Source organism: Saccharothrix sp. ST-888 (assembly GCF_000955975.1).
In the GTDB taxonomy this organism is placed as follows: Bacteria; Actinomycetota; Actinomycetes; order Streptomycetales; family Streptomycetaceae; genus Kitasatospora.
In genome coordinates, this window is sequence record NZ_JYJF01000007.1 from 55,193 (window position 1) to 110,448 (window position 55,256).

47 protein-coding genes and 1 pseudogene (1 of these 48 cut by a window edge) are annotated in these 55,256 nt (G+C 74.5%); 39 read left to right on the forward strand and 9 right to left on the reverse strand.

The features are described 5' to 3' along the window. Positions 1-371: the 3' portion of a pyrimidine reductase family protein gene (locus UK12_RS05335; protein ID WP_231591051.1), read on the forward strand. Its footprint begins 409 nt before the window's first position; only the last 371 of its 780 coding nucleotides appear in the window; its start codon lies beyond the left edge, outside the window; its stop codon occupies positions 369-371. Here UK12_RS05335 and UK12_RS36330 read toward each other — a convergent pair. Further along, a complete protein-coding gene (locus UK12_RS36330) occupies positions 356-1,477 on the reverse strand; it encodes a hypothetical protein (protein ID WP_052681579.1) in 1,122 nt (373 codons plus the stop codon). The genes UK12_RS05335 and UK12_RS36330 overlap by 16 nt on opposite strands. Positions 1,478-1,680: 203 nt before the next feature. Here UK12_RS36330 and UK12_RS05345 point away from each other — a divergent pair, with 203 nt between their 5' ends. Then, complete coding sequence (locus UK12_RS05345) at positions 1,681-1,860, forward strand: superinfection immunity protein (RefSeq protein ID WP_197084586.1); 180 nt, start codon at positions 1,681-1,683, stop codon at positions 1,858-1,860. Between the two features lie 22 nt (positions 1,861-1,882). On the opposite strand, the gene UK12_RS05350 is transcribed toward UK12_RS05345, so the two are convergent. Further along, positions 1,883-2,650, reverse strand: coding sequence for a class I SAM-dependent methyltransferase (locus UK12_RS05350; protein WP_197084587.1), 768 nt, complete (start codon positions 2,648-2,650; stop codon positions 1,883-1,885). Between the two features lie 309 nt (positions 2,651-2,959). Between UK12_RS05350 and UK12_RS05355 the strand changes: the two genes are divergently transcribed. After that, complete coding sequence (locus tag UK12_RS05355) at positions 2,960-5,149, forward strand: PIG-L family deacetylase (RefSeq protein ID WP_156178546.1); 2,190 nt, start codon at positions 2,960-2,962, stop codon at positions 5,147-5,149. Between the two features lie 47 nt (positions 5,150-5,196). On the opposite strand, the gene UK12_RS05360 is transcribed toward UK12_RS05355, so the two are convergent. Further along, positions 5,197-7,065 carry a stealth family protein gene (locus tag UK12_RS05360; protein WP_197084588.1) on the reverse strand — a complete coding sequence of 623 codons (1,869 nt, stop codon included), beginning with the start codon at positions 7,063-7,065 and terminating at the stop codon, positions 5,197-5,199. Between the two features lie 1,056 nt (positions 7,066-8,121). Here UK12_RS05360 and UK12_RS05365 point away from each other — a divergent pair. The 3 genes from UK12_RS05365 to UK12_RS05375 all read left to right on the forward strand — a co-directional run bounded on the left by UK12_RS05365 (position 8,122) and on the right by UK12_RS05375 (position 10,158). Next, positions 8,122-9,075: an SPFH domain-containing protein gene (locus UK12_RS05365; protein WP_045300077.1), complete on the forward strand. Its 954-nt coding sequence runs from the start codon at positions 8,122-8,124 to the stop codon at positions 9,073-9,075. A gap of 22 nt (positions 9,076-9,097) precedes the next feature. Further along, complete coding sequence (locus UK12_RS05370; protein ID WP_045300079.1) at positions 9,098-9,391, forward strand: hypothetical protein; 294 nt, start codon at positions 9,098-9,100, stop codon at positions 9,389-9,391. A 137-nt stretch (positions 9,392-9,528) separates the two neighbouring features. Further along, on the forward strand, positions 9,529-10,158 hold the full coding sequence (locus UK12_RS05375) for a GOLPH3/VPS74 family protein (protein WP_082119327.1): 630 nt from the start codon (positions 9,529-9,531) through the stop codon (positions 10,156-10,158). 241 nt (positions 10,159-10,399) lie between these two features. On the opposite strand, the gene UK12_RS05380 is transcribed toward UK12_RS05375, so the two are convergent. Together UK12_RS05380 and UK12_RS05385 are read right to left on the reverse strand one after the other, a co-directional pair. After that, the gene (locus tag UK12_RS05380; RefSeq protein ID WP_045300081.1) at positions 10,400-10,912 is read right to left on the reverse strand and encodes a cupin domain-containing protein; all 513 of its coding nucleotides are present in this window, start codon (positions 10,910-10,912) and stop codon (positions 10,400-10,402) included. Between the two features lie 30 nt (positions 10,913-10,942). Further along, the gene (locus UK12_RS05385) at positions 10,943-11,317 is read right to left on the reverse strand and encodes a DUF488 domain-containing protein (RefSeq protein ID WP_045300083.1); all 375 of its coding nucleotides are present in this window, start codon (positions 11,315-11,317) and stop codon (positions 10,943-10,945) included. 86 nt (positions 11,318-11,403) lie between these two features. Here UK12_RS05385 and UK12_RS37485 point away from each other — a divergent pair. From UK12_RS37485 to UK12_RS05415, 7 genes and pseudogenes are all read left to right on the forward strand, one after another. Continuing rightward, positions 11,404-11,508: pseudogene (locus tag UK12_RS37485) on the forward strand (mycothiol transferase); the annotation flags it as partial. A 186-nt stretch (positions 11,509-11,694) separates the two neighbouring features. Further along, positions 11,695-13,086 carry a cytochrome P450 gene (locus UK12_RS05390; RefSeq protein ID WP_197084589.1) on the forward strand — a complete coding sequence of 464 codons (1,392 nt, stop codon included), beginning with the start codon at positions 11,695-11,697 and terminating at the stop codon, positions 13,084-13,086. Between the two features lie 210 nt (positions 13,087-13,296). Next, positions 13,297-13,620 carry a DUF1508 domain-containing protein gene (locus UK12_RS05395; protein WP_045300085.1) on the forward strand — a complete coding sequence of 108 codons (324 nt, stop codon included), beginning with the start codon at positions 13,297-13,299 and terminating at the stop codon, positions 13,618-13,620. Then, on the forward strand, positions 13,617-14,060 hold the full coding sequence (locus UK12_RS05400; protein WP_045300087.1) for a hypothetical protein: 444 nt from the start codon (positions 13,617-13,619) through the stop codon (positions 14,058-14,060). Before UK12_RS05395 ends, UK12_RS05400 begins: the two co-directional genes overlap by 4 nt. A gap of 141 nt (positions 14,061-14,201) precedes the next feature. Then, the gene (locus UK12_RS05405) at positions 14,202-15,572 is read left to right on the forward strand and encodes a hypothetical protein (RefSeq protein WP_045300089.1); all 1,371 of its coding nucleotides are present in this window, start codon (positions 14,202-14,204) and stop codon (positions 15,570-15,572) included. Positions 15,573-15,782: 210 nt separating this feature from the next. Further along, the gene (locus tag UK12_RS05410; protein ID WP_156178547.1) at positions 15,783-16,454 is read left to right on the forward strand and encodes a hypothetical protein; all 672 of its coding nucleotides are present in this window, start codon (positions 15,783-15,785) and stop codon (positions 16,452-16,454) included. A 55-nt stretch (positions 16,455-16,509) separates the two neighbouring features. Continuing rightward, positions 16,510-16,725, forward strand: a complete 216-nt coding sequence (locus UK12_RS05415) for a hypothetical protein (RefSeq protein WP_045300093.1) — start codon at positions 16,510-16,512, stop codon at positions 16,723-16,725. Between the two features lie 42 nt (positions 16,726-16,767). Here the strand turns inward: UK12_RS05415 and UK12_RS05420 are convergent, their stop codons facing one another. Beyond that, complete coding sequence (locus UK12_RS05420) at positions 16,768-17,916, reverse strand: hypothetical protein (protein ID WP_045300095.1); 1,149 nt, start codon at positions 17,914-17,916, stop codon at positions 16,768-16,770. A 310-nt stretch (positions 17,917-18,226) separates the two neighbouring features. Between UK12_RS05420 and UK12_RS05425 the strand changes: the two genes are divergently transcribed. Beyond that, positions 18,227-18,976, forward strand: coding sequence for a maleylpyruvate isomerase family mycothiol-dependent enzyme (locus tag UK12_RS05425; protein WP_052681588.1), 750 nt, complete (start codon positions 18,227-18,229; stop codon positions 18,974-18,976). Positions 18,977-19,078: 102 nt separating this feature from the next. Here UK12_RS05425 and UK12_RS05430 read toward each other — a convergent pair whose 3' ends face one another. Further along, positions 19,079-19,957, reverse strand: coding sequence for a hypothetical protein (locus UK12_RS05430; RefSeq protein ID WP_045300097.1), 879 nt, complete (start codon positions 19,955-19,957; stop codon positions 19,079-19,081). A 197-nt stretch (positions 19,958-20,154) separates the two neighbouring features. Between UK12_RS05430 and UK12_RS05435 the strand changes: the two genes are divergently transcribed. The 20 genes from UK12_RS05435 to UK12_RS05525 all read left to right on the forward strand — a co-directional run bounded on the left by UK12_RS05435 (position 20,155) and on the right by UK12_RS05525 (position 47,180). Then, a complete protein-coding gene (locus UK12_RS05435) occupies positions 20,155-20,748 on the forward strand; it encodes a DUF4255 domain-containing protein (protein WP_082119330.1) in 594 nt (197 codons plus the stop codon). Then, the gene (locus tag UK12_RS05440; protein WP_045300101.1) at positions 20,745-21,683 is read left to right on the forward strand and encodes a hypothetical protein; all 939 of its coding nucleotides are present in this window, start codon (positions 20,745-20,747) and stop codon (positions 21,681-21,683) included. The genes UK12_RS05435 and UK12_RS05440 overlap by 4 nt, the downstream gene beginning before the upstream one ends. A 46-nt stretch (positions 21,684-21,729) precedes the next feature. Further along, positions 21,730-23,595: a phage tail sheath family protein gene (locus UK12_RS05445; protein WP_045300102.1), complete on the forward strand. Its 1,866-nt coding sequence runs from the start codon at positions 21,730-21,732 to the stop codon at positions 23,593-23,595. 97 nt (positions 23,596-23,692) lie between these two features. Next, on the forward strand, positions 23,693-24,148 hold the full coding sequence (locus UK12_RS05450; RefSeq protein ID WP_045300103.1) for a phage tail protein: 456 nt from the start codon (positions 23,693-23,695) through the stop codon (positions 24,146-24,148). Continuing rightward, positions 24,145-26,160, forward strand: coding sequence for a phage tail sheath C-terminal domain-containing protein (locus UK12_RS05455; protein ID WP_045300104.1), 2,016 nt, complete (start codon positions 24,145-24,147; stop codon positions 26,158-26,160). Before UK12_RS05450 ends, UK12_RS05455 begins: the two co-directional genes overlap by 4 nt. Before the next feature lie 103 nt (positions 26,161-26,263). Then, on the forward strand, positions 26,264-26,836 hold the full coding sequence (locus UK12_RS05460) for a phage tail protein (RefSeq protein ID WP_045300105.1): 573 nt from the start codon (positions 26,264-26,266) through the stop codon (positions 26,834-26,836). After that, positions 26,833-28,149, forward strand: coding sequence for a CIS tube protein (locus tag UK12_RS05465; RefSeq protein WP_045300106.1), 1,317 nt, complete (start codon positions 26,833-26,835; stop codon positions 28,147-28,149). Before UK12_RS05460 ends, UK12_RS05465 begins: the two co-directional genes overlap by 4 nt. 140 nt (positions 28,150-28,289) lie before the next feature. Continuing rightward, positions 28,290-28,451, forward strand: a complete 162-nt coding sequence (locus UK12_RS39430) for a hypothetical protein (RefSeq protein WP_156178548.1) — start codon at positions 28,290-28,292, stop codon at positions 28,449-28,451. Continuing rightward, positions 28,444-29,538 carry a phage late control D family protein gene (locus UK12_RS05470; protein WP_045300109.1) on the forward strand — a complete coding sequence of 365 codons (1,095 nt, stop codon included), beginning with the start codon at positions 28,444-28,446 and terminating at the stop codon, positions 29,536-29,538. Before UK12_RS39430 ends, UK12_RS05470 begins: the two co-directional genes overlap by 8 nt. Continuing rightward, positions 29,539-30,204 carry a phage baseplate assembly protein V gene (locus UK12_RS05475; protein ID WP_197084590.1) on the forward strand — a complete coding sequence of 222 codons (666 nt, stop codon included), beginning with the start codon at positions 29,539-29,541 and terminating at the stop codon, positions 30,202-30,204. It abuts the gene before it with no gap. Further along, entirely contained in the window at positions 30,201-31,751 is a 1,551-nt protein-coding gene (locus UK12_RS05480) for a hypothetical protein (RefSeq protein WP_045300111.1), read from the forward strand. Before UK12_RS05475 ends, UK12_RS05480 begins: the two co-directional genes overlap by 4 nt. Before the next feature lie 82 nt (positions 31,752-31,833). Beyond that, positions 31,834-34,389 carry a hypothetical protein gene (locus tag UK12_RS05485; RefSeq protein WP_156178549.1) on the forward strand — a complete coding sequence of 852 codons (2,556 nt, stop codon included), beginning with the start codon at positions 31,834-31,836 and terminating at the stop codon, positions 34,387-34,389. A gap of 106 nt (positions 34,390-34,495) precedes the next feature. Further along, positions 34,496-34,939, forward strand: coding sequence for a GPW/gp25 family protein (locus tag UK12_RS05490; protein ID WP_082119331.1), 444 nt, complete (start codon positions 34,496-34,498; stop codon positions 34,937-34,939). Positions 34,940-34,957: 18 nt separating this feature from the next. Then, positions 34,958-37,180 (forward strand): putative baseplate assembly protein, encoded by a 2,223-nt coding sequence (locus UK12_RS05495; protein ID WP_052681590.1) that lies wholly within the window; start codon positions 34,958-34,960, stop codon positions 37,178-37,180. Continuing rightward, a complete protein-coding gene (locus UK12_RS05500; RefSeq protein ID WP_045300116.1) occupies positions 37,180-39,366 on the forward strand; it encodes a phage tail protein in 2,187 nt (728 codons plus the stop codon). The genes UK12_RS05495 and UK12_RS05500 overlap by 1 nt, the downstream gene beginning before the upstream one ends. 172 nt (positions 39,367-39,538) lie before the next feature. Further along, a complete protein-coding gene (locus UK12_RS05505; RefSeq protein WP_045300119.1) occupies positions 39,539-41,173 on the forward strand; it encodes a hypothetical protein in 1,635 nt (544 codons plus the stop codon). After that, a complete protein-coding gene (locus UK12_RS36335; protein ID WP_156178550.1) occupies positions 41,160-43,427 on the forward strand; it encodes an AAA family ATPase in 2,268 nt (755 codons plus the stop codon). Before UK12_RS05505 ends, UK12_RS36335 begins: the two co-directional genes overlap by 14 nt. Further along, the gene (locus tag UK12_RS05515; RefSeq protein WP_156178551.1) at positions 43,424-44,812 is read left to right on the forward strand and encodes a hypothetical protein; all 1,389 of its coding nucleotides are present in this window, start codon (positions 43,424-43,426) and stop codon (positions 44,810-44,812) included. The genes UK12_RS36335 and UK12_RS05515 overlap by 4 nt, the downstream gene beginning before the upstream one ends. Beyond that, positions 44,809-46,260, forward strand: coding sequence for a hypothetical protein (locus UK12_RS40925; RefSeq protein ID WP_045300123.1), 1,452 nt, complete (start codon positions 44,809-44,811; stop codon positions 46,258-46,260). The genes UK12_RS05515 and UK12_RS40925 overlap by 4 nt, the downstream gene beginning before the upstream one ends. A 131-nt stretch (positions 46,261-46,391) precedes the next feature. Then, entirely contained in the window at positions 46,392-47,180 is a 789-nt protein-coding gene (locus UK12_RS05525) for an AfsR/SARP family transcriptional regulator (RefSeq protein WP_045300125.1), read from the forward strand. A gap of 71 nt (positions 47,181-47,251) precedes the next feature. On the opposite strand, the gene UK12_RS05530 is transcribed toward UK12_RS05525, so the two are convergent. Next, positions 47,252-47,668 (reverse strand): DUF3592 domain-containing protein, encoded by a 417-nt coding sequence (locus UK12_RS05530; RefSeq protein WP_045300127.1) that lies wholly within the window; start codon positions 47,666-47,668, stop codon positions 47,252-47,254. A 395-nt stretch (positions 47,669-48,063) separates the two neighbouring features. On the opposite strand from UK12_RS05530, the gene UK12_RS40930 reads away from it, so the two are divergent. The 4 genes from UK12_RS40930 to UK12_RS05550 all read left to right on the forward strand — a co-directional run bounded on the left by UK12_RS40930 (position 48,064) and on the right by UK12_RS05550 (position 52,554). Continuing rightward, the gene (locus UK12_RS40930) at positions 48,064-48,387 is read left to right on the forward strand and encodes an SAV_915 family protein (RefSeq protein WP_045300129.1); all 324 of its coding nucleotides are present in this window, start codon (positions 48,064-48,066) and stop codon (positions 48,385-48,387) included. Continuing rightward, positions 48,384-48,851, forward strand: coding sequence for an Lrp/AsnC family transcriptional regulator (locus UK12_RS05540; protein WP_052681593.1), 468 nt, complete (start codon positions 48,384-48,386; stop codon positions 48,849-48,851). Before UK12_RS40930 ends, UK12_RS05540 begins: the two co-directional genes overlap by 4 nt. A 64-nt stretch (positions 48,852-48,915) precedes the next feature. Further along, complete coding sequence (locus tag UK12_RS05545) at positions 48,916-49,881, forward strand: DUF4331 family protein (RefSeq protein WP_045300131.1); 966 nt, start codon at positions 48,916-48,918, stop codon at positions 49,879-49,881. Positions 49,882-49,962: 81 nt separating this feature from the next. Then, entirely contained in the window at positions 49,963-52,554 is a 2,592-nt protein-coding gene (locus tag UK12_RS05550) for a sensor histidine kinase (protein ID WP_197084591.1), read from the forward strand. Positions 52,555-52,570: 16 nt separating this feature from the next. Here the strand turns inward: UK12_RS05550 and UK12_RS05555 are convergent, their stop codons facing one another. Next, positions 52,571-53,098, reverse strand: coding sequence for a universal stress protein (locus tag UK12_RS05555; protein WP_045300194.1), 528 nt, complete (start codon positions 53,096-53,098; stop codon positions 52,571-52,573). A 376-nt stretch (positions 53,099-53,474) separates the two neighbouring features. On the opposite strand from UK12_RS05555, the gene kdpB reads away from it, so the two are divergent. Continuing rightward, the coding region (gene kdpB, locus UK12_RS05560) for a potassium-transporting ATPase subunit KdpB (RefSeq protein ID WP_045300135.1) at positions 53,475-55,256 on the forward strand (1,782 nt) is incomplete at its 3' end.

Below are 55,256 nucleotides of genomic sequence, written 5' to 3' on the forward strand. Positions count from 1 at the left end.
CCGCAGCCCGGGCGCCGACCGCCGCCCGGCAGGCGCTGGAACGGGTCGCCGAGGTGGTCGTCGCGGGTGAGGAGCTGGTCGAACCAGCGCTGGCCGTACGGGAGTTGGAGCGGCGCGGGCTGCGCCGGGTACTCTGCGAGGGCGGTCCGCGGCTGCTCGCCGGGCTGTGGGCCGCCGACCTGCTGGACGAGCTCTGCCTGACCGTCTCACCGCTGCTCACGGGCGGCGGGGGTCCGCGCATTCTTCAAGGGCGCGGCCTGCAGCAGTACGGCGGCGAGGGCGCGGTGGGCCGGACCCGGATGACCTTGGAGGCCGTCCTCGCGGAGGACGACTTCCTCTTCACCCGCTACACCCGTCAGGCGCGGGCCTGAGCGACCTGCGCCGGGGTCGGTTCCACGCCCTCCCGGCCGGTCTCCCACTCGGCGTTCCGGCGGGTGTCCCGGTCGGAGTGTCCGCGGGTCTCCCGGCCGGTCTCCCGGTGGGCGCGGCAGTCGTGTTCCACCTGGTCGAGTACCGCTCGTGCGGCGTCGATCCTGGCCGCCAGCCGGTCCAGCACCCAGACCCGGGCCGCCGTCGCCAGCCCGATGTTGCTGCCGCCTTCGGAGATCTCGCCCGGGGGAGTCCAGCACCCGTTCCCGGTGCGCCGTTTCACCAGGTCGTCGGCCTCGCGCAGGACCGAGTTCACGGCACTGTGGATCTCCACCCGGCGGTCGTAGGACCACTGCGGGTCCGAGGACTGGCCGAGCTGCCGCTCGAACCGGCCGAGGGCGGGCGGGCTCTGCCAGCGCCAGCCGCTCCGCCGCAGGGCGGCGACCCGGCCGAGGGCGGCCGTCACCATGTCCTCGGTGAGCGGGACGTGGTGGTCCGTGCAGCGGATCGTGCCGGGCTCCCCGAGCATCCAGCCCTGGGCGACGGCCTCACAGGCCAGCAGCAGTCCGAGCCCCGCCGTCCCGGCCGGGTCCGGCCAGCCGCCGAGGGCGCGCAGCAGGTCGGTGCGCGCGGTCAGCGTCGTCCCCTGGGCGGGAAGCCGGCCTGCCCTGAGCCCGTCCGCCAGTACGCCCGGGCGGATCGGTCCGGCCGGGGGGCCGTCCGGACCGGCCCCCAGGGTCTCGTCGGGCAGCAGGTCCAGGCCAGGGGAGAGGCACCAGCCGAGCTCGGGGTGCCCGGTCATGATCTCGACGTCCCGGCGCAGCGCGCCCTGGGGGAGCAGCCCGTCGGCGTCCAGGGTCCGCAGCAGCGTTCCCGCGGCCCTGGTCAGCGCCTCGTTGGGGGAGGCTGGTGCGGTCCTCGGGCCGGTGCCGAGCGAGATCCGGCGGTCGTCGGGCAGCCCGGCCTCCGCCAGGTTCCGTACGCCCTCGACGACCCACTGCCACTCCCACCCGGGTGGCAACTGCTGGGCGGCCAGCGAGCGGTACGCCTCCGGGAGGCGGTGGTGTCCGCCGCAGGGCACGACGGTGACCACGCTGACGGTGGGCATTGCTGCCGCCTTTCCGGGGGTTGCGGGCGCGCCAAAGGCCGTTCGCAGCCGATCGTAGGGGCTGAGGTGCGGATTGGTGAAGAGCCGTCGACGCTGGGTGACCGGGCGTGCCGCGCGGACGGGCGGCGAAAGGGAGTGGATTCCTCCATCTGTCCCGGACTGCAAGGGACTTGTACGCTCGCAGCATGGTGAGAAGCGGGGGAGTGTCGGTATTCCTGATCGTCGGGCTGGTGATGTACTTCGTCCCGACCGTGATCGCGTTCCTGCGGGGCACCCGGAACAAGGGGGCCGTCCTGGTCGTCAACCTGTTCCTGGGCTGGACGTTCATCGGCTGGGTGGTAGCGCTGGCGATGTCCTTCGGCGGTGCGCGCTCGCAGGGGTAGACGGGCTCGGCGGCAGGCGGGCTCAGCGGCGCCGGCCCAGCCGCCGGAGCCGCAGGACGTCCGGAGCGCACCCGTCCTCCCGGCGGAAGCCGGCCTCGGTGAGCTCCTCGTCGAGTTCCTCGTCGGTCAACGGCCACTGGTGGAAGGTCTCCTCGGCCCGGCGGATCTCCCGGCCCCGGCGGTGCACCAGGTAGAGGTAGTCCAGCCGGATGCGGTCGTGCTCGGGGCGCTCGGTCAGCCAGCCGCTGTAGGTGTCGCTGCCGACGCGGGCCTCGCCGACCCGGCACCGTTCCGGTCCGGCGGGGAGAGCGGCGGGCGGGCGGTCCATGAGCAGCAGGCCGTCCGGGAGCAACCAGCCCGCGAGCGAGTGCCAGACCGCGTGGCGTTCGACCGGCGGCAGGCAGGCGAACACCCGGAAGCAGACGGCGAGGTCCGCCTGAGCCGGGAGCGCGAGCTGCTGGGCCCGGCAGGGGTGGACCGTCACCCGGCCGAGCGCGGCGGAGCCGGCGGCGGAGAGCCGGGAGAGCAGGACCGTGCGCATGGCGGCGGCCGGTTCCACCGCGTGGACGGGGACGGACGAGGCACCGACCAGCACGCCCGTGACCAGGCCGGTACCGGCGCCCAGCTCCACGATGCCGACCCGGGCGGCCGCGGCCGGACCGCTCAGCGCGAGCGCGCGCCGCCGGTACTCCGCGCCGTGCAGGACGTCGTAGAACTCCGCCGAGACCGCGTAGGCGCCCGCCGCGAAGTCCGCCTCCGGGTCTGCGGCGCCGGACACTTCTTCCTCCACCCGTCCATCATCGGCGCGACGCGGCCGCCCCTCAAAGGCGGTCCCGTGGTCCGACACTTTCGGTGCTGCCTTCATGGCTCCATGTGCGAGGCACGCGGCCCTCGGCGAGGTCTTCGGTCGACTCGCCGTGGAGGGGACCGGCCGCTTCGGTGAGTTCGCTCCCGAGTAGCGGCCGAAACAGCTCGGGCACCGGTTCTGAGGAGTAAATAGCGAATTTTAGTATTGTTCCCCGACAGAGATCTTGACACGGGGACCGGCATTCCAGCGGAGCGCGGTCGACCCCGGCACTGCACAAGGGGGGACCGAGCCGTGAGTCCGAATTCAGCAGCGCGGGACGCGCAGGACAGCGCGCCCGAAGCCGTCCGGCCACGGCGGGCCGGCCGCGACTGGGGCCGCCGGAGCGTGCTCGGCGCCGGACTGGCCGCCCTCTCGCTGACCGGTCTCGGCGGTATGTTCCGGGCCGCCCCGGACCCCGACACGACCGTGCTGGCGGACCTCGCCGGGGTCGGCGGCGCGCCCGCCGGGGAGCGCTGGCGCGGCTCGTACCTGCAGATCATCGCTCACCCCGACGACGACCTGTACTTCATGAACCCGCTGCTCCAGCGCTCGATCGCGGAGGGCTCCCCGGTGGCGACCGCGGTGCTGACCGCCGGCGAGGCGGACGGCAGGAACAGCCCCACCGACGACGACAAGGAGCACGCGAAGACCCCGGCGGACAAGCCCGGCTACACCGAGGCCCGGCACAACGGCCTGCGCTCGGCGTACGCGCTGATGGCCACCGGCAACCAGCAGGCCGCCTGGCGCCGTGAGGTGGTGACCCTCGGCGACGGCGCCCAGGTGGAGCGCTGCACCCTCGCCGAACGCCCGGCCGTCCAGCTGTACTTCTTCAACCTCGCCCAGAACCTGCACGGCTCGGCCAAGGCCCCCGACGGCACCGGCGTCCGGATGCGCACGCTCTGGTCCGGGGACGTCCCGCTGGAGAGCACCCTGCCCGGAACCGGCGCACCGGTCACCGCGCCGCAGGACTTCAGCCGCGACCGGGTCACCGCCTGCCTGCTCGACCTGCTGAAGCAGCGCAGGCCGACCGTGGTCCGCACGCTCGACCCGGACCCCGAGCACGACCCGTACCAGCCGGGCATCTCGCTCGCCGACCACATCGACCACACCGCCACCGCCCAGTTCGTGCTGGCCGCCCTCCGGACGTACACCGAGGAGACCGGCGCCCGGCCGGTGGTCGAGCACTTCCGCGGCTACACCAGCAAGTTCTGGCCGTCCAACCTGAGCGCCGCGGCCAAGGCCGAGAAGCGCAGCTACCTGATGCCGTACGCGGGCTTCGGCGCGCCGTGCCCGGCGAACAACTGCGGCGACTACCAGGTGCGGCCCGACCCCGGCGACTCCACCCACCTGATCAGCAGCGCCTACCGCTACACCCCGGCCACCGACTGGCTGGTGAAGGACGGCACCGGCCGGCTGAACGCCTTCGCGGTCCTCGGCGGCCGGGTCGTCCACTGGACCGAGCAGGCCGCCGGGAGCGGCAGCTGGGGCGAGGCCCGCCAGCTGACCGGCGACTGGCTGATGCCCAGGCTCCAGGTGGGCGTGGACCGCTCCGGCCGGATCCAGCTGGTCGCGCTGCGGCGCTGGGCTGGGGACAAGGACACGGTCGGGGCCGAGGTGGTCCGGGCCGTGCAGACCGCGCCCGGCGGCGAGTTCGGTGCCTGGGAGTCGCTGGAGGGCCCGGACTACGGCAACTCCGACCACCGGGTGCGGCGCGAGATCGGCGCGCCGGCCGCCGCTTTCGACGCGGACGGGCGGCTGCACGTCTTCGTCCGCAACTTCGCCCACGGCCTGAGCCACCGCCAGGAGCTGCCCGGCGGCGGCTTCGGTCCGTGGCAGAAGCTCGGCGGCTCGGTCCTGCAGGACGCGGTGACCGCCTTCACCGGCCACGACGGCGCGGTCCAGGTCTTCGCCACCGACACCCACGGCGTGCTGCGGTGGCGGCAGGAGCGTGCGGGCGGCGGGTTCCGGACGGAGCGGATCGGCATCCCGGTGCCGGTCGCCGGGGCGGTGACCCCGGTGGAGTCCACGCCCGGCCGGCTCACCCTGTACTACCGCGAGGCCGGCACCGCGAACGTGGTGGTCTACCGGCAGGAGTCCGACGGAGTGCACTGGCCGCCGCTGCCGGCCGTCCTCAGCGGACACGACGGCACCGGCGAGATCGCCGCGGCCCGGTGGGGCTCGGGCCGGAACGGGGCGAGCAGCGGTACGGCGGTGGCCGACCGTGCCGGGTCCGGGCTGCTGAGCCTGCTGGTCGCCGCGCCGGGCACACCGGGGATCGGCTGGGCGGAGAGCGGCGGGCAGCTGGTGTACGCCCCGGCCATGGCCGAGGACTCGACGGGCCGCATGGTGGCGGCCGTGATCGGCGTCGACGCCCGGCTGCACACCGCCCGGCAGTCGTCTCCGGAGAGCGCCAGTCCGCTCGGCCCCTGGACCACCGTCTGACGGTGCCCCCGAACCGCCCCGGGCCTACGTCCGCCCGGGGCGGACGGTCAGCGCTTTTCGAAGGAGCCGGGCTTTTCGAAGGGGCTGGGCAGCGGGAAGTACGCGTCCAGGAACGGCTGCAGCAGTTGCAGCTGGTTCGGCAGGTCCTTGCGGTCCGACACCGTGTCGTTGATGCAGAAGACGTCCAGGTCGCGCGCCGCGAGGATGCGGGCGAGCCGCCGCGAGGTGCTCTGGTGCATCAGGTCCAGATAGGCGTACTTGAGCTCGGACGGCACGGCGCGGGCGCTGTGGTAGCCGTAGTAGTGGTGCAGCGAGGAGGCGACCGACAGGTCCGAGGGGCTGCGGAAGCGGGCCTCGGAGGTCGCCTGGTGCAGCTCCTTGAAGTGTTCCTCGATCTCGGAGAGCACCTCGCGCCGCAGCGCGTGCGGCACGTGCTGCATCTTCTGCACCAGGGTGCTGCCGAAGTCCTCCTCGATCAGTCTGCGGTTGTTCTTGGCCGCCGCGGAGACCGGGGAGTCCAGCAGCGAGGGGGTGCCCAGCGGCACTGCGGCCACGGAGGGGAAGAACTTGCTCAGCCCGTTGGAGTGGAAGAACAGCTGCGGCGAGATCGGACGTCCCAGGAAGACGTCGTCGTTGAAGTAGAGGAACTGCTCGGACAGTCCCTCGATGTGGTGCAGCTGGCTCTCGATGGCGTGCGAGTTGAAGGTCGGCAGGGCCGCCCGGTCGCGGAATATCTCCCGGTGGCTGAGCACCTTGATCCGGGGGTTGGAGGTGTCCAGCCAGGTGGGCGTCTGGTCGTCGGTGACCAGGTAGACGGTGCGCACCCAGGGCGCGTTGAGGTGCAACGACCGCAGCGAGTAGCGCAGTTCGTCACGGCTCATGTAGCGCGCGTCGTTGGCGGCCTCGGGGTTGAGGTCCTGGGCCGAGCCGTCGGCCTCGGCGCGGCGGCGCTGCCAGGCCGGGTCGTTGCCGTCCACCCAGGTGTAGACCACGTCGATCGGGAAGCGGATGTCCTCGGGTAGGGCGTGGACGAACTCGGGCCGGGTCGGGACCGGGTGGTCGGGCCGGTCCCAGGCTTCCAGCCGGGTGAACATGCCGACCGGTCCGTCGACCGGCTCGTGCCAGGCGGGAACCCGCTCGGTCACCCGGTTGCGGCGGGGGGCGACCAGATCGCCGTCCTCGGGCACCCAGAACTCGATGTCGCAGCCGTACTCGTGGCCCAGCACGTAGGTGGCGCCGGGGTCGGCGTGGAACCAGGTCATCCGGATGACCTCGGCCTGCGCGAGGGTGGTCCAGGTGTGCTTCTCGAAGCCGGGCTCGGAACGGGTCGGCACGGCGGGCCGGTCGGACGGCACGGCCGAGACGTAGCCGGGGACGGTGCCGCACAGCGCGGCGAGCGCCCGGTGCGCGGCCGGCCGGTCGGCCCGGGAGACGGCGAGGACGGCGGAGGTCTCCTGCATGCCGCGGACGGCGAAGCAGTCGATCCCGGCCTCGGCGAGGGCGGAACGCACCAGGGTGAGGTTGTCGTTGCGGGCCTGCCGCGGGGAGACGTCCGGGCGGAGGCTGACGATCTTCCGGGCCTTGCCGACCTGGAGCAGCGTGACCCGGCCGGACTCGAACAGCGCGGGGTGGCGCTTGGCCAGCAGCCCGCCGTGCACCGTGGCGACCTTCTGCTGGACCGAGAGCGTGCGGGACAGCCGGTGGATCACCTGGGTGCGGAGTTCGTACGGGACCATGCCGGCGATCGCCGCGCGGCTGCGCTCGGGGAGCAGCCGCCGGTACACCCGGACGACCTTCGAACGCTCCGACTGGAGCACGCCGATCGTGCTGCGGACGGGCGGTGCGACGGGCGGCTGGCTCTTGGCGCGGACCGCCATCTGCCCGGTAGGGCCGTCGTCTATTTGCGAGCCAGCCAACGTATCCCCCTGGTGCATGGATTCCGGAGCTCACCGTCCGTCAGTCGGATCGGACCCTTAATTTCATCACATCTTCATCCCCCTCAGTCTTGAGTCAAGGGGTGCCTGTCGCGCCGGCCGAAGATGTCGGGTCTTATGTCCGATTTTGATGGCTTATCGGCGCACTGTCCCCGAGGGTGCACTGTCCCGAAGGGCGCGGGGAACCGCCCTCCCGTGGCTTCACCGGCGGAGGGCGGAGGCGGCACGCATCCCGCGGGCACTCGGCCGCTCGGGCGTGGGCCCGGCGCCGACTTCCCGTCAGCAAGATCTTCAGGATACCGCCGCGGCGGTCGTGCGTAGTCCACCGGCTGCGGGAAAGCCCAGGTCGACGGTGGTTCGGGGGTCCGCCGGGGCCGTCCGGGGGCCGTCGGGTCGGGGTGTTGTGGGCATCGTGACATACACCACATTTCGGTTAATTCCTCCGGGAGGGGCAACCGTTCGCGAGGCTGGGGACGTCAGGGGGGATGTGGGCGGAGCCGCGGCTGCTTCGCGAGGCCCGCCGTGCCCGTGTGTCCGTGTGACCGTGGCGTGCCGCCCGGGTCGAGCCCGCCCGGGCCGGGTGAGGGCTGTTGCGGGAGCGCGGATTTCCACCGCCGCGGCCGCCTGTGCCGCGAATGCGGAATTGCCGCCGATCCTGCCTGGAGCCGACGTCCGCCCAGGTGGTCGGAGAGCTCCGGTGAGTAAGTACGTACCCCGAGCGCCATTGGTGGGACTGGCCTGCGGCGGAAATGTCTGACGGGCAATCAGTGGAGCGTTACGGGAATTTCGACGGATTTCCTGCGCACTGTCCGAGTCGGCGGGAATCCGCGGTCCGCCGCCACGAGGGTGCGCCGGTGTGCCGTCGGCCCGGTCGTACGGGGGAGGCGAACAGCCTCTCGACGGTCACCGGGGGCGAGGCCGCCAGGGCGGAGGCGGCGCCGGAGTCCAGTTGCTGCCGTGGGCGGGGTTTGCGGGGCTCAAAAAAGTGATATCACTTTGCTAGGTTCGTGCCACACCGCAGGAGAGGAACCCGGTCCGATGACCACACCGCACAGCCCCGCCGACACGGCGGACGGCTTCGTTCTCGACGTCCCGACCCCGAAGGTCACCGAACGCGTGATCGCCGGCCTGCCGGGGCTGCCGATGCTCGGACTCACCGTGCTCTGCCTGCTCGGCGGGGCAGCCCTGATCGTCGTCGGCGGCAATGAGCGCGCGTCGGGCGCGACCGGCGCCGCCACCGCCCTGCTGGTCGCCGGGCCGCTGCTGATCCTGCTCGGCCTGCTGCTGGCGCGTGGCCTGACCGCCGTCTCTCCCGGGCGGGCACGGGTGGTCCAGCTGCTCGGCCGCTACCGGGGCACCATCCGGGCGGACGGTCTGACCTGGGTCAACCCGTTCACCAGCCGGCGCGGGATCTCGACCCGGATCCGCAACCACGAGACCGAGACCACCAAGGTCAACGACGCGGACGGCAACCCGATCGAGATGGCCGCGGTCGTGGTCTGGCAGGTCGAGGACACCGCGAAGGCCATCTTCGAGGTGGACGACTTCACGGAGTTCGTCGCCATCCAGACCGAGACCGCGGTCCGGCACATCGCCAACAGCTACCCCTACGACGCCCACGGCGAGGGGGAGATGTCGCTGCGCGACAGCGCGGACGAGATCACCCGCAAGCTGTCCGCGGAGATCGCCGCCCGGGTGTCCTCGGCGGGTGTCCGGGTGATCGAGTCCCGGATCACCCGGCTCGCCTATGCCCCCGAGGTCGCGCAGGTGATGCTCCAGCGCCAGCAGGCCGGTGCCGTGGTCGCGGCCCGTCGGCTGATCGTGGAAGGCGCGGTCGGTATGGTCGAGCTGGCCCTGGAGCGGCTTGCCGAGCGGGACGTGGTCGAGCTGGACGAGGAACGCAAGGCGGCCATGGTGAGCAACCTGCTGGTGGTGCTCTGCGGCGACCGGGGCACCCAGCCGGTCGTCAACACCGGCTCGCTCTACCAGTAGATCCAGTGAGGAGCAGCACGCGGTGGCGACCGAGCGGAAGAAGATCCTGCTGCGCCTGGACCCCGCGGTCCACGACGCGCTGGTCAGGTGGGCCTCGGACGAACTGCGGAGCACCAACGCGCAGATCGAGTTCCTGCTCCGCCGGGCGCTCACCGACGCTGCCCGGATGCCCGGCGGCGTGGCCCGACTGCCCCGCCGTGGACGTCCGACGAAGGATGGCGCGGAGTCGGACGGCACCCGCTCCGGCACCCCGGAACCCGACGCCCCCGACTCCGGCGGCGTCGGCCGGGAGGACTCCGGAGCGGGAGCCCCCTGACCGCAGGGTCCGGGCCCGGATGCCGAGAACCTCCCGCGCCGGGCGCCTGCGTCCTTCCGCGCTGATCCTTCCGGGCTGATCCGTCAGTACTCAGCCGTGTTACGCCGAAGCCTCGCCGAAGCCTCATGGAGCCCGCCATGGAACTGCCCGACACCCTCCCCGGAAAGCTCTACCTGCTCGCCTACGACCCGCAGCGCGAGCGCCTCACCGGCGTCCGCGACCTCGACTTCCTGCTGCGCGCGGCGGCGCTGACCGAGCTGCTGCGCCGGGGCCTGCTGCGCGAGGACGGGCGCGGACCGGCAGCTGTGGGGAGCGAGCCCGCCGGGCTCGACCCGGTCCTCGCCGAGCTGCTGCGGCTGATCCGCGAGGAGCGGCCGCGCAGTTGGCAGTCCTGGGTGGCGCGGCGCCGGGCCCGTACGGCGCGCGCCGTACGGGACGGGCTGGCGGCGGCGGGCTGGATCAGGGTGGACGAGTACCGCGTGCTCGGCCTGTTCCCCGCGGCCCGGGTCACCCCGCGCGATCCGCGCGTGCGCAAGGCGCTGGTCGAGGCGGTCGCGCAGGCCCTGCACGGCCCGCTCTCCCGGGTGGACCCGGGCGACGCGGCACTGGTGGCCCTCGCCGACGCGGCCCAGCTGCGGACCGTGCTGACCTGGCGTCAGCGCCGCGAGTTCCGGGCGCGGATCGACAAGCTGGCCCCGGCGGCCGGACCGCTCCCGGGTGCGCTGCGGCGGGCGATCCGCGCCCGCAACGCGGCGGCCGCGTCGTAGCACGTCTCCCTGGTGGCCGGGCCCGAAGGGGAGTTGGGCGCGAGGCGCTGGAGAGCGCCCCGGCCGATCGCATGATCGCTTCCGGAGGGAGACCTGGGGGACCGCGCAGACGGCGGCCGGTGGGGACGTCGATCTCGCTTTCCCGCAGCGGGAGTTCGAGGCGCTCGGAGTTCGTCGACGCCGTGGATGTGGTGGTCCAGGGCCCGGCAGGCAGGAGTGCGAGCCCAGGTCCGGACCGGGCTCAGGTGCTCTCCAGGCGTTCGCCGCACCGGCTGCAGTAGGACGGCGCAGTGCCCTCGGCCGGGCGGCCGCAGGCGGGGCAGACCCGGTTCGACCAGCACGGCGGCTCTCCGCCCTCGGTGGTCTCGGCCGGTGCGGTCGTCGCCGCGCGGGCGGGCCGGATGGTCAGGCCCGGACGCCGCTGGTGCACGGTCAGCCAGGCCAGTCCCGCCGGGTCAGCGCGCAGTGCCCGGTGCGAGCCGCGCGGCAGCCAGGCCAGTGCTCCGGCGGTGAGCGGCTGGGACCGTCCCTCGGACCACAGCGTCCCACTGCCCTCGACCACGAGCAGCAGGACGTCCAGGTCCGGCTCGACGTGCTCCTCGACGGCGCCGCCCGCCGGGAGGCGGACCAGGTTGGCGTCGAGCTGCCGCCCCGGCTCGGCGAGCCGCCAGAGTGCTCCGCGCTGCTCCGGTGACGCGGTGGCGACGCACTCGGGGAGATCGGCCAGCAGGCGGGGGACGTCGGTGGACGGCATCGGCAACTCCTGCTCTCGGGTGGGCCGGTCTCAGGGGTGCTTCCCGCCGTTGCCGGAGAGCCGGTCGGCGAGGACGGCGGCCTGGCTGTGGTCGACGTCGCGGCTGGCGGTGAGCAGCGTCAGCGGGCCGCGGTCGGCGAGGTCGGCCAGGCTCCGCAGAGCGTCCTGGTGATCCGGGTCGCGCAGCTCGGTGAGGTAGCGGCGGCGGAACTCACGATAGCGCTCGGGATCGTGGCCGTACCAGCGCCTGAGCTCGGTGGACGGCGCCACGTCCTTCATCCAGACGTCGAACGCCCCGGCATCCTTGCGCAGCCCCCGCGGCCACACCCGGTCCACCAGCACGCGGACACCGTCCGCGGGTTCGGCGTCGGCGTAGATCCTGCGGTACTCGACATGTCTGGCCATGGTCGGCCTCCGTACGGTCGCTCGGATACGGCCCGATACGGCCACTATGCCGCGCGAGGCCCCGGGTTGCCCCCGGCCCGACTTGCTGGGTGCTCATCCACATGATCGAGGACACCGCCCGCCACGCGGGCCACATGGACATCCTCCGCGAGCTCATCGACGGCGCCACCGGCGACCACCCCGCGACCTGACGGCCCCGACGAGGCGCCCGGAACGGTGCCCGCCGGCCGACTGGCCGGACTGTGCTCTTGAGTACCAGTCGCCTCACGTGTTTGCATGGGAACCGTAAGTAACTCCGATCCATCGGGCTGGAGTTCGGCCGCATGCGAACCCTGCCGTCGACTTCGAGGGCTGCGATCATGCTGAGTGACGAAACGGTGCCCCTCATACCGGGGGCGATTCCGGTGCTGGGCCACCTCGGACGGCTGGGTGCCGACCCGGTGGGATTCCTGGAGACGCTGCGCGCGCACGGCCCGGTGGTGCGGATCCTGCTCGGCCGCCGCACCGCGTACGTCGTCAACTCGCCCGCCCTGGTGCGGCAGATGCTGGTGAGCGGGCGGAACGAGTACGACAAGGGCGGCCCGTGGATGAGCGCCGCCGTCCAGATGCTCGGGGAGGGGCTGGCGACCTGCGGCAACGGGCGGCACCGCGTCCGCCGCCCGCTGCTCCAGCCCGCCTTCCACCACGGCCGGATGCCCGGCTATGTCGAGAGCATGGCCGCCTGCGCGAGCGAGCAGGCCGACGGCTGGGCGGCCGGGCAGACCATCGACGTCCAGGCGGAGATGACCCGGCTGGCCACCGCGAGCCTGACGCGCTCGCTCTTCCGCGATCCCGTCTCGCACCGGATCGTCCGCCAGTTCCAGCACGATCTCCCGCTGCTGCTGGACGGGATCGCGCCCAGGGTGCTGGTGCCCGCCGTCGCCCGGCTCCCGCTGCCGGTCAACCGGCGCTTCGACGCGGCGATGGCCCGTACCGCCGCGGCGATCCGTGAGATGAGCCGCCACCGCAGCGCCGGCCACCGGGGTGAGGACGGCTACGACGACCTGCTCACCCTGCTGCTCGCGGCAGCTCCGACGGCCGACGGCACCCGCACCGACCAGGACGTCCAGGACGACGTGCTGACCTTCATGGCGGGCGGGATCGAGACCGTCTCGGCCGTCATCTCCTGGGCCCTGCACAGCCTGGCCACCCATCCCGCCCACTACCGGCGCGTGCAGGACGAGCTCGACCAGGTCCTCGGCGGCGCCGCGCCGTCCTACCAGGACCTCGCCCGGCTGCCGGAGCTGCAACGGCTGCTCACCGAGGTGCTCCGGCTGTGGCCGCCGTCCTGGCTGCTGAGCCGCACCACCCTGACCGCGACCGAGCTCGGCGGCCACCGGCTCCCGCGCGGTGCCGACCTGCTCTACAGCGCCTCGGTCCTGCAGCGCGACCCGGAGGTCTTCGCCGACCCCGACCGCTTCGATCCGGACCGCTGGCGCGCCGAGCGGGTCGGCCGCGCCCAGCGCGACGCCTACATCCCGTTCGGCGCCGGGGCGCGCAAGTGCATCGGCGACGCCTTCGGACTCGCCGAGGCGACCGTCGCGCTGGCCGTCGTCCTGCAGCGCTGGCGGATCCGGGCCGTCCCCGGGGCGAAGGTCAGACCCCGGATCAGGCTGACCCTGAGCCCGGCCGGGGTGCGGCTGCTGCTCCAGGAGCGGCCGGTCCAGGACGGCCCCGCCGGGGTGGGAACGGGCGCCGCCGTGCCCGGCGTCCGGAGCCGGAAACCCTGACCGGGAGCAGATTAACGAGGGAGAACTTCTGTGCCAATGGGAGGATTTGGCGGATCCTTCGCCTTCCCGGCCGCCAGTGTGCACACATAGCGTTGCCCCCGGTGTCGATCATTCCGCACGAGTCCCGCGGGGGCAGTGGTGGGGGGTTCCGGGCGTGCCGGAGAGAGTGGGGCGGCCCGCCTCGGCCGCGACGGCTTACAGACCGAGCGGGTGGCGAGCGGCCGCTTCCGGTGGCAGTTGAAGGCCCCGAACGGGCGGGTGGTCGCGGTGTCCTCACCCGTGTACGAGTCGGCGGCCGAGGCCGAGCGGGCGTTCACCGAACTGGCCGCCGCCGGGCCGACCCTGGTGGCCAGGATCACCCACGTCCGGGAGGGGATCGGCTGGATCTGGGCGCTCCCCGGTGTCCGGGGGAACCCGGTGGCGCGCTCCAGCCGGGCCTACGAACGGTACGCGACCTGCCAGAACGCGTTCCGCAGGTTCGTCGCCCTGCTGGCGAAGCCGGACCTTCCCGCCGGGCCCGGACTGCCCCGATGACCACCGGCCGCCGTCCCCGGCTGCTGGCGCTCCAGGGTTCGGACGGCACGGTCGGCTGGGCGCTGAGCGCCGCCAACGGACGGCAGCTTGCCACGGGCGCCCTGAGCTATCGAGGCGATACCGAACTCCGGGCAGCGATCAGGGAGTTGCTGATGGAGCGGGCGGCGCTGCGGTACCTGCAGCACCAGGACCGGCGGCGGCTGTGGGTGTGGGCGGCGTACCTCCCGCTGCGCAGCACCCGGCCGAGCGCGCAGGACACGGTGCCGGTCGCCCGCAGTGCCCGCGGCTACCTGCGCCGCGACCAGTGCCGACAGGGCATGGACACCTTCCGGGCGAGCCTGCACCAACTGGACCGCCTGCTGCGGCAACCGGGATCCGAACTGGCCGTCGACGGCGGCTGGACCACCGGCCCGACCGTCAGGTACGTGATGGGGCAGTAGGCCCCCTCCACGCACCCGGAATCCCTCCCCTGCGGTCCCCCGGAGCGAGCGGTCGGGCAGTTTAATGCATCATCAGTGTTCCCTCCACTCCGACAAGTTGACCAGAATGGGGGAGGGGTGGTGCGATGCATAATCCATCGCGTGATCGCTTCTCTTGATGACGTCGAGCGTCTGCTGCGCCCCGCCGGGTACCTGGGGCTTGCCGCGCGCCCGCTCTACCTGCTGCCCTTGCTGCGCACGGGCTGTCTCTCCGAGCTGTTGACCGCGGAGCGGGCGGATCTCGGCTGGGCCGAGCGGTTCGGGGCCCGGATGCATTCGCTGGAGGAGCAGACCGCGCGCCGGGAGGACACCTTCAGCGGGCGCCATCTGGAGGAGCTGATGGGCCTGCTGCCGACGCTGGTCGGCGGCCGGTGGCGCGGCCGGGAGTTCGGGCTGACGGCCTACGGGACGTACCGCGAGCACTGGCGGCAGGCGATCGAGCAGACCGGTGCGCTGCTGCTGGTGCCGCCCGCGCCCGGCGGCGCGGAGTTGCTGACGGACAAGGTCCTGATGCGCGACTGGTTCGAGCACCTGGGCGTGCCGGCCCCCGCCAGCGTGGTGGTCGACAGCATCGACTACCCGGTGCTGAGCGGGAAGTTCGGGCCGACCTTCGTCGCGCAGAGGCCGAAGAGCTCGGGCGGCAACGGCACCTACCTGATCACCGGTGAGCAGGAGGCCGGTGAACTGCCCCGGCGCAACCGCTGGTTGGTGAGCGAGTACGCGGGCGACACCACCTTCAGCTTCCACGGGTTCGTGCCCCGGGAGGGGGCACCCGAGGTGCTGCGTCCGGCGGTCCAGCTGACCGGCCTGGAGGGCCTGGGCTCGGGCTTCGGCGGGTACGTCGGCACCGACTTCCACGCCCCCGCCCTGCTGCCCGCAGAGGCCCTGGCGAAGGGGCGAGAGGCGATGGAGCGGATCGGCCACGGCCTCGCCGAGCTTGGCTACCGGGGCATCTTCGGCGGCGACTTCGCGCTGCGCGCGGACGGCTCGGTGGCCGCCCTTGAGATCAACTGCCGTGTTCTGGGTTCCACTTGGCTGCTTGGCGAGCTGGAATTCGGCGCCGGTCGACTGCCCACGATGGTCCGCCACTTCGCCGAGCGGCACGGCCACAGCACCCTCGGCAAGCCGGACCTGGACCCGGTCGAGGCCGTGCAGCTGACCATCCGTCACACCGAACCGGCGGGCCTGCTGCTGGACGCCCCGGCAGGCGGCGTGTACGCGCTGGAGGGCGACCGGCTGGTCTTCCGCCGGCCGGGGGCCGGACTGCTGGAGTGCGGGCCCGCGCAGACGCAGGAGTGCGTACTGGTCAACCTGCCCCGGGCCGGCACGCTGCTGCACCCCGGCGGGATCCTCGGCCGCCTGGTCGCCCGCCGACCGCTCACCACCCCCGACGGCCGGGCCCTCAACCAGTACGGCCAGGTTCTCGTCAGCGCCATGCGCGGCCTCTACTCTTTCGTGGACGCAGCGAGTTGACGCCGACCGGTCATCCGGACACCGGCGCCGGGACGGGCGGCACCCGCCACCGGTGACCGGCGGCCGGCCGATGGGCCCACCCGAGGCCGGTCCGGATCCGCGATCCCGTTTCCCAGGTTTGGGGGTGGCGCTCCGGTGGGAGGTGGTTCATGATCGCTTTCGGCTGGGGAGACCGATCATGGAGAGAGGGGTGGGCCTGCGATGGCTTCCATGGGGACGGTAGCGGGCGTGCCGGGCGCGGACCTGTTCGAGACGCTGCTGCCGCAGTCCGAACTCGCCAGGGCCGTCGGGCGGTTCGACGGCGACGTGTGCGACCTGGTGCAGCAGTCGGTCCGGGCCGCCGAACGGGCCTTCGGGGAGCTCGACGCCTGTGACGCCCTGCTCGACCGGGCCACGGCCCAGGGCCGGGCGCTCGCCGAGGACCTGGGCCGCCTGGCGGCCGTGGAGAACGAGCAGGACATCCCGTGCCTGCTCGACGCCCTGAAGCAGCTCGCCGACGAGGTCCAGCGCTCGGAGGAGACCCGTCGGCTGCTCACCCGCATCCTCGGCCGGGGCGAACCCGAGGCTCGGTGGACCGCCCCGGTCCCGCACCTGTCGGAGGAGCAGTTGCCACCCGTCCCCTCCGTGTACGACGAGAAGCCGGCCGGTTCCGTCGACCAGCCGGGCGGCCCGGAGCTGATGGCGGGATTCGCGCCGCGCCTGGAGGCCGCCCACGCCGAGCGGATCCGGCAGACGTCCTCCCACCTGCTGGCCACCGTACGGCGGATGGCCGGGCCCGAACTCGCCGACCCCGCCTTCGTCCACGAGTCACTGGTCGAGGCCGACCTGACCTTCGAGCTGTGGCGGCGCTGCCTTGCCGACCGGCGCCTCGACCTGGACTAGGCGTATCCGACAGTCGATCACCCGGCGGGTTCGGGTGGGTTGACGGGCTGCGGGGTTGGAGCGGGTAACACCCGCTGCTGCCGCAGGCGGACAGGCGGGACGCATCGACGGCACCGACGGTGCCGGGAACAGTGCGCCCACCGGCTACGTCCGCAGCGGCCGGCTGCTCATGGCCGAGTTCCGGTCCGACGCCTACCAGGAAGTCAACGACCCGCAGTTCCCGAAGGCCGGTGAGTTCTTCACCTCCTGCTCGGACGTCGACTTCGGCTGACCGGCCCGCCGCCCGCCGCACCGCGTGTCCCGTGCGGCGGGCTCAGATCAGCCGGTCGCGGTGGCGGGCGGCCCTGGCCCGGACCAGGTCGGCGAACGCCGTCCGGCTCAGGACCTCCTCGCCCTGCACGTCCCGCACGTCCCGCGCGTCCTCTGCCGGATGGGCGTCCTGGGCGTCCTCGACGTGCTCGGCGTACAGCAGCCAGCAGCCGTGGACGGCGGAGACCAGGTCCTCCAGGAGATCGCGGGCCGGACGCCACGGGTCGAGCGGGGTGAGGCGGATCCGGGAGAGCTCCGCCCGCAGTTTGGGGTCGTCGGCGCCGTACTTGGCGATCAGGTCCTCGACCGGCGCGACCTGTGCGCGGAAGGCCACCAGGTCGGGCAGCACGCCGTCGGCGACCTGGAGGGCGTCGCCGACCAGGCCGGTGACCGCGTCGTACGGGGTCACCCCCGTCTCCAGCAACTGCAGGACGTGGGTGGGGCTCTCGTGCGGAAGGGCCTCGATGTCGTCGGCGAAGCGGATCACGGAGGCGGTCGGGTGGCCGGACTGCTCGGCGGCGACCTCGGCGGCGGCGTGCAGCCAGTGCGCGGCCGCGACGGCCGCCGAGGTCGGGTCCACGGCGGTGAACAGCGCCTCCTGGCCGAACGGGTCCTGGCTGAACAGCTGGTCGGCGGCGGCGACCTGGACCGGTGACGCGTCCTCCAGGCTGAGCAGGACGGCCTGCCCGGCCCGTCCGGTGAGGCTCCCGAGCTCGGCGCTCTCCACGGCCGCGAGCTCGACGCCGACCTCCTCGCGCACGGATGCCGTCAACTCCCGGTCCGCCAGGGCGTGGAGGGCCCGCCCCACCTCGTGTGCGAACTCCAGCAGCGGGCTGTACTCCAGGATGATCCCCGCCCGGTCGGGGAGGTTGGGGCGGGTGATCGCCCGAAGGGCCTCGCCGAACGCGCCGCGCTCCTGCTCGCGCCGCCAGTCGCCCTCACCCGGGTCGAGCGGGTCCACGGCGGCGGCGGGGTGGGTGTAGGTGTGCCAGGCGGCCGTGGAGAGCCGGGCGAGTGCCGCCGTGAGCCGGGTCAGCCGGACCGGATCGGACGCCTCCGGCACGGTGGCGACCCGGATGGCGAGATCGCCCTCGCCGGTCTCCCAGGTGGCGATGAGTTCGTGGCGCGCCGGGTCGACGGCGTAGCGGGTCATCGGGGCTCCTCTCCCAGTCGCCTCCGTGATACCACCTGCCGTCGGCGCTTCGGGGGCCGATCGCCACTTCACGGATATGAGGGCTCAAAGTCGGCGCAACAACGGTCCACAGTAGGCCAGTTGTGCGATTCCTCGGCGCTTCGGCAGGGTCAGCCGGGCGGTGTCCGGTGCCAGGGGGCGGCGGACCGGGCCCCGCTCCAGGGGGGACGGGTGTGACCGATCAGTCAGTTGGGAAATCCAACTCATTGTGATTGACTGACAGTCAGATGCCGATTCGGCGTTGTCTGGGCCGACTGCGAGGAGAGCACGGATGGTCACGAACCAGCAGCAGTACCGGGAGGAGTCCGCGTCGTCCTGGGAGCGGGTGCCGCTGCACCTGGCCTACGGGCGCTGTCGGGAGAACATCACCGGGCTGCTGGCGAGCTGTCCCGAGGCGGCCGAACTCCCGGTCCCGGCCTGCCCGGGCTGGACCGGGCGGGATCTGGTCGCCCACCTGGTCACGGTCTGCCGGCTGGTCGCCGGCGGTGCGGTACGCGAGCCGGCCCAGATCCCGGGCCTGGTGGCCGAGGGGGAGCAGGCCCTGCGGGAGGCGAGTGTCGCCGAGCTGCTCACCGAGTGGCCGCAGGTGTCCGGACGGATCGAGGCGCCGGCCGAGCAGCCGGTCGCCCGGAACGTGCGCATCATGACCATGGACGCGTTCACCCACGAGGCCGACCTGCGGCGCGCCCTCGGCCTGCCGGTCCCCGCCGACCACCCCGCCTACCCGGACGCCCTGGACCTGCTGGCCAGCGGCCTCTCGGCCTCGGTGGACGGGCACGGCCTGCCCGCCTTCCGGCTCCAGGCCCCCCGTGCGGACTGGACGATCGGCACCGGCGAGCCGGTCACCACCCTCCGGGGCAGCGAGTACGACCTCTACCGCTCGCTGGCCGGGCGGCGCACGGCCGGGCAGATCGCCGAGCTGGACTGGAACGGGACGCCGGCCGAACCCTGGCTGCCGGCCTTCACCTGGGGCCCGTTCACCCCGCCGGCCGAGGCCACCGAAGCCGCGCAGGCCGGGTGAGCCCGGGGCGCCGTCCCCGCCCCGGCCGCTCCGGTCCGGGCTGCCCGGCGCGCAGCCCGGAGCGGAGCGTCGGCGCCTGCCGGCCAAGGGTGCGGATGGCGGTCAGTACGAGCTGACCGCCGGGTTGCCCGATGGCGGGCACGAAGGCGGGCAGAGCTTCTCGTACTCGGTCAGTACCTCGTCCACCACGTGCTGCCGTTTGGCGTCGCAGGCCGCAGCCTTCGCGGCGTCCTGGCACTCCAGCCCGGCCTTGGCCCCCTCCAGGACGGCGATGGCCTGCCAGCCCTTGAGGATGCAGACCAACTCCTTGCAGAGGCGGTCGACATAGGACGCGACGGTGCCGAAGCCGTGCCACACGGCCTTCCGCTGACGGTCGGCGACCAGCAGGCGGGCGTAGAGTCGGACCACGTCCCTGGCGGTCGCCTCGGCGGCCGCGTCCGTGGCCAGTTGGGCGGCGTCGGCCTTGAGGGCGGCGGCGCGGGCCGGGAGCGCGGTCTGCTCGGCGATCAGCGCGGTGAAGCAGGCGGTGTACCTGGCGGTGATGTTCCGGTACTTGGCGATCCGGCTGGCCAGCTCCTCGACCGTGTCGTCGTCCGGGTCGCAGTCGAAGTCGCAGGAGGGTGGCGGACAGCAGTCGGACGTCCCGGTGCAGGCGGTGATCTCCTCGAAGACCTTCACCACCGCCTGTTCCAGGCAGCTGCGCTGCTCGTCGTCGATCCGGCAGCGCAGCAGGGCGTGCACCGAGTCGAGCAGCCCGACGGCGGCGTCCACGTCGACCTTCGCGGCGTCCCGGGCCTTGCCGTAGTCCGTCTTCGCCGTGCCGAACTGGTTCTGGAAGCCCTGCAGGGTCGGCAGGACCTCGTTGGTGACGGCGGCCTGCTTGCTGAGTCCGGTGGCGCCGCAGTTGAGATCGGTGATGGCGCCGAGACCGCAGTCCTGGCCCGGGGCCGGCGGGGGTGGGGACGTCGTGAAGTTCTGCATGGCTTCTCCCGGGTCGAGGACGGGTCGAAGAGCGGATGCCTGCCGAGTGTGCGCGACGTACTGTCACCGGGGCGTCGCCGTCACGGCCCGCGCGGACCTGCCGACGGACCGCCGTCCGACACGCGCCGTCCGGTCCGCCGTCCGGTCCGCAGCGTCCGGCAACGCGGTGGTGACGCCCGCCCCGGCAGCATCACCCCATGGCTGGATACCGGGCACTCGCCGCCGTGGGGCGCAGCGTCGTCGCGCTGCTCGACCGGCGCTTCGCCGAGCGGATCCCGGTCGGCCGCCGACCGGAGGCGGTCCTCGCCGGGCCGCTGGACTTCGAGAAGGTGGACACCCCCGGCGCGGTGATCCGGCATCCGGCGGTCTCGGTCTACTGCTACCGGCTGAGTGTCGACAAGGAGACCCGGCCGGGCTGGTCCGCGGTGGCGGCACGGGACGGGATCCCCCGGCTGCCGCTGCGGATGCACCTGATGATCGCGGCCTGGGACCAGTACGTGGAGGCCGAGTTGGAGTGGCTGGGCCTGGCGGCGCAGGTGCTGGACAGTGACAGCATCCTCACCGGGCCGCTGCTCGACCCGAGCGGAGAGTGGGAGAGCGGGGACATGATCCAGCTGGTCGCGGACGAACTCGCGATGGATTCGCTCAGCGAGGCGTTCCAGGCGTTCACCACCGAGTACCGCCTCTGCCTGCCGTACCTGGCGCGGGTCATCCGCATCGACGGTCCGGCCCAGGGCGCTGCCGGGGAGGTCGCCACGGTCGCGGCCGGGCTGTCGGAGGTGCGGCGATGACCGGCGGCGGCGCGGTGCCCGAAGGCCGAGCGGTGAGCTGGGCAGCGGGGTTCCGGGAGGGCTGTGTCGGCGACCTCGGGGCCGTCGACGTCCTGCACCGGCTCGCACTGGCGGTGTCCCCCGTGGACGCCAGGACCAACGGCCCGGTCTGGCCCGGGGTGCGGGCCGACCGGGAGATCGAGAGCCCGCCCGACCGCTTCGGCCGCTCCCTGCTGCGCGTCCTGCCGCTGGAGGCGCACGGCGGCACGGCCTTCGTCCTGCGCTACGGCAGCAGTTGCGGCGTCGGGGTCCGCGGCCGGACAGTGAGCCTGCGGATCGCGGACCCGGCGTCCCGCTGGGTGCCGCGCCGGTTCGTCCTCCCGCTGTGGACGCGTGCCGAGCTGGCGGAGGCCGAGCGGCCGTCCGGCACGTTCGTGCCGGTGGCGGCCCGCCTGCTGCGCCCCTGGCTGCTGCCCGGGGTGGCCTACCCGGTGGCCGGGGGAGTCACCGGCCTCCGGCTGCGGGTCACCTCCGAGGGGGTGCCGGTGCGCTGGCCCAGGGTGGAGGCGTTCGGCCCCGGTGGGCTGCGCGTCGGCTGGGCGCACGGGGACCAGTACGGGCAGGTGCTGCTGCTGGTGGACGGTACCGGCGCGCTGCCGCCGCCGACGCCCGCGCGGTTCGACGTAGCGCTGCGCGCGCACATCCCGGACCCGGCGACCGCGCCGCCGCCGGAGGCGCTGGACCGGCTGGACGCGCTGGATCCGCTCGACCCGCTCGGGGACTTGGTGGTGGAGGCCGTCGGCCGTTCGCACAACCCGCCCCGCCCCGAGGACCTCGACAACGACGTCCTGCGCGGCCTCGCCGTGCCCGACGGCTATCTGACCGCAGCCGGGGACGTGGTCCGCTCGCTCACCGTCGGCCAGGTGATCCGCTCGCCCGACCTGCCCTTCGGCTGACCCGCCGCCCGCCCTCCGGCTGACCCGCGATCGAGGAGGTCCGACCGTGCCCGAGTACCTCACCCCCGGCGTCTACGTCGAGGAGACCAGCTTCCGCTCACGCTCGATCGAGGGCGTGCCCACCAGTACCTTCGGCATGGCCGGGCGGACGTCGACCGGCCCGGTCCCGTACGCCGTGGGCGGGACGACGGTGGCGCCGGGGCCCGCGCTGGTGACCAGCTTCACCGAGTACGAGCGGGCCTTCGGCGGCCTGACCGTCGACGGCGACCCCTGCTGGCTCGCGTTCGCGGCCCGCGCCTTCTTCGCCAACGGCGGGCGGCGGCTGTACGTCTCCCGGGTGTTCAGCTTCACCATGACCACCGGTCCGCACCCGGTGATCGACCAGGACCGGAACTTCGCCGCGCTCGCGCTGCCGCTCGGGGCGACGACGCCGCTGCTGCGCTGGCGGGCCCGCTGGCCCGGTACGGCGGCCGCCCAGGTCAACGTCTCGGTGACGTTCCGGCGCAGCAAGAACGTGCTGGTCGGCGGTCGGCTGACGGGAGTCCAGCCGGGCGCGGCGGTGGAGCTGGTCCCGCTGGTGGCCGGGCAGCCGAAGCCGATCGCGGACAAGGTGGCGCCCGATCCCGCCAAGGTGATGGTGGTCGCCAGGGGAGCCGACGGGGTGCTCGGCTACGTCGGGGCGGGGCCGCAGGGCGTCCAGCCGGTGGACCCCAACACCGGGGCGTACCACCTGACGCTGGCCGTCACGGTCCGTTCCGGCGCCGAACGCACGGACGTCTACAACGAGTTGGAGCTGGCGGATCCGCACCCCCGCTCGGTGGCCAACGTCCTCCAGGCCGCCGACCCGGCCGACGAGTTCGCACTGGTCTGGCTGGAGACCGTCGCTGCGGCCCAGGGGCAGCCGGCGCCCGCGCCCGGCGCCCTGCTCGCCGCCCTGTTGACGCTCGACTCCCGGGACGGCGCGTATCTGTCGGGCGGCGGCCCCGGCCAGGACATCGGGCCGGACGAACTCCTCGGCCACCCCGCCGACCCCGACAGCATCCACACCCCCGCCACCGGGCTGGAGGCGCTGGGCGAGATCGACGACATCGCCGTCGTCGCCACCCCGGACTCCGTCAGCCTGGGCCCGGACGCGCAGCTGACGGCCGTCCAGAACCTGATCGGCCACTGCGAGCGGCTGCGCTACCGGATGGCGGTGGTGGACCCGCCACTGGGCAGCTCGATCTCCGAAGTACGCCGGTTCCGCTCGCAGTTCGACACCAGCTACGCCGCGCTCTACTACCCCTGGGTGCGCATCGTGGACCCGACCCGGCGCCCCGACCCGAGCGCGCCCCAGCCCCTGCTGGACGTCCCGCCGTCCGGCTACGTCGCCGGGGTGTACGCGCGCAGCGACATCGAGCGCGGTGTGCACAAGGCCCCCGCCAACGAAGTGGTCCTCGGCATCACCGACTTCACCACCAACGTCACCTACGACCGGCAGGCGGTGCTCAATCCCGAGGGGATCAACGCGCTGCGCTTCTTCGAGGGCCGGGCCAGGCGGATCTGGGGCGCCCGGACGATGAGCTCCGACCCCGAGTGGAAGTACGTCAACGTCCGCCGGCTCTTCCTCTACCTGGAACACTCCATCGACAAGTCGACCCAGTGGGCGGTCTTCGAGCCCAACAACGAGCGCCTGTGGGCCTCCGTCCGGCAGAGCGTCGAGGACTTCCTGCTGGCCACCTGGAAGACCGGTGCGCTGATGGGCACCAAGCCCGAGGAGGCGTACTTCGTCCGCTGCGACCGGACCACCATGACCCAGAACGATCTCGACAACGGCCGCCTGATCTGTCTGATCGGCGTCGCACCCACCTATCCCGCCGAGTTCGTGATCTTCCGCATCGGCCAGTTCACGGCGGATGCGCAGGACGGCTGAGGCTCGGGACGGCTCTCAGGACGGCTGAGGCCAGGACAACCGACGTGCAGGACAGCAGCTGCCGTGCAGAGCAGCCGGCCCGGCAGGAGGCAGACCCATGGCAATCCGCAACAACCCGTACGGCGCCTTCAACTTCCTCGTCAGACTCGGCGACACCGGCGGTGAGGACCAGATCGCCGGCGGCTTCTCCGACTTCAGCGGCGCGGGCAACGAGGTGAAGTTCTCCGAGTACCGCAACGGCAACGACCCGGAGAACCACGTCCGCAAGATCGCCAACACCAACACCACCGACGACGTCACCCTCAAGCGCGGGATCATCGGCGACCTGCGCCTGTTCAACTGGATCAAGGCGACCAGGGAGGGGGCCTTCGATCCCCGGACGGTCGTCGTGACGCTGCACGACGAGGCCAGAACCCCCGTCTGCCAGTGGGTCCTGCGGGCCGCCCAGCCCAAGAAGTGGGTCGGTCCCACGCTGTCCGGCAAGGGCGGCGGCGAGGTCGCGATGGAGGAACTCCACCTCGTCGCCGAGCGGATCGACTTCGTCTCCCTGTGACCGGGCCACGTGGTGCGGGCAGCCCGGGGCTGCGGCTGGGCGCGCCCGGCGTCTACCGGGACGACCGGCGACCGGCGCCCGCCTTCCGGCCGGTCCGGCTCGACGTGGCCGGCTTCGTCGGAGTGGCGCCGCGCGGACCGGTCGACCTGCCGGTGGCCCTCGACAGCTGGTCCGACTACCTCCGGCGGTTCGGCGGCTTCGAGGGGCCCGGCCTGCTTCCGTACGCCGTGCGGGAGTTCTTCGCCCAGGGCGGCACCAGGGCGTACGTGCTGCGCGTCGCACCCCTGCCGCGCAGCCCCGAGCCCGAGGCCGGGAACGCCACCGCCCTGCACCGCACCCGGCTGACCGCCGCCGACGGCAGCGCCCCGCAGGACCTCGACCTGCGGGCCAGGGACGAAGGCAGCTGGGGCCAACGGCTCTCCGTGCACTGGGAGTTCGTCGCCTCCCGGCACTTCCTCGGCCCGCTCGACGGCCGGGAGCTCACCCTCCCCGACGCGCTCGCCCCGCCGATCGGCTCGCTGCTGCGGATCCGCGGCCCGGGCCTGCCGCCCGCCGGGAGCTACGCCCTGGTCACCGCACTCGCCGACCGTCCGGCCGCCCCCGGGCTGCGCCGCCGGGTCGCCCTGCTCGACCGGCCGACCCTGCCCGCCCCGGACACGGCGGAGGTCGACCTCGTCACCGCCGGGGTCACCGTCGACGACGCCGACCCCGCGCAGGCCCGGCAGGAGCGCTTCACCGACCTGGGCCTGTCGAGTGCCCACCCGCGCTTCGTCGGCGACGTCCTCACCGCGGAGTCGCTGCTGGTCGTCCCCGACGGGCCGTGGCCGTCCGCCCTGCTGCCGCCGGACGCCTTCCTCGGCGCCGCCGACTCCGGCTGCGTCCGCCCGGGTGCGGACCGCTGGGCCGGTATCGGCGCCGACAGCTTCTTCGGCCCGCTCCCGCCGGAGCTGCTCCCCGTCGGCGGCAGCGGGACGGCGGACGGCGAGGAGCCGCCCGGGGGCGCGGTCGCGGACATTCCCGGCGTGGACCGGATGTCGCTGGTGGCGGAGGTCGCCCTGCTCGCCGTGCCCGACCTGCTCTGGCAGTACAGCGTGCCGACGGGCAGCACCGAGATCCCGGTCCGCCCCGCCGGGCCGGAGTTCGCGCCGTGCCCGCCCGCCCCGGTGCCGACGGTCTACACCCCGCCCCCGCAGCAGGAGGTGCTGCTCGACGGCCGCACCCAGCTGCCCGAGATCCTCCGGCGGCAGGGCAGGCTGGTCGCCCTGGCCGAGCGCCAGCGCCGCTTCGTGGCCCTGCTGGACGTGCCGCCCGGCCTGCCCGTCCGGCTGGTCGCCCGGTGGCGCGCGGGCTTCGACAGTTCGTACGCCGCCGCCTACCACCCCTGGCTGGGCGTCGTCGCCACCGAGGCCGGGCCCGGCCGCCTGGGGGGCGGCCAGGCGGTGCTGGTGCCGCCCTCCGCCTTCGCGGCCGGGATCATCGCCCAGCGCGAGCAGCGGCTCGGCATCCCGTGGGGCCCGGCGAACGTCCTCGCGGTGGACGCGGTCACCGCCGCCGACCGGCCCACCGCCGCCGAACTCGACCAGCTGCACCTGCTCGACATCGACACCTTCCACGCCGAACGGGACGGCTTCCGGCTCGCCTCCGCCCGTACCCTCTCCCGCGATCCCGACTACCGGCAGCTGAGCGTGCGCCGACTGATGACCATGCTCCGGCTGGTCCTCGAACGCCAGGCCCAGAGCCTCGCCTTCGAGCCCGACTCGCCGCAGCTGCGGGCCGAACTGCGCGGCGCGGTGACCCAGTTGCTGCGCGACCTGTTCCGCGACGGGGCGCTCGCCGGGGCCGACGAGGACCAGGCGTTCTTCGTCCGCTGCGACGAGGGGCTCAACCCGGCCTGGTCCCAGGGGCTCGGGCGGCTGGTCGCCGAGGTCGGGGTGGCGCCCGCGCAGCCGCTGGAGTACCTGGTGCTGCGGATCGCGCAGGACGCGGACGGGGCACCGGGGGTGACGGGGTGACCGCCCGACGGGGTGAGCCCGCGCCGGGGCGGGGCGGTGGACGCCGCTCCGGCCGGTCCCGGCCGAGGACCGGGGACGGCCCTACCGAGGCGGTGGGTGGCTGATGGCCGAACTCGTCCAGGGCTTCAGGTTCCGGGTCGGGCTGACCCGCAGTACGTCCCCGGGCCCGAGCGCCGCGCCGCCGCCCGTCCTCGGGGCGGAGTCCGCCCGGCAGCCCACCCGCGCGCCCGCGGTCTCCGCACAGGGCACCGGGGCGGCCGACCGGCTGGGTGACGGCGGCTTCCAGGAGTGCACCGGCCTCGATCTGGAGGCCGACCTCCGCGACCGGCTGGAGGGCGGCCGCAACGACGGGACGGTGCGGGGCGTGGGCCGGGTGAAGCTGCAACCGGTGGTGCTCAAGCGCGGCATGCTGGTCCCCACCGACGGCGGCGGTGCCGACACCGCCCTGTGGGACTGGCTGCACGGCATGGTGAGCGGCACCCTGCCGCTGCCCCGCTACGACGGCGACGTGGAGGTCCTGGACCCGTCCGGCGGCCGGGTGGTCGCCCACTGGCGGTTCACCCGGGGACTCCCGCTCAAACTGACCGGACCGGCCCTCAACGCGCGGACCGGCGAGATCGCCATCGAGGAACTGCACATCGCCCACGAGGGACTGCGGCTGGAGAGGACCGGATGACACCGCTCGCGCACGCCACCCTGCAACGCCTCCGGCGCGGTACCGCCACGGCCAGGGACCAGCCCGTCCCGGTGCTGGACGACGGCCCGGCGGTGCCCGTCCAGTTCAACCCCGCCTCGCTGCGGATCAGCCGCAGCAACAACACCGACCGGGGCGGCACCACGACCCTGACCCAGAAGCGCCAGTACACCGCCCAGGAGGGGGCGACGCTCGCCTTCGACCTCGAGTTCGACACCGCCGAGCAGGGCGGCACCGGGGACTACGTGGACGTCCGGAAGTGGACGGCGCTGGTACGGCAGTTCGTGGAGCCGCCGCCCGACAGCACCGGGGACCCGCCGCCGGTGGTCCGCTTCGTCTGGGGGACGCTGCGCTTCAACGGGATCGTCACCCAGGTCACCGAGGAGCTGGACTACTTCGCCCCGGACGGCACCCCGCTGCGGGCCAAGGTCGGCGTCACCATCGCCGAACAGGACTTCAGGTACCAGGCGAACGAGAAGGGCGCGGGCGTCCGGGATGCCCGGGAGGCGACCGACCCCGGGCGCCCCCGGCCAGGCACCGCGCCCGGGACGGCCGGGACCAGCCGTCCGCAGCAGGTGGTGCAGGCCCAGGAGGGCGAGAGCGCACAGCAGTTGCTGGCACGCCTCGGACTCGACCCGGCGGCCTGGCGGGGTGCGATGCGGGGACTGGACAGCCCGCTGTCGCTGCCGGCGGGTGCCGCGGTGCAGCTCGGCGCCGAGGTCTCGGCGGGCGGCGGCGTCGGTCCCGCGACCGGGCAGGGCGCCGGTTACGCCGGTGCGCCCGCGGCCACCTCGGTGGCCGGACTGGCGGCGGCCCTCGGTCTTGGCCCGGGGCTCCCGCAGTCCGACGACCTGTCGGCAGGGTTCGCGCTGTCGGCCGGCGGTGGGATCGCGGCCTCGGCGGACAGCGTGCTCGCGGACACCGCCGCACGGGCCGTCGGGCGGGCACAGGGCTCGTTCGCCGCTCCGCCCGCCGCCCGGCAGCCGGGCGGAGCACAGGGCCCTGCGCAGCGGGCACTCGTCCCGCAGGGCGCCGACCGGCGGTCCGCCGGCTACGGCCAGGGCATCCCGCTGCGGGCCCGGGCCGACCCGGGGACGGTGGCCGACGGCGAGGCGGGCGGCGGGCGCAGCCTCGCCGGCCGCGCCCGGCAGAGCGAGGTCCCGCCGCCGGTGGGGCTGTCCGCGCCCTGGGAGCAGCTGCCGCCGCCCGCCGCCGACCGCCGCACCGCCGACTGCGAGCAACGCCGCCGTGACGCCGGGCCGAGCACCCTGAGATGGCGTCCCCAAGGAGCGTGACCGCGCGCCGGGCCGCGAGGAAAGGGCGGTGCGGCGAGTGCAGCGGGGCGGTTCGAAGACAGTCGTCCCCCGCTTCACACGCGTTCCTCGCGCCGCCGGGGCACTCAGCGGCCGTCCGTCGGCCCGGCAGGGAGGCTTGGATGAGCGTGCACATCGGGGAGATCCACACCGACGTGGTGCCCGCCGGGGCACCGGCCGAGCAGCGCGGCGGCGGGCAGCAGCCGGCCGAGCGGCTGCCCGAGGCGCTGGCGCACGCCGAGTGGCTGCGCGCCCGGGTGGCCGCGGAGGGCTTCGATGACTGAGCCCGCCGTCAGTGCCGTCGCCCCGGTCTTCGAGGTGGCCGGGACGCTGGTGCAGGAGCTCGCCCGGGACTGCGTCCGGCTGGAGGTCGCCGAGGGTGCCGAGGGCCTGCGGACCTTGCGCGCGCACCTGCTGGCCGTCGGCATCGGCGCCAGGGGCCCGCAGGACCGGCTGGCGCATCTGGACGGCCGGACGGTCGACCTCGGCAGCCCGCTCAGGGTGTCGCTCGGCCCGCTCGGCCGGCAGCGCCATGTCTTCGAAGGCGCCGTCTCCGCACTGGAACTGGTGCTGGACGACGGTGAGCCGCCACTGGTCGTGGTCCACGCCGAGGACGCGCTGATGCGGCTGCGGATGACCCGCAGGATGCGCACCTACACCGACGTCACCGACGGCGAGCTGGCCGAGGCGGTGGCCCGCGAGCACGGTCTGCGGGCAGCCGTGGAGCTGGACGCGGACGCGCCGCGCTACGACGTCGTCCAGCAGCTCAACCAGAGCGACCTGGCCTTCCTGCGCGAGCGGGCCCGCCTGCTGCAGGCCGAACTCTGGTGCTCGGGAGGTACGTTGAACCTCTCCTCCCGCTCCGGGCGGCAGGCCGGCGCCGTCACCCTGGTGTTCGGCCGCGACCTGCTGTCCGCCCGGTTCGCCGCGGACCTCGCGCACCAGCGCAGCGAGGTCGTGGTGACGGGGTACGACGCCGGGCAGCGGCAGCCGATCGACGAACGGGCCGGGCCGGAGGCCGTCGAGGCCGAGGCCCTCGCGGGCGGGCGGACGGGCGCGCGGCTGCTGGGCCGGGCGCTCGGCCCGAGCACCACGCTGCGGGTCCGCGAGGCGGCCCTGGGCCCGGCGGAGGCGAGCGCCTGGGCGCGGGCGGAGATGCTGCGCCGGGGCCGGCGGTTCGTCACCGCGACCGGGGTCACCAACGGCACGCCCGACCTGCTGGTGGGCACCCGGCTCACCCTGGAGTCGGTCGGCGGGCCGTTCGAGGGGCCGGGGTACTACGTGACGCGGATGCGGCACACCTTCGATCTGGAACACGGCTTCCGCACCCGCTTCGAGGCCGAACGCCCGACGCTCAACGGGGTGGTCTGATTGGCTCTGTCCGCACCGCCCGACGGTGCCGTTCCCGGCTACTTCGGCGTCTACCCGGCGATCGTCACGGACATCGTGGACGAGCGGCGGCTCGGCCGGGTCCAGGTCCGCTTCCCCTGGCTCGGCACCGACGGCGACCGGGACGTCCGGGCCTGGGCCACCCTCTGCTCCCCGTACGCCGACGCGGACCAGGGCCTGCTCGTCCTGCCCGAGGTGGACAGCCAGGTCGTGGTCGCCTTCGAGGCGGGCAACCTGCGCCGCCCGTACGTCATCGGCGCGGCCTGGAACGGCCGGGAGCCGCTGCCGCACACCCCGGAGGCGGCCAACGACATCCGGCTGCTGCGCTCCCGGGCCGACAGCCGGCTGGAGTTCGACGACACCGGCGGTGCCGCCAAGGTGCGGATCACCATGGCCTCGGGCCACCAGGTGACGCTCGACGACGCGACGCAGCAGGTGACGATCCGCCACGCCGGGGGCTGCGTCGTGCGGCTGACCGCGACGGCGGTGGAGGTCCAGGCCAACGTGTCGGTCGAGGTGACGGCGCCGGCCGTGAAGGTGGACGCCGCGCTCGCCACCTTCACCGGCCTGGTCAAGGTCGGCACGCTGGTCGCCGACCAGATGGTGATGTCGCCCGCCTACACGCCCGGCGCGGGGAACCTCTGGTGAGCGCGGTGGAGCACGGATTCAAGCTGCGCGCCCCCTGGTACGTCTGCGAGCGGGGCGGCTACGACCGGTTCAGCCCGGCGGCCGAGCGGCCGGCCGTCCAGAAGTACGACACCGCCGAGTACGTGCAGCGGCTGCTGGCCGATCCCCGGGACTCGCTGACGTTCGACGCCGCCGAGGACGTCTGGTCCTACCCGGTCGCGGTGCCGGCCGCCCGGCGGGGCGCCGGGCGGCTGCGGTTCGCCACCCACCAGCTGGTCCGCACCGAGCTGCGCAAGCTGTACCAGCCCAGCCACGACCGCTTCTACGCGGTGGCGGTCGAGCTGTTCTGCGACCGTCCCGGGCTGCCCCGGCCGAGCCCCGCCGACGAGCTGGAGGTCGGCCTGGTGATGCGCAGGCTCACCATGCGGGTGACCGCCAGGCCGCTGGTGGTCCGGCGGCTGGCCCGGCAGCTGACCGCGCGCCTGCTGGCGGCCCAGAGCGCGGGGGCGAAGCCGGAGTCGCTGCGTGAGAGCGATGTCGACGACGTGGTGTGGGCCGATGCCGCGCACCGGCTGTCCCTGGACCCCGGGGACACCTACTGGCGGGACCGCCTCGGCCTGACGGAGGTCGTCGAGGGCTGGGTGGTCGGGCCGACCGGCCGTGGCCGGTGGCAGCCGGTCGGACCGGACGGTGCCCCCGAGGACCAGGTCCTGCCGATGTGGCGGCTGCCGAATCCCGGTCAGAAGTGCGCGGCGGCGGCGACCCGTTCGCTCTGGTTCGGCCCGGTGCCGACCTTCTCCGGCGAGCACGACGCCGACGGCGCCCCGAAGCTGGACGAGGAGGCCGTCTACCAGCTGCGCTGCTTCGTCCGGCGCAAGTCCGCGCCGGGGGACGGCCGGTGTCCGCCGCAGGTGTCCTGGAGCGCGCCGACCGAGCCGTTCCGGCTGGCCGCCTTCTTCGACCCGCAGGGCAGCAAGAACCGTCAGGTGTCGGTACGGCTGCCGGACTTCCGCACCCTGGCCGCCCGCGCGGGCCAGCCGCCGGGCCCCGGTGGCGCGGTGGTCACCAGCCCGCCGCAGTCCCAGCTCTCCTTCGACCCGGGCGGCGGGATACCGAGCGGCGGCTCGGTGGGCGGCACCTCGCCGAGGGTGTGCACCTTCGCGATCGAACTCCTCACCATCGTGGCGTTCTTCGTGTTCAGCCTGTTCCTGCCGGTCGTGGTGTTCCTCTTCCAGCTGTGGTGGCTGCTGGCGCTGCGGTTCTGCCTGCCACCGGCCGCTGCGGCGATGGCCCTGCTCAAGGCGTACTTCGCGGGCGGCGGCACGCTCGCCGACCTGCCTCCCACGGCCCCGGGGCCGCCCGCCCCGCCGTCGGCGGACCGCACCATGCTGGACGCCCTGCTCGGCGCCCCCGGGGCGAGTGCCAGGCTCGCCGCCGCCGACAGCAAATTCCCCGCCGCCGACGCCGCCGAGCTGCCGGCCGCCCTCGACCCGACCACGGCGGCGCGGCCCGCCGAGCCACCGGTGGAGTGCTCCCCGCCCGACCCGCTCTGCGGGGGCGGCAGGTGACCGGCCCGCGGCTTCGTACGGGGGAGTGATGGCACAGGACCGCGAACAGCGCCCGGCCCCACCGCAGCCGGCCCCCGCAAAGGTGCCTGCTCCCACGGCGGCTGCTCCGCCGCAGCCGGGCAGGCTGGCCGGCGAACTGTCGGGCATCGGCGGCCTGCGGGACGAACTGCCGCTGGAGGGCGGTGTTCCGCTCACCGCCACCCCGGCCATCGCCGAGTACCTGGCCCGGACGGGCCCGGCGGGCGGCCGGGTGCCGGTGCGGCTCGGCAGCGTCGCCGCCGGGACGCTGCTGCTGCGGCAGACCGAGGCCGGGTTGGCCACCGGACCTGGCGACGGCTTCCAGCCGGTGCCGCTGCTGCACCCGCTCTTCCTCCCGCTGCGCGACCGGGGGATCGAACCGGTGCTCGCCGTCCGCACCACCGCCGCCGGTGCGCTGGAGGGCCATGCCGCCGCACTGGTCAAGGGCCGGCTGGTCGGCGGCCCGCGCGGGCTGATCGACCAGGTCGAGACCTACGGCCAGGCGCTCGGCTGGACCGGACTGAGCAGGCTGCGGCTGCCGGGGGTGGTCAACGAACTGCGCGGCCGGGTGCTGACGGTGCAGGCCACCGGGATGCGCTTCGAGCTCGGCGGCTTCCTCAGCGCCACGGGCACCTTCGGCCTCGCCAACGAGACGGTGGCCTTCGACGCGACGGCGACCGGTACGGTCCCCGGCCTCGGCACGGTCACGGTGCCGATCACCCGGGGCCCGGACGGCGCGCTGACGGGCGAAGCCGTGGTGGACGTCGCCCTGCGGGGCTTCACCGGACAGCTGGCGGCGGTCTTCGCCGGCGGCGTCGTCGATGTCCGGGGAAGCGTCGGGTACACCGGCGAGAAGCTCGGCGGTCGGCTGACCCTGGTCGCCACGGACGCCGCCTCCGCCCGGGAGCTGACGGACGGCCTGGTAGCCGGGGCCGAACCCCCGGCTCCGACGGCCCCGGCGGCCCCGCGCCCCGGGCCGCGGGTGGTCGCGGGCTGGGGCACGGTCGACGTCCGGCTCGCCGACTGGCTGGGCGGTGCGGCCCTGGTCGTGGTGGACCACCTCGGCGATGTGACGGTGGTCGGGAAGATCACCCCGCACCTGGAGAAACCGCTGTTCGAGGCGGAGCGGTGGGCCAAGGACCTGCCGAAGCTGGAGGTCCGTGCCCTCTACGGGATTCCGCTGGTCGGCAACGTCTTCGTCTTCGCGAACATCGGCCTCGGGGTCTTCGCCGGCCTCGGCCCGGGGACGTTGCAGCGAATGGAGCTGACCGGCACCTGGTCCACCAAGCCGGAGGTGCTGAAGAACTTCGCGCTCACCGGGACGCTCGACGTCCCGATCAGCGCCGGGGTCCGGTTGACCGCCCAGGGTGGGGCGGGTGTCGAACTGGTCGGGCACGACATCAAGTTCGGGGTCGGGATCGATGCGACCGCCGCGATCCGCGGCTATCTTCAGGCCACCCCGAGGATCGGCTACCGGGAGGTCGCCGACCCCGGGGCGGGCAAGCACGGCGAGTTCTTCCTCGGCGGGCACCTGGAGCTGGCCGCCCGGCCCTCCCTCGCCCTCGGCGGCGAGCTCTTCGTCGATCTGGTCAGTCCCTGGTGGTCGCCCGCGCCGAGCAGGCGGTGGGACTGGCCGCTCGGGCAGCTGGAGTACCCGCTGCCCGGTGAGTTCGGGATCGGCGCCGATCTCGCCGACTACGTCCTGGGGTCGGGGCGGCGTCCCGAGCTGACGTTCGGCGAAGTGGCCTTCAGCGCCGACAAGTTCATGGGGGACCTGCTGGGCAGGCAGGTGCCGCAGAAGTCGGGCGCCGACGAGGCCAGGCCGGGCGGCTGGCAGGACACCGCCGCCCCCGGGGCGCCCGCTCCGCAGGCGTCCGCTCCCAAGTCGCCCGCCCCCAAAGCCCCGGCCGCCAAGGCCGCGAAGCCCGCTCGGCCGGCCGGCCCCGCCGCCCCGCCGACGGCCGTCCGCGCCCCGCAGTCCGGGAACGAGGCCGTCCCGAGCCCGGCCAAGCAGAACCGCTGGCTCGGCGGGCTCCAGGCGCTCGGCGGCCTCGCCGAACACTCGCACCAGGACCCGCTGGACACGGCCGGGATCCGGGACGCACTGGCCGGACTGCGCCGGACGTACGGATTCACCGAGCTGACGGCCGAACTCCAGGCGGGCGACTGGGTGATCGCGGCCGGGATGAGCCCGAGGGTCAGGAACGTGGCCAGGGTCAGCGCCAGGACGGCGGCGACCGCCGCCGGGGGCCAGCCGCCCGACGTCGCGCCGCCCGGTCACGTCTACCGCGGCGGGCTCTACAAGGACCTCAAGGACCCGGTCACCAGGAACAACGTGCCGGGGACGGAGATCAACCACATCCCGCCCAACTCCGTGGTCCACCTGGACACCAACGGCCCGGCGATCCAGATGGACCGGCGGGACCACAAGGAGACCGCCAGCTGGGGCAGTTGGGCGACCTCCAAGGAGCACCGGACGGACCAGCGGAACCTGATCGGCAGGGGGAGGTACCACGGTGCGATCCAGAAGGACATCGACGACATCAGGTCGAAGTTCGGCGCCAAGTACAACCGGGCCGTCCGGGAGATGCTCAACGTCATGCCGGCGGGCTGGTGGTGACGGCCCGGCCCGCCGTCAGGCGGAAGCCCGCGCCGCGGCATCTCCCGCCGGGGCCGCCCGCGCGGGGCGAAACGCTCCGGTGACGGTTGCCGCCCATCATCGAGGCATGGCAGCAGCATCCGACCTCTCGACCACAGTCCCGGCGGCCCCGGCGGCGGCAGCCTCTACCACCCCGGCCGACGCCTGGCTCGGCACCGGAGTCCGCTTCCCGCTCCGGCCGCAGGGCGGCCTGGCCTGGGCCAGCGGGATGGCGCTGGTGCGGCAGTCGATCGAGACGATCCTGGACACCGAACCCGGGGAGCGCGTGATGCGGCCCGACTTCGGCTGCGGGCTGCGGAGCTACCTGATGGCCCCGAACAACGCCGCCACCCGTGCCGCGCTGAGCGAGCGGATCGCCGACGCGCTGGCCCGCTGGGAGCCCCGGATCCGGGTCACCGAGGTCGCCGTCACGGCGGCCGAGGAGCCCACGATGGTGTGGATCGACATCACCTACGTCCGGCTGGTCGACCTGCGCCCCGACAACCTCGTCTACCCCTTCTACCTGCGGTGACGGGCGGGTGACGACGCGATGGCGCTGATCGGCCCGATCCTCGACGACCGCACCTTCGAGCAGCTCAGGGACGAGCTGGTCAGGCGCATCCCGGTCTACGCCCCCGAGTGGACCGACCACAACGCCGGCGACCCCGGCGTCGTCCTGCTGGAACTCTTCGCCCACCTCGGCGAGTCGCTGCTGTTCCGCTTCAACCAGATACCCGACGCGACCAAGGTCGCCTTCCTGCGCCTGCTCGGAGTCCGGCCACGGCCCGCCCAGTGCGCGCGCACCCTGCTCGTCCTCGACACCGAACTGCCGCAGGGCGTCCAGGTGTTGCGCGGCACCGAGGCCCGCGGGGGCGCGCTGGCCTTCGAGACCGAGGACGAGGTGGTCGCCTGGCCGCTGGAGACGTACGCGGTCGGCAAGACCGCCGCACCCGCCCTCGCCGACGACCCGGCACGGGCCGCCACCGAGCGGCGCCGCCGGCAGGACGCGGTGGCCGCGCTGCCCGCCGAGGAGCAGTGCAGGGCGCAGCGGGCGGGCGGCGCCTCCTTCTACGTCACCACCGCCGTCCCGACCGACCCGTCGGCCGCCGGCCAGGCACCGCTGGACGTCAGCGCCACCGTCGACCGCTGCCTCTGGATCCCGCTGCTCGCCAAGAGCGCCACCGATCCGGCCCTGCTGCGCAACCGCGCCCTCTTCGTCGGCGTCGCCCTGGACGAGCAACTGCCGCGCCCCTTCGACCTGGTGGCCCGCAACCCCGCCGACCCGACCAGGCTGCGGGGGGGCGAGCTGACCGCAGATCCGCCCGCCTTCCTCTGGGAGCTGTGGAACGGCCCGGCCGCTCCCGGCCCGGCCCCCTTCACCCCGCTCGCCGTGCTCGCCGACACCACCCGGGGCCTGACCACCACCGGTGTGGTCACCGTCCAGCTGCCCGAGGCGTTCCCGGTCCACCCGAGAGCCCCGCACAGCGGCGGCGACCTGCTCAGCCCGCCGCCGCTGGACGACGACCGGCTCGCCGCCCGCGTCATCGGCTGGCTGCGGGTGCGCCGCCCGGCGACCGAGAGCGACGCGATCCACCGGATCGGCTGGGTCGGGCTGAACGCGGTCGGCGCCGTCCAGGCCCGGACGGCCACCCCCGAGCTGCTCGGCACGGGCACCGGCGACGCCGGCCAGACCTTCCGGCTGACCCGGCACCCGGTGCTGGCGGGCACCGTCCGGCTGGAGGTCGAGGAGGCCGACGGCTGGCAGAGCTGGCTGGAGGTCGAGAGCTTCGCCGACGGCGGCCCGCTGGACCGGTCCTACACCGTCGACGCCGACGCGGGCCTGGTCGCCTTCGGCACCCGCACCAGGCTGCCGCAGATCGGCGAACGGATCAGGGTCCTCTCCTACCGCTACGGCGGTGGCGCCACGGGGAACGTCCCGGCCGGGGCGATCACCTCACTGACCGGTGTCGCCGGGGCCAAGGTCCGCAATCTGCTGCCCGCCACCGGCGGCGCCGACCCGGCCCCGCTGGCCGACGCGCTCGACGCGCTCCCCGCCGAGGTGCACCGCCGCGACCGAGCCGTCACCGCTGACGACTTCCGCGCCCTCGCGCTCGAAGTCCCCGGCGTACGGCGGGCCGAGGCCCTGCCGCTGCTGCACCCCGACACCCCGGCCCAGCCGGCCGCCGGAGTGGTCAGCGTGCTGGTCTTCCCGACCGAGGACCTGCGCGACCCGGGCGCACCCCTGCCCGACCTCGCCCTGCTGCGCCGGGTCGCGGCCTACCTCGACCCACGGCGGCTGGTCACCACCGAGCTGTACGTCATCCCGCCGACCTACCGGGAGATCGCGGTCTCGGTGGGCGTCAAGGTGCGGGACGGCTTCCAGGTGGACGCGGTGCGGAGGTGGGTCGAACTGATCCTGCGCCAGTACCTGGCGCCGCTGCCGCCGTACGGGCCGGACGGTGCCGGCTGGCCGCTCGGGCGGGCGGTGCGGCGGGCCGAGCTGGAGGCGGTCGCGGTGCAGGTCGACGGGGTCGAGTACATCGAGGACGAGCTGCGGCTCGCCTGGCGGCCGGGGTCCGGTGCCTCAGCCGGTGCGGCGGCCGGTGACTGGGTGCTCGCCCCGCTGGTGCCGATGCGGCCGTGGGAGGTGCCCGGGCTGGCCGGGATCACCGTCGTCACCGGCTCCCCACTGCCGCCCGGCACCGGTTACCCCGCGACACCGCTGCCCGGCGGTGACCCGGTCCTGGTCCCGCTCCCACCGGAGGTCTGCTGATGGACGGCGACCGGGCGATCAGCATCCTGGCCGACCCGGACCAGTGGGCCCGGTGCAGCCACAACGCCACGGCGCTGCTGGCGGAGGGCGGCGTCGGGCTGGTCTGGGACATCCTCGACCCGGCGGCGGCCGCGACCCCGGTCCGCGCTTCCGGTGACGGTCCTGCCGGGCTGGCGTTCGACCGGTGGGGCCGGGCGTACCGGTCGCGGCCCACCGGCGGGCGGGTCGAGGTACTGGACGTCGCCACGCAGCCCTGCGGTGCTGCCGCGCAGCCCGGTGACCCTGCCGCGCGGTCCCGGGGTGCCGCTTCGCACCACCCCGGTGCGCTGCGCACTCCGCGCGGGCTCGCCATCGACGGTGCACAGCGCCTGTACATCGCCGAGTCCTGTGGTGGCGCCGTCCACGTGGTGGACCTGTGGGCCGGGCGGCTGCTGCGCCGGGTGCCGGTCCGCTCGGCCGCCCACCGGGCACGCAGGCCGCTCGACGCGGCCGCCGTCTGCGGTGGAGCCGTCGTGCTGCTCGCCGACCCGCCCGGGCTGGTCCTGCTCCAGGGGCGGCGCGGCCCGCTGAAGGGGCCCGCCGTGGTCCGGCCGCCCGGCGCCGAGGGCCTCCTGCCGCTCAGGGTGGCCGCCTCGGGAAGCCGGGTCCACCTGCTCTGGTCGGCGCCCGGCAGCCCGCGCGCCGTGCTCGCGCGCGCCGACGGCAGCGGGGTGGTGGCGGTGGCGGCGGCGAGCGACCTCGACCTCACGGCCGACGGCACCCTGGTCGTCGCGTGCGGTCCGGGCCGGCCGTTCCGGCGCTTCGGCCCCGACGGGGCGTCCTGGACGGAGACCGAGCCGCTCCACGCACCCGGCCACGACGGCGGCGCCCTGGCCGTCGCCCCCGACGGCCGGATCGCCTTCACCACCGCCGACGGCCTCGGCTGGACGGCCGGTTCGGCCACCCGCTACACCCAGCAGGGCAGCGTCGTCAGCTACCGCCTGGACTCCGGCAGTTACCGCACCCGCTGGGGCCGGCTGTTCGTGGACGCCTGCATCCCGCCGGGCACGGACGTCCGGGTGAGCTTCCTGAGCAGCGACGAGGACGAGGTCCCCGACCCGCTGCCCCGGACTCCCGCCGGGCGCGGGCAGCGCGCGATCCGGCACCCCGAGCTGACCCCGCCGCTGCCCTCACTCGCCCGGCTCGCCCGACTGCCCGATCCCGCAGCGCTGTTCCGCCGCCCGACCGGCCGCGAATGGCCCTGGGCGCAGATCGCCCCCGACGACGACTACGAGACGTACGAGGCGCCGGTGACCGCCCCGCCCGGCCGCTATCTGTGGATCGTCCTCACACTCGGCGGCACCGCCCGGCTGACCCCCCGGGTCCGCGCGCTGCGCGTAGAGCACCCGGGCCACCGCCTCGCCGCCCAACTGCCAGGTTCGTGGAGCCGGGACGAGGCCGACGCGGACTTCCTGCAACGCTTCCTCGCCCCGGCCGAGGGCATCCTGCACGAACTGGACGGCCGGGCCGCCCTGCGTACCCTGCTGCTCGACCCGACCGCCACCCCGCAGGAGGCGCTGGGCTGGCTGGCGGGCCTGGTCGGGGTGGTGCTCGACCGCCGGTGGACGGTGGAGGCCCGGCGCGCGCTGGTGGCCCAGGCGTACGACCTGTTCCGGATCCGGGGCACCCTGTCCTGCCTGGAACGGATCCTGCGGATCTATCTGCCGGTCCCGGTCGGCATCGTGGAGAACTGGCGCCTGCGCGGCCTCGGCGGCGCCGTCCTGGGCACCGCGCCGGGCGGGCCGCCGGCCCCCGCGATCGGCGGCGCGGCCGTATCGGCCGGGGCGCTCGGCCACTTCACGGTGGGCGGCCAACTCCCCGGCAAGGACGGCTACTCGGCCGCCGCCCACCGCTTCACCGTCCTGATCGCCGCCCCGCTCGACGGCGACCGGCTCGACGTGGTCCGCAGCATCGTGGCGACCCACCGACCGGCCCACACCCTGGTGGACATCTGCCCGCTGGGCTCCGGCATGCGGATCGGCCGCAGCCTTCACCTCGACCTGACCTCGGTGGTCGGCCCCGGCGCGGCCTGGGGCCCGGCCGTGCTCGGGCACGTCCTGGTCGGCGGCGACGGCGTGGTGGGTGTGCCGTCGGCGGCGGCCAGGGTGGGCGACACCTCGATCGCGGGGGCGGTGAGGGTCGGATGAGCGGGCGGGCCGGTTCTGCGCGGTGGGCCGCACACGGGAGGTGCGGTCGGGCTGGTTCTTCCGGACTGGCTGCTGTGGCTGCCGTCCGGTGCGGCGCGGGGTTCGGCGGGTGTGGGGCATTGGGTGTGCACGCGATGGCCGTCGGCGCAGGCGCGGGGGCGGTGAGGGTCGGATGAGTACGTCCACCGGCGCCGCCGCTGCTTCCGCCACTGCCGTGAGCATCGAGCGGCTCACGACGACGCTCCATCCCGGTGCCGCCGAGGCGCTCTCCGCGAGCAGGCTCGACGGCCCGCTGCGGCACCTGGTCGGCGGATGCCTGGCGCAGGCGCTGGACGCCCTGCGGCTGCCGCCGGGCCGGTGGTGCGTCCGGAGGATCGACGTGACCGTCCCCCTCGACCCCGGCCGGACCGACGCCGCACTCGCGTCCAGCTGGTCCGAGGTGCTCGCCGCCGCGATCGAGCGGGCCGTCCGGGACGGCTCGGGTGAGGTCGTCCACTACCGCCACGAGATCGACCTGCTGGCCGAGTTCGTCGCCGGGTCGGCCGCCGGCCGCACCGAACGCAGCTGGGCCTGGCGGCAGGCCGCCGTGCTGCGCCCCGGCGACCCGTCGCCCTCCACCGCGCCGGGCGCGGCGATCCTCACCGCTCTCACGCGCAGCCCGCAGCACGCGGCAGCCGTCCTGCTGCGGGCGGCGGCGGAGTGCGGACTGCCCGCGCTGGACCGGGCGCTCGGCCGGGACGGCTGGCAGCGGGCGGCCGCCCTGGTGGCGCTGGCGTCCTGGTCCGAGCCCGCGCGGCCCGGAAGCGGCCACAACCACGGTCCCGGTCCCGGGAGCAGCCCCGGCCACAGGACCGGCCACGGCGAGGCTGCCGCCGAGGTGCAACAGGCCCTGGCCCGGCGTCTGGTGAACGGTTCGAGGCTGGCCGAGCTGGTGCGCCGTTCGCGGCTGCGCCCCGAGCCTGGGACTCTGGCGGCGTGGGCCGTACTGGTCGTGGCCGAGACGGACCCGGCCTCACTGCACCGGCGCCCGCACCCGGCTCTCCCCGCCGTGCTCGCAGGAGAGTTGACCGCCCGGCCAGGTCGTCCTGCGTGGCGCGCACCCCGGGCCCCGGAACAGCGCGTACCGGACGACCTCCCCGAAACCGAACTGACGCAAGGTCATATCCCCTCGCACATAACCAGATCCACCACCGAGGAGGCACCGCCCGCCCCCGCCCCGTCAGCCGTACCAGCACCGGCGCCGGCGGATCCCGGCCCGCCCGGCGAGACCGACGGCGGGGTGCCCACCTCCTGGGCCGGACTGCTCTTCCTGCTGGCCACGGCGGCCGAAGCCGGCCTGCCGGACAGGATCCTGGACGAACCCGCGCTGGCCGCCCGCCCGCTGCGCTGGGCCCTGCACTCGGTCGGCCGCGCGCTGCTGCCGGCGGTGGCGGCGGACGACGCCGCGCTGCTCGCCCTGGCCGGGCTGGACGCCGCCCGGGCGGGCGGGCTGCTCGACTCGGCTCCGGCGACGCCGGACGAGCGCCGGTGCGTCGAGGCGCTCGCCCGGGACTGGGCGGCGGTGACCGCCGCCCGCCTGCACCCGGACCGGGGCTCGGCGGGCATGGACTCGGCGGAGCCGGAAGACCCGGCGGAAGTGATCGTCCGACTCGCTCGCAGGGAGGGGCTGGTGTCCGTGGAGCCGGGCTGGTTGGAGCTGCGTCTGCCGGTCTCCGGGGTCGCTGTCGAGGTCCGTCGTGCCGGGCTCGATCTCGATCCGGGGTGGGTTCCGTGGCTCGGAGTGGTGGTGCGGTATGTCTATGCCTGAGCTGCCGTGGCAGCGGTCCTCGGCGGAGCCCTTCCCCGCCGCGCTGCCGTCCGAGCTGACCAGCTGCGACCTGTCGGCCAGGGCGGCCGCCCTCGCGCGCCGGGTCGCCGAACTGCTGGACGCCACCTGCACTCCGGAGGCGGCCGGCGCGACCGCAGGCTTTCTGCGGGAGTGGGCGGAGGGCGCCGAGCGCCAGGCGGCCGCGTACGGTCTGGGGCCGCTGGCGGGCGGCGAGCAAGCCCCGTTGGGCCGGCTCGCGCGCGGGCTCGGGCTCGGTGCCGACGAACTCGACCTGGTCCTGCTGGCCGGGCTGCCCGAGGAGCACGAGGGGATGGCCCGCACCTTCCGCACCATGCACCCCAGGGGTGAGCCCTACCCGAGCGTCGGCCTGGCCGCCCTCCTGCTGGACCGCACCGGCCGGCGCACCGGCCGGCGGAGTCCGCTGCTGCGCAGCCCGATCTGCTCCCCGGTCCGCCAGAGCACCGCCGGGCCGGTCGGCGCCAGGTCCGCCACGCCGCCCGCCCGGACGGTGCTGCGCCGACTGCTGCACGAGGGCCCGGCGGTGCGCGCCGGAGCGCTCGTCGTGCTGGGGGACGGGCCGTTCCACGAGCGCTGCCTGGTCCTCGCCGACCGGCTCTGGGAGGCGCTGCACGGGTTCGCGGCCTGGCCCGCCGCCCTGGCCGAGGTCGAGGCGGGGCCGCCGGTGGCGGGGCTCGACGGCTGGCTGGCGCTGCCCGAGAGCGTCCGGGCCGTCGCCGCGCTCCGGTCTGCGGCGCCGCGCACGCTGCTGGTCCCGGCGCAGGACGAGACGGTGGCGCTCAGCCGCTGTGCCGCCCTCGCGCACGCCGCCGGGTGCGGCCTGGCCGCCGGCCGTGGACGGCCCGAAGACCCGGCGGCGATGGGGCTGTTGAGCGTGCACGCGACGGTGCGCGGCGCAGTTCCGGTGCTGCTGGTACCGCCCGCGCCCGACGGCAGCGGACCGGTGGCGCTGGAGCTGCGCCGGGTGACCGGTCCGATCCTGGTCTGCGCCGCACCCGGCACCGTCCGGCCGGGCCCCGAACGCCCGCTGCTGACCGTGCCGTTGGGCCCGATCGGGATCGAGGACCGGCGGGCGGCCTGGCGCTCGGCGCTGCCGGAGGCGAGCGAGCACGCCCCGGCGCTCGCGGCCCGGCATCCGCTGGACCCGGCCCTGACGGCGCAGGTGGCACTGGATGTGCGCAGCGGCGATGCCGTCGCCCCGCACGGCGGATCGGTCTCGGACGTCGCCCGTTCGATCCGGGCGCGGGCCGCTGCGGTGCTGCCGCCCGGGGTGGATCTGCTGCGCCCGCAGGCGGGTTGGGACCGGCTGGTGCTGGCCGCCGAGGCCGGCGGGCAGTTGCGGGACGCGGTGGCCCGGCTGGAGTACCAGTCGCTGGTGCTGGACGACTGGCAGGTGCGGCGGGCGGCGCGGGCGGCGGGCGGGGTGCGGCTGCTGTTCACGGGTGCGCCGGGGACGGGCAAGTCGCTGGCGGCGGAGGTGGTGGCGACCGAGGCGGGCACCGACCTGCTGGTGGTGGACGTGTCGCAGGTGGTCTCGAAGTGGATCGGCGAGACGGAGAAGAACCTGGCCGCCGCCTTCGACGTCGCCGAGCGGACGCAGGCGGTGCTCTTCCTGGACGAGGCGGACGTGCTGTTCGCCGGGCGTACCGAGATCTCCGACGCCAACGACCGGTTCGCCAACCTGGAGACCGCGTATCTGCTGCAACGGCTGGACCGGTTCGAGGGGTTGGCGGTGCTGGCCACCAACCTGCGGCAGAACATCGACCCGGCGTTCGTCCGCCGGATGGACTTCGTCGTCGAGTTCGACCTCCCCGGCGAGACGAGCAGGCACCGGCTCTGGCAGCTGCATCTGCCATCGGCCGTGCGGGGCGCGGACGTCGACCTGGCCGCGCTGGCACACCGCTACCCGGTGCCCGGCGGCTGGATCCGCAACGCCGCGATCGGTGCGGCCTTCCGGGCGGCGGCGGCCGGCTGCCGGGTCGGACAGCGCCACCTCGCCGAGGAGATGCGCCGGGAGTACGCCAAGGCGAGCCGGCCGTTCCCGGGCGAGCCGTCCGGACGGCCGGGCGCGACCAGGGACGAGCGGGCCGAGCGGGTGCTCGCCGAGGCCGCCGCCACCGCTGTCACCGCCACCCCGACCGCTGCCGCCACCACCGCCACTGACACTGCTGCTGCCGCTGAGACTGCCAGGACTTCCCGGGAGGAGAGACCATGACGATGCTCGGTGCCGGTGACGCGCCCTGCGGGTGCGGTTGTTCGGGAGGCTCGGTGCCGCCCTGTCCCAGCTCGGTGGAGGACCTGGCGGTCAATCCCTTCCTGGCGCTGCGGGTGGCCTTCGGCATGCTGCTCGGCGAGGACGACTTCCGGGTGCTGATGGGCAACCCGCGCGGCAAGCAGATGCTGCACTCGGCGTGGCTGCACGGTCCCGGCGTGGTCTGGGGCCTGGGTGTCGGGCGGGACGGCGACGAGCTCAGGGTGGCACCGGGCCTGGCGGTCGACGGACTCGGCCGCGAACTGAACCTGGAGGCATCCTGGTGCCTGTCGCTGTCGGCCTGGGCCGCCGACCGGGTCGCCCACGAGCCGCCGCAGCCCGCGAGCCCGGAGTGCCCGGGAGAGCCGAGGAAGCTGACGGGCTGGGTGGTCGCCGAGTTCACGGCCCGCCCGGACCGGCCGGTGCCCGCGCTGGCCGACCCCTGCGATGTCACCCGGCGGCACGACGACTTCTCCCGGGTCGTCGAGTCCGTCCGGCTCTCGATCCGTCCGGCCGCCCCCGCGCCCTGGCGGCCCTTCCCCCGCGTCCGCCGCCTGCTGGGCCTGGACGAGACCGGGCCGGGTGCCGGACCGGACCGCGCCGCAGCCGAGCTGCCGGCCGAGATCGCCGAGGCGCCGCCGCACGAGCGGGCGCTGCGCCTGCTGCACACCTTCCGCCGGCTCGCCGCCGAGGACGCCCGGCAGGCCGCGCCGGAGTGCGCGGAGGGTGACGCCTGCCCGCCGCTGCTGCCGGTCACCGAGGAGCACGCGGGTGTGGTCCTGGCGAAGCTGTCCGTCGACGTCCTGGCGTCGAACGGCACCGTGCAGGTCGGCGCCGTGACCGTGGACCAGGACGTCCGTGCGGTGATCCTTCCCACCACCACCGTCCAGGAGTTGGTGTGCGGCCTCGCCCCCGCCCTGCTCGGCCAGACCTCGCAGCCGGACGCCGGAGGGCCGCGCCTGGAGCCCGGTTCGGTTCGCTGGTCGCGCGGCAACACCTGTCTCAGCTTCTGCGTCACCGCTCCGCTCGCCGACGGCTCGCTCGACCGCTCGATCGAGATCCACTCGCTCTCCGACCACGGCTACGGCTGGTCCACCGACGAGGTGCAGGCGGTCCGGCTGACCGACGGCGGGCTGCGGGTGGTGGCGGACCTCGACCAGGCGCCCGCCTACGAGTTGGTGCGGGTCCGGATCCGGGGCACCGGGCCGACGCCCTGCTACGGCCGGGAGCCGAGGGTGCCCTTCGCCGGGCTGCGCGGCGGCCCGCCGGGCACCCGCGAGGAGGGCCACGACGCCGTGGTCACCGCACAGTTGACCCGTACCGACGGGGCCGGGAGGGCCGACGCATGACGATCGCGCGTGAGCCGCTGGCGGACGGCACCGGCAGCAGCGGTGGCAACGGAACCGGCAGCGGGAGCGGCAGCAACACCGGTACCCCTTCGTCGGGTTCGGACGGTACCCCGGCGACGGCCGGGGGCGGAGTCGACCGGCTCAACCCCTTCGACGGCCTGTTCCTGCGCGCGGAACACCTCACCCGCATGCAGGACTACGCCCTGGCCCTCGCCACGGCCGTCGGCGCGGGCGGCGGGCCCGGCGTGGTGGAGGGGTTCGAGGTGGTCAACAGCCAGGGCGTGCTGCAGATCGGCGGCGGCCTGGCGATCGACGCGTACGGGCGGCCGCTGCGCTCCGGCCGGGCCGTCTCGCTGCCGCTGGCCGCCCTGACGCCCGACACCGACACCTTCTGGTGGGTCGAAGCGACCTCCGCCGCCTGGGAGTACGGCGAGAGCGCGGTCCAGGGGACGCTCTGCGACGACCCCTGCTCGGGTGGCGCCACCCGCCACCCGTACCTCGCCGAGGGAGTGCGGATCACGCTGACCCCGGCCACCGAGGGCTCGCTGGGCAGTCAGCCGCCCGCCGACCGGCGGGGCTGGCTGGCCTCGCGCCTGTTCGCCGCCGAGCGGACCGAGGCGTCCCCGTGGCCCTACGGTCCCGCCGGGTGGTCCGCCCTGCCGGGGAGTTGGGCGCCGCCGCCGGCCGCCCCGACCAGGCCGACGGCCGTCCGGCTGGCGGTGCTCCTCCCGGTCAGCGACGACCGCAAGGGCTGGGAGGTGGACGTCTGGGCGGCCCGGCGCGACCGGGGCGGGCCGCCGCCGCAGCGGTACTGGCAGGGCCGGCTCGGGATGCGCCCGTGGGACGTCTTCACCGCCCAAGTGCTCCAGTTCCAGGAGCTGTTGGCCGACCGCTCCCGGGCGCAGCCGCTCCCCGCCTCGGATCTGGCCTCCCTGACAGAACGCCTGGCCCGGCTGGACGAGTCCTACCTGAAGCGGCACACCAAGACCGAGCTGGGGGAGGAGATCGCCCGCATGGTCGAGCAGTTGGGCGCCGGCCTGCTCGGCGGTCCGCAGCCGGTCCGGCAGGACCTGCTCGGACTGGCAGGGTTGGGCATCCACGAACTCCCGCCCGCCGGGTACCTGCCGTGCAGCTACGGCACGACGGCCGATCTCGGTGCGGTGCTGGCCCGCCTGCTGGGGACCGAACTCGACCTGAGGATCTGCCACTACGGCCTGGCCGAGATCGCGCAGGCGGTCCAGGAGGCGCAGCACCGCGGGCGGATCCCGCTGGCGGGACCATGCCGCGCGGGCGTCGACATCCTGGTCCCGGTCGACCCGTGCAGCGAGCAGCAGGGAAGCTGGGTGGCGTTCGTGCGGCGCGCGGTCCGCTACTGCGGCGGGGGCTCGGCGGGCGCTGCTGGGGCAGGCGCTTCGGGGGCGGGCGCTGTGGTGGCGGCTGGGGACTGATGTGCTGCGCGGACTGGATTGAGGGGCGGTGCCGCAGGGTCGTCCGGTCGCTTCCGGTTGCTCCAGGTGACGATGGGGTGACGAAGTGCGCATACCATCTGCAGGTCGGGCTTCGAGCAGGAGGGCCGTCCATGCATGCACATTTCCTGGAGTCGCCGGTTCTGATCCCCGGGCAGGGGCAGGCGCCGACTCTGCATCTCTTCGGCGGGCCGCGGGTGGTCCAGGCGGGGCGGCGGTTGGAGGTTCCCGAAGGGAGTAAACGGCTGCTCGCCTTCGTCGCCCTGAACGGCGGTCGCGTCGAACGGCGGCATGCCGCAGGGATGCTGTGGCCGCTGGGCGACGACCTGCGGGCGGCCGGCAACCTGCGCTCCGCGCTGTGGCGGCTCAGAGCCGCCGGCATCGACATCCTCGACTCCGACAAGTACGCGCTCAAGGTGCGCGAGCACACGGTGGTCGACCTCTACGTGCTCTGCGACTGGGCCGGCCGGCTGATCGACGGCACCGCCACCGCCGGGGACCTCTGCGCGCTCAAGTGGCGGGCGGACGCACTCGATCTGCTGCCCGGCTGGTACGACGACTGGGTGCTGATCGAGCGCGAGCGGATCAGGCAGCGGCTGCTGCACGCGCTGGAGGCGCAGAGCCGCCATCTGGTCCGGGCCGGCCGGTACGCGGAGGCGGTGGAGTCGGCGATGGTCGCGGTCGGTGTGGAGCCGCTGCGGGAGAGCGCCCAGCGCTCGCTCATCGAGGCCCATCTGGCCGAGGGCAACCTGGTCGAGGCGCTGCGGAGCTACGACGCGTACCGCAGCCTCACCCGGCGCGAACTCGGCGTGGAGCCCGGCCGGGAGCTCGCGGCGCTGCTGCGGATGCACTGCGACTCCGGCCGCCGCAGACTGCGGACGGAGGCGCCCGGCCGGGTCTGACCCGGCCCGCTCGCCCGAGCCGGGCGGCTGCGACCAGGCCTGCCCGACCCGGGCGGCTGCGGCCCGCCCGGTCAGGTGCCGTACGTCAGCAGGGTCAGTGCCGTCAGGGTGATCGCGCTGCCGGAGGCCAGGAAGGCGTACTCCAGCCACCGGCGCTCGCGGCCGTCGACCAGGACCTGACCGGGGTCCGCGGGGTCGTAGGTGATCCACACCTGCCCGCCGTCGACCAGGCGGCGGGAGCGGCTGGACGGCACCGGCGAGAACACCTCCGCCACCCGGCCGTCGACGGTGGTGAACTGCAGCAGCGGGCGCGGACTGCCCGCCCGGTCCTCCTCGCCCAGCATCCGGTACCTGACCAGCGCCTGCGCGGGCAGCCCCACCCGGCGCAGCCGTCGGATCTCCCGCAGGCCGGCCCGCCCCGCGAGGCAGGCCACCAGGCCACCGAGCCCGGCGAAGAGTGCCAGACCGGCCCAGACCGTACCGCCCATCGCTGCGTCCCCTCCTCCGGTGAACTTCCCGTGAACTCTGCCGACTTCCCGGGCCGTGGAGACCCCGGCCGCTGTGGGTCTTCCCCCGGTTGCCGCCGGTGTCCCGTGGATTTCCGCTGATTTCCGGGGCGCCCCGAACCGGCGCCACCGCCTCCAGTCTGCGCCTGCCGCCGCCGGTCCGCCGCCCTGTCCTGCGGGTATCGGGCGCCGGGTGGGGCCGCGGCCGGGCCCGGAGGCGTCAAGACCGCGTCAGGGGAGCCGGGTTCATGGTCAACGCGACGTCAGGAGGTCTTGCGCTACGGTGAATCCGGCCTAGCGTCGATGGTGCCCGCTACGGGTCGAGGACGACCCGCAGAGCCCCCTCAGAGCTTTCCCTCGCAGCCGGAGGACCCGCTGTGACCAGCACCGAAACTGCCTCAGAAGAGCCCGACGACCATACCGCCCGGTACGTCCCGGTGCGGACCGTCGGAGCTGTCACCGTGCTCCGGTTCTTCCGCCGACGGGACGGCAGCCGCTGTGCGGGTGCCTTCAGTTCGGCTGCGGGCGCACACGAACTTCTCGGACCCGCGCAGGAGTTGATCGAGCTTGCGATGCCCGCACTGCGGGAGATGATCGCGCCACTGGGCGTCCGGACCATCGTCCTGGACCCGAAACTGGTCGCCCCCGCCGTCACCGACGCCCCGCAGCGCCCCGTCCCCGCGCTGGAGCCCCACCGGTGAGCGCACTGCCCGTACCCGCCCCCCGGCTGGACGAGCTGGACGTCGCGCTGCTGCACGCCCTGCGCGCCGACGGACGCGCCCCCGCGGGCACGCTCGCGGAACGGCTCTGCGTCACCGAGGCCGCCGTGAACGCCCGGCTACGGCGGCTGGCCGCCGACGGGGTCCTCACCGGAGTGCGTGCCGAGGTGGACCCGGTGGCCCTGGGGCGGCCGCTGCTGGCGGTGGTCCGGGTCCGCTACGGGCCGCAGCCGCTGGACTTCACCCGGTTGGCGGCACACTTCCCGGCGGTCCAGTCCGGCTTCGCGCTCGCCGGGGAGGCGGACCTGGAGTTGCACCTCGCCTGCATCGACGGGCGGGAGCTGCGGGCGGTGGTCCACGGCCTCCGCCGGGCCGGAGCGGCCCACGTCCACGCCGAACTCGTGCTGCGCCGGCTCACCACCACCGCCGCCGCCACCACCGACTGACCGGCCGTGCGGCCCGGCCCGTGCCGAGGCTGCGCCGCACGGCCGAGCGGCCGATGCTGAGCACATGTCCCACCACCTCAGCGGGCCCGACGGGCGTTCCCCCCGAGGCGACGCCCGGCTCGACCTCACCGACGTGTACGCCTTCGCGGCGCACGGCGGGCGCACCGTCCTGGTCATGAACGTCCACCCCGACGCCCCGGCCAAGGGTGCGGCCTTCCACCCGGACGTCGTCCACCGCATCGACATCGACACCGACGGCGACCACCGCGCGGACGTGGCCTACAGCTTCGTCTTCTCCGACCCGCAGGAAGGACCGCAGACCTGCACCGTCCACCGGGCGACCGGCGAGCAGGCCCGCGCGCACCAGGCCGGTGGGAAGCAGGTCCTCACGGGCGTGCCGATCGGCCTCGACCTCGAACCGGCCGTGGTCGTCGACCACACCTTCAAGTTCTTCGCCGGCCTGCGCAGCGACCCGTTCTTCGTCGATCTGGACGGCATCGTCCAGGGCTTCCGGTGGACCGGGGCGGACTGGGGCGCCGACAAGAACGTGCTGAGCATCGTGCTGGAGCTGACGGACGAGGACCTGGGCACCGACGGGCCGATCGGCGTCTGGGCGCGGGTGAGCCTGTACGAGGACGGCCGGCTCACCTCCGTCGACCGCGGCGCCCACCCGTCCCTGATCGCGTACTTCGCCGAGAACGAGGGCAGGGAGGACTACAACGCCGGTGAGCCCGCCGACGACCTGGCCGCCTACCTCGTGCCGTTCACCGCGGTCCTCCAGCGCACCGGCGGCTACGACCGGGCGTCCGCCGAGCGGACCGTGCGCACCGTCCTGCCGGACGTCCTGCGCTACGACCGCACCAGGCCCGCGGCCTACCCGAACGGCCGCACCCTGACCGACGACGTGAGCTCGGCCCGGCTCGCCATGGTCACCGGGGGAAGGATCACCAGCGACCACATCCCCGCCCACACCGATCTCCTCCCCGACTTCCCCTACCTCGGCCACCCCCACCCCGCCAGGACCGGCTAGGGCGCCCGGAACAGTCGGCGCCCCCGCCGGTGTCCGCCCCGGGAGAGGTGCCGCCGGGCGGGGCGGCGGATGCGACCTATCGTGGGACTGTCAGCGCGGCTCGTCGGTGAGCCGCCCGCGCCGGACGGCGCGCAGGTTGAGGGGTGGTCCCTCGTGGCTGGTGGTGGCGGGACGCTGCGCGTCTACCTCGGCGCCGCACCCGGGGTCGGCAAGACGTTCGCCATGCTGGCCGAGGGGCGGCGGCTGAGCGCCGGCGGCCTGGACGTGGCGGTCGGCCTGGTCGAGACGTACGGGCGGCGCGGCACCGAGGAGCAGCTCGGCGGTCTGCCGGTGGTCCCGCGCCGGGCGGTCCGCTACCGGGGCGCGGCGCTCACCGAGCTGGACCTGGACGCCCTGCTCGCCCGCCGCCCGGCCCTCGCGCTGGTGGACGAGCTCGCGCACACCAATGTCCCGGGCAGCCGCAACACCAAGCGCTGGCAGGACGTCCGGGAGCTGCTCGGGGCGGGCATCGACGTGGCCACCACGCTCAACATCCAGCACCTGGAGAGCCTGACCGACGTGGTCGAGCAGATCACCGGCATCGTGCAGCACGAGCAGATCCCGGACGCCGTGGTGCGGGCCGCCGACCGGATCGAACTGGTCGACCTCAGCCCGGAGGCGCTGCGCGCCCGGATGGCGCAGGGCGACGTCTACCCGAGCGACCGGATCGACGTGGCCCTGGACAACTACTTCCGGGCCGGGAACCTCGGCGCGCTGCGCGAACTCGCGCTGCTCTGGCTGGCCGACCGGGTGGAGGAGGAACTCGCCGACTACCGCGCCAGGCACGGCATCCGGGCCCCGTGGGAGACCAAGGAGCGGATCGTGGTGGCGCTCAACGGCGCACCGCAGGGCGAGCACCTGCTCCGGCGCGGCGCCCGCACGGCGGCCCGGGTGCACGGCGACCTGATCGGCGTCCACGTCCGCGCGGACGACGGCACGCTCCAGCCCGAGCCGCCAGAACTGACCGCCCAGCGCGCCCTGTTGCGCGAGCTCCACGGCAGCTACGTCGAGCTCAGCGGCACCGACGCCGCCCGGACGCTGGTGGACTTCGCCCGGACCGAGAGCGCCACCCAGATCCTGCTCGGACCGACCAGCCGGTCCCGGCTGCGGGAGCTGCTGACCGGTTCGGTGATCAACCGGGTGATCCGGCTGGCCGGTCCGATCGACATCCGCGTCCTGCCGCCGCCGTCCCCCGGCCAGGTCGCGCTGCCGGGCGGCCCGCGCCCCCGGCGGCCCGCGCGCGTCCCGGCCCGGCGGCGCAGGGCGGGCTGGCTGCTCGGGCCGCTCGGGGCGGTGGCGCTGGCCGGCGCACTGTCACCGCTGCGCGCCTCGCTCGGCCTGTCCGGGGTCCTGCTCTGGCTGCTGCTGCTGGTCGCCGGCGTGGCCGGACTCGGCGGACTCGCCCCGGCCGCCGGGACGACGCTGGCGGCGGCGCTCGCGGCGGACTACTTCTTCACCGTGCCCTGGCACAGCCTGGTGATCAGGCACGGCGCGGACATCGCCCCGCTGCTGGTGTTCCTGTGCGTCGCGGGGATCATCAGCCATCTGATCGACGGACTGACCCGCCGTTCCCAGGAGGCCGCGCGGGCCCGGGCCGAGGCACACGCCCTCACCAGGCTGGCGGGCGAGACGGTCCGGGGCGAGGGCCGTACGCTGCGCAGCCTGCTCGCCGAACTGCGCCGGGTGTTCGGGCTGGAGGCGGCCGGCATCCTGGCGCCGACCGGCGACGGCTGGCGCCCGGTGGCCGCCTCCGGCGGCCCGCTGCCCGCCCGTCCCGAGGACGCGCCGTTCGCCGCCGAACTCGACCAGGGCACCGTGCTGGTCCTGCTCGGACCGGTCATCGACGAGGAGAACACCCGGCTGCTGGGCCCGTTCGTCACCCAGCTACGGCTGGCCGAGGAGCACGAGCGGCTCACCCGGGAGGCGGCTGCCGCGCACTCGCTGGCCCGTAGCGACGCGCTGCACACCACCCTGCTCGAAGCCGTCGCGCACGACCTGCGCGGGCCGCTGGCCGCCATCAAGGCGGCGGCGGCACAGCTCGACTCGCCCGAGCCCGCCGCCGAGGCGGACCGGCGCGCCTGTGCCGGGACCATCACCGCCGAGACCGGCCGGCTGGACCACTCGGTCGCCAACCTGCTGGCCCTGAGCCGGCTGCGGGCCGGCCGGGCGCCGGTCGCGCTGCGCCCGACGGCCGTCGCCGAGGTGCTGTGCGCGGCCGTGGCCAGCCTGCCGGCCACCGGGGCGGAGCTCGCGCTCGGCCGTACCGAGGACCTGCCGCCGGTCCAGGCCGATCCCGGGCTGCTGGAGCGCGCGCTGGCCAACGTCCTGGCCAACGCGCGGGCCTGGTCGCCGCCGGGAGCCGCGGTACGGATCGACGCCGGGGCGGTGGCGGACCGGGTGGACGTACGCGTCGTCGACCGGGGTCCCGGCATCGCCCCCGAGGAGCGCGAGCGGCTGTTCCAGCCCCTGCGCGGACACCGCGTGCAGCCGGGAGGCGCGCGCGGGACCGGCACCGGGTTCGGCCTCGCGGTGGCCAAGGGCTTCGTCGAGGCGATGCACGGCGAACTGTCCGTCGAGGACACCCCCGGCGGCGGCGCGACCTTCGTGTTCAGCCTCCGCCGCGCCGACCACTGAGGTCACCGCGTGGGCGTCACCGTGCGGGTGCGCCCGCCGGGCGCGCCCAGGCCGCCGCCCGGCCGGACAGCCGGGGCATCGGCGCGCCGCTGCGCACGCTGACCTCCAGGCTCTCCAGCAGCTCCGACGGCGAGACGACCACGATCCGGCAGCGGGCGCGGGAGCGGCAGTAGCGCGCCACCGAGCCGTGCATGACGTGCTGCAGGCGGCTGCGCCGTCCGGCGCCGAGGACCAGCAGGTCGGTGGGCCGGTCGGCGGCCGCGACCAGGGCCGGCCCCGGTTCGGACCGCACCACCACCGGGCGGATCAGCACGCCGTCCGGGTAGCCGCCGAAGGCCTGCTCGAAGACGGTGTCCATCATCCGGTGGGCGGCATGCTCCAACTCCGGGAGCGGGCGCAGCCGTTCGGCCTCGGTGGGGTTCCAGGCCGCGACCGGCACCAGGACCGCGTTGCGCCGGGCGGCCTCCTCGACGGCGCGGTGCACGGCCGCCAGGCTGCTCAACGAGCCGTTGACCCCCACGATCACACGCGCACTCTCGATCATCGCCATCCGCTCCCATCGGCACCTCGGGTGAGGGCACTCGCCACGGGTGAACCTGCTACTGACTTCCCACCTCCATTCGAACCCCGGCCGGACCGCCCCGTACCGGTGCTTGACGCACGCCGTACGCCGCGCCCGGCAACCTTGACGCGGTCTTGACGCGGGGCGGCGGACACCGCGGGACGGGGGCGTCAAGCCGGTGTCAAGGTTTTCTGGCGGACCGTCAGGAAGGCGTCAGAGCCTCGGCGGGCCGGGGCGGCCGCGCGATTGGCTGCGGCGTGGCCCGTATCCGTCCCCACCCGTCCTCACCCGTCGCCGCCGCACTGCCGCCGCCGCTCCCGCTGCTCCCGCCGCAGGCCCGTCCGAGAAGGTCCGCCCCATGCTTCAGCAGGCTCCCGAGAGGGACGTCCCCACCCGTTCCGTCACCAGTCGTGCGCCCAACCCGCCCTCCGCACACCGGCATCGGGCGGCGAGCGGCCTCTTCGACCCCAAGCAGCTGATCACCTCCTTCCCGGAGGCGCTGCGCAAGCTGCATCCCCGGTTGATGCTGCGCAACCCGGTGATGTTCGTGGTCGAGGTCGGCTCGGCGCTCACCACCCTCTCGGCGGTCGTCTCGCCGAGCGTGTTCACCTGGCTGATCAGCGTCTGGCTCTGGCTCACCGTGGTGTTCGCCAACCTGGCCGAGGCGGTCGCCGAGGGACGCGGCAAGGCCCAGGCGGAGTCGCTGCGCAAGGCGCGGACCGGAACGGTGGCGCGCCGGCTGCTCCGGTGGCGGGTTGGTCTGGAGGACTGCCCCGAGGAGCAGGTGGCGGCCGAGGACCTGCGGCAGTACGACTTCGTGGTGGTGGAGGCGGGTGAGACGATCCCCGGCGACGGCGACGTGGTGGAGGGCATCGCGGCCGTGGACGAGTCCGCGATCACCGGCGAGTCCGCGCCCGTGATCCGCGAGTCGGGCGGCGACCGCAGCGCGGTGACCGGCGGCACCAAGGTGCTCTCCGACCGGATCGTGGTGCGGATCACCTCCAAACCGGGGCTGACCTTCCTCGACCGCATGATCGCCCTGGTCGAGGGCGCCGAGCGGAAGAAGACCCCGAACGAGATCGCCCTCAACCTGCTGCTCGCCACGCTGACCGTCATCTTCATCCTCTGCATCGTCAACCTCCAGCCGCTGGCGATCTACGCGGGCGCCGAGCAGACCATGACGGTCCTGGTCGCCCTGCTGGTGGCGCTGATCCCGACCACCATCGGTGCGCTGCTCTCCGCGATCGGCATCGCGGGCATGGACCGGCTGGTGCAGCGCAACGTGCTGGCGATGTCCGGGCGCGCGGTGGAGGCGGCGGGCGACGTGGACGTCCTGCTGCTGGACAAGACCGGCACCATCACCTTCGGCAACCGCCAGGCCACCCGCTTCGTCCCGCTCCCGGGCGTCGGGCCCGCCCAACTCGCCGAGGCCGCCCAGCTCTCCTCGCTCGCCGACGAGACCCCCGAGGGCCGCTCGATCGTGATCCTGGCCAAGCGGTACGGGCTGCGCGAACGGGCCGAGGGCGAGCTCGGGCGGCTGGAGTTCGTCCCGTTCAGCGCCCAGACCCGGATGAGCGGCGTCGACCTCAGCTGGCCGGACGGCAGTCCGACCGTCCGGGTGCGCAAGGGCGCGTCCGCCGCCGTCTCCGCCTGGGTGTACGAGAACGGCGGCCAGGTCCCGCCGCAGGCGCACCAGGCGGTCGAGATCATCGCCTCGGGCGGCGGAACCCCGTTGCTGGTCGCCGTCCACGACCGGCACGGGGCACGGGTGTTGGGGGTGGTCCACCTCAAGGACGTGGTCAAGGACGGCATCCGGGAGCGCTTCCTGCAGCTGCGCCGGATGGGCATCCGCACCGTGATGGTCACCGGCGACAACCCGCTCACCGCGAGGGCCATCGCCGAGGAGGCCGGGGTGGACGACTTCCTCGCCGAGGCGACCCCGGAGGACAAGCTCGCCCTGATCCGCCAGGAGCAGGAGGGTGGCAAGCTGGTCGCGATGACCGGTGACGGCACCAACGACGCGCCGGCCCTCGCCCAGGCGGACGTCGGTGTCGCGATGAACACCGGGACCATGGCGGCCAAGGAGGCCGGCAACATGGTCGACCTGGACTCCAACCCGACCAAGCTGATCGAGATCGTC

Excerpts from the sequence above, each read along its gene's own strand:
- UK12_RS05410 (WP_156178547.1), top strand. The coding sequence starts at position 15,783 with ATGGGGACGGTAGCGGGCGTGCCGGGCGCGGACCTGTTCGAGACGCTG.
- UK12_RS05420 (WP_045300095.1), bottom strand. The coding sequence starts at position 17,916 with ATGACCCGCTACGCCGTCGACCCGGCGCGCCACGAACTCATCGCCACC.
- UK12_RS05440 (WP_045300101.1), top strand. The coding sequence starts at position 20,745 with ATGACCGGCGGCGGCGCGGTGCCCGAAGGCCGAGCGGTGAGCTGGGCA.
- UK12_RS05515 (WP_156178551.1), top strand. The coding sequence starts at position 43,424 with ATGACGATGCTCGGTGCCGGTGACGCGCCCTGCGGGTGCGGTTGTTCG.
- UK12_RS05525 (WP_045300125.1), top strand. The coding sequence starts at position 46,392 with ATGCATGCACATTTCCTGGAGTCGCCGGTTCTGATCCCCGGGCAGGGG.
- UK12_RS05545 (WP_045300131.1), top strand. The coding sequence starts at position 48,916 with ATGTCCCACCACCTCAGCGGGCCCGACGGGCGTTCCCCCCGAGGCGAC.
- UK12_RS05500 (WP_045300116.1), top strand. The coding sequence starts at position 37,180 with ATGGACGGCGACCGGGCGATCAGCATCCTGGCCGACCCGGACCAGTGG.
- UK12_RS05375 (WP_082119327.1), top strand. The coding sequence starts at position 9,529 with ATGGAACTGCCCGACACCCTCCCCGGAAAGCTCTACCTGCTCGCCTAC.
- UK12_RS40925 (WP_045300123.1), top strand. The coding sequence starts at position 44,809 with ATGACGATCGCGCGTGAGCCGCTGGCGGACGGCACCGGCAGCAGCGGT.
- UK12_RS05470 (WP_045300109.1), top strand. The coding sequence starts at position 28,444 with ATGACTGAGCCCGCCGTCAGTGCCGTCGCCCCGGTCTTCGAGGTGGCC.
- UK12_RS05495 (WP_052681590.1), top strand. The coding sequence starts at position 34,958 with ATGGCGCTGATCGGCCCGATCCTCGACGACCGCACCTTCGAGCAGCTC.
- UK12_RS36330 (WP_052681579.1), bottom strand. The coding sequence starts at position 1,477 with ATGCCCACCGTCAGCGTGGTCACCGTCGTGCCCTGCGGCGGACACCAC.
- UK12_RS05365 (WP_045300077.1), top strand. The coding sequence starts at position 8,122 with ATGACCACACCGCACAGCCCCGCCGACACGGCGGACGGCTTCGTTCTC.
- UK12_RS05435 (WP_082119330.1), top strand. The coding sequence starts at position 20,155 with ATGGCTGGATACCGGGCACTCGCCGCCGTGGGGCGCAGCGTCGTCGCG.
- UK12_RS05385 (WP_045300083.1), bottom strand. The coding sequence starts at position 11,317 with ATGGCCAGACATGTCGAGTACCGCAGGATCTACGCCGACGCCGAACCC.
- UK12_RS36335 (WP_156178550.1), top strand. The coding sequence starts at position 41,160 with ATGTCTATGCCTGAGCTGCCGTGGCAGCGGTCCTCGGCGGAGCCCTTC.
- UK12_RS05465 (WP_045300106.1), top strand. The coding sequence starts at position 26,833 with ATGACACCGCTCGCGCACGCCACCCTGCAACGCCTCCGGCGCGGTACC.
- UK12_RS05530 (WP_045300127.1), bottom strand. The coding sequence starts at position 47,668 with ATGGGCGGTACGGTCTGGGCCGGTCTGGCACTCTTCGCCGGGCTCGGT.
- UK12_RS05490 (WP_082119331.1), top strand. The coding sequence starts at position 34,496 with ATGGCAGCAGCATCCGACCTCTCGACCACAGTCCCGGCGGCCCCGGCG.
- UK12_RS05400 (WP_045300087.1), top strand. The coding sequence starts at position 13,617 with ATGACCACCGGCCGCCGTCCCCGGCTGCTGGCGCTCCAGGGTTCGGAC.
- UK12_RS05505 (WP_045300119.1), top strand. The coding sequence starts at position 39,539 with ATGAGTACGTCCACCGGCGCCGCCGCTGCTTCCGCCACTGCCGTGAGC.
- UK12_RS05555 (WP_045300194.1), bottom strand. The coding sequence starts at position 53,098 with ATGATCGAGAGTGCGCGTGTGATCGTGGGGGTCAACGGCTCGTTGAGC.
- UK12_RS05450 (WP_045300103.1), top strand. The coding sequence starts at position 23,693 with ATGGCAATCCGCAACAACCCGTACGGCGCCTTCAACTTCCTCGTCAGA.
- UK12_RS05425 (WP_052681588.1), top strand. The coding sequence starts at position 18,227 with ATGGTCACGAACCAGCAGCAGTACCGGGAGGAGTCCGCGTCGTCCTGG.
- UK12_RS05380 (WP_045300081.1), bottom strand. The coding sequence starts at position 10,912 with ATGCCGTCCACCGACGTCCCCCGCCTGCTGGCCGATCTCCCCGAGTGC.
- UK12_RS05430 (WP_045300097.1), bottom strand. The coding sequence starts at position 19,957 with ATGCAGAACTTCACGACGTCCCCACCCCCGCCGGCCCCGGGCCAGGAC.
- UK12_RS05460 (WP_045300105.1), top strand. The coding sequence starts at position 26,264 with ATGGCCGAACTCGTCCAGGGCTTCAGGTTCCGGGTCGGGCTGACCCGC.
- UK12_RS39430 (WP_156178548.1), top strand. The coding sequence starts at position 28,290 with ATGAGCGTGCACATCGGGGAGATCCACACCGACGTGGTGCCCGCCGGG.